Raw genomic sequence first — 57,671 nt, forward strand, 5'->3', positions numbered from 1 at the left:
ACCGCTGGCGGTGCTGAAGCTGCGCGGTTTTACGTTGCTGGCGAAGATTTTCAAGGCAGGCGCGGGGCAGGGCGAACCCGTTGCTCTGGGAGGTGCATGATGACGATTTCAAAGCCTTATCCACCGACGATCCAGAGACTATTGGAGCGATTGCACTTCACCGCTTTGGATGAGTGGGGCAGCACCACGCGTTACCGTTTTCGCTGTCCAGAAGGGCATGAACTCTGCTTTACGAAAGAGACCCTGTACGAAGTCAAAGGTTGTCGTCTTTGCCGCAAGAACGAGCAAATGCTTCGGCTTCAGCGGAAGGCCAAACAGAATGGCAGCGAGTTACTGGATACGCAGTGGGTCGAACCGCGGCGCCAGTATCGTTTTCGCTGCCTGCGCAACCCCAATCATGAATGGCAACGCTCCTACAGTTACGCCGTAGCCAATAGCCGTTGCCCGCATTGCTCCCCCAAGGGGCCCAAGCTATTGCGCGATGGATTGGAACGCATGCAAGAGTATGCCCGTGGGCACGGCGGAGAGTGCCTGTCGCCAGAGTATCTGGGAGTGACTAGAAAGCATCGCTTTCGTTGCGCCAAGGGGCATATCTGGGAGGTGGTTGCCGGCGATGCCATGCGTAAAGACAGCTGGTGCTATCAGTGCAAAGCCGATGGTATCCGACACGGCATCGAGGAAGTTCACCGCATCGTGGGTGAGCGTGGCGGCCAGTTTCTTTCGGATGAATATCAAAACAGTAAAACGCCCTACACCTAGGCCTGCGCCAAAGGCCATACCTGGCAAGCCATTTTTAGACGTATTCGTAACGGCGCTTGGTGTCCTCGCTGTGCCAACGACAAGAAAAGGCACGATAGTCAGGTGTTGCAGCGCGAGGCTGAGCGGCGTGGCGGAAAGTGTTTGTCGACGACGTACCATGAAGTGGGAGCAAAGTATGTCTGGCAATGCGCCAAGGGGCATCGCTGGGAAGCGACTCTGGGCTCCGTTCGGCGAGGAAGTTGGTGCGGCCAGTGTGCCAAGGATGCTCGATGGCTAACCCTGGAGGACATGCAAAAGGCTGCCGCCATCCACGGCGGTCAATGCCTGGCCGAGGCGTACCGAGGTGTAGGCCAGAAATATCAATGGCTGTGCGCGAAGGGGCATAGCTGGAGCACTACATTCACGATTGTTCGTGCGGGTCACTGGTGCCCCGCCTGCTTCCACCTGTCGCACACCAAACCTGGCTCTGCCGCTTGGAAACGCTACCAGGCACACCGTCCCAAGGAGTGAAGTATTGCAGTCCGGACTTTTCGCAATGTGCGAGTTCAACAGCGAATGAGGTGGGTAAAAGGAAGTCCTTTGTAGAACTCATCCGCGTATGGTGAGGGAAAGTTCCTGGCCATTTTGGAGGCATTGCTTCTACCCCAGCTTGTCCGCGAGAGTGTCGCGATGGAGTTGTTTTCTATCGATGCGTTACAAGGACGCTTTCGCATAATTCTGTGTTGTGGTCAGCTGCCACCTCCTTGCGACAGTCTTCTTGCACAACGTTTTGTCGTTGACTGTTGGGAGGACTAAAAATGCTGCCTGAAGCTCACCTTTTCTTCGATCATTCCCGTCACGCCCTCACGGTGGATGGCCAGGGTGCCGTGCTGGACGTCCTGGCATTTTCCGGCACCGAGGCACTCAGCGAGACCTTCTATTTTGCCATCGAAGTAACCAGCCCCAACCTCGACATCGCTGCCGATACGATGCTTGGCAAGGACGCCACCTTCAGCCTGCGCGCCGCGCCGCCCTCGGTGACCATTCGCGGCTATACGCCGCCGCCGGTGGCGCCGCTGCGCACACTTCATGGCGTGGTAACCCGCTTTAAAAGACTCTCGGCATCCCGTGATGAGGCGCGCTATGAGCTGACGCTGGAACCGCGCCTGGCCCTGCTCGACAAGGGCTGTCAGTACCGCATCTACCAAAATCAGAGCGTGCCCGAGGTGGTGGAAATTATCTTGAGGCGGCATGGATGGCGGGGGCAGGATTTTCTGATCGACCTCGGTCGAACGTATAAGCAGCATGATCAGCTGCTTCAGTATGGCGAATCAGACCTTGCCTACATCAAACGGCTCTGTGCCGAGCGCGGAATCTGGTTTTCCTTCAGCATGGACGCGCGATTGAAAATCGATGTGGTCGAGTTCAAGGACTCGCCCATGCACTATGAACACGACATCACCCTGCCGCTGCGCCCCCTGAGCGGGCTGGAAACCACCGGCTTGGATGCCGTGTGGGGCCTGCAGGCCGACCACCAGATCATCCAGCAACGGGTCAGCACCCGCGCCTACTACTCGCGCGACGCCGGCGCCAACCTCGACGCCCAGGCTGACCTTACCCGTGGCGCCAGCACCACTTACGGCGAGGCCTACCACTACGCCGACGAGCCTTACCAGACACTCGGCGATCCCTATGCCCATGGTCATGAAGAAGGCCACGCCGAAAGCGGCGTCTTCTTCGCCCGGCTCGCCCACGAGCGTTACCTGAACGACCAGCTCCGCCTCGAAGGTGTTAGCAGCAGCGCCGCCCTGGCCCCAGGCCACGTGCTCAAGGTGGAAGGTGGCGCATCCGCCGCGTTCAGGGAAGGCGCGCTGATCGTCCGCACCCATTGCACGGCTGCCCGTGATCGCAGCTTCGAAGTCCACTTCGAAGCCATCCCCGACGGCAACATCGCCTTCCGCCCACCGGTACCGCCCAAGCCGCGTATCGCCGGCACCGTCCCCGCGCGGATCACTAACCCACAGCAGAACGACCCCTACAGCGACATCGATGGAGAAGGGAGGTACCGGGTTGCGTTCTTGTTTGACAGGGATACTTGGCCGACGGGCCGCTCCAGTATGTGGCTGCGCCTGGCCAGGCCATACGCCGGGGACACTTTCGGCCTGCACCTGCCTTTACTGGCCGGCACCGAAGTGGCCGTGGCCTTCGAGCAGGGCGACCCGGACAGGCCATTTATCGCGCATGCCCTTCATACAAATCTGCAGCCGGACCACGTAACAATCCGCAACTATAAGAGAAACGTCCTGCGCACTCCGGCGAACAACAAGCTGCGTATGGATGACTCGCGCGGGCAGGAACACATCAAGGTCAGCACCGAGTATTCCGGCAAGAGCCAGCTTAACCTAGGCCACTTGGTGGATGCGCAGCGCAAGAAGCGCGGCGAAGGCTTTGAGCTGCGCAGTGACGGTTGGGGAGCCTTGCGTGCTGGTAACGGGCTCTTCATCTCTGCCGACGTGCAACCGCGAGCCAGCGGTGACGTCTTGGACATGGATGCCGCCATCATTCAGTTAGAAACCGCTTTGTCATTGGCGCGCTCAATGGCCAATGCGGCCCGCAGCGGGCAAGCCAAACCTAACGATAGCGACAGCCAGGACCGACTCAGCAAAGCGCTGACGGGGCTCAAGGAGCCCGGCATGTTGCTGCATGCCCCAGCGGGTATTGGCGTAGTTACACCGCAAGCGCTGCAATTGGCGTCCGGTGCCGAAAGTGTCGGCATCATGGCCGGCCACAATCTGGATATCAGTACCGGCCGCGATATCACGGGTAGTGCCGAAGAAAGCATCAGCCTTTTTGCCCAGAACGCAGGCATGCAACTCAAAGCGGCCGCCGGCAAGGTGGAGCTACACGCGCTGGGCGATGCCCTGCATGCCATGGCCAAGGGCGACCTCAAAGTTGAAAGCGTGGCTGGCCGGGTTGAAATCACCGCGCCGCAGGAGTTGGTGCTGCATTGTGGCGGTGCCTACATCCGCCTCAAGGGCGGCGAGATAGAGCTGGGTGCCCCTGGGAATATCTATCTTAAAACTCCAAACTTTGTGAAGCAGGACGGCGCCACGCTGGATATTCCGCCAACTCGGCTGCCAGCTGGCTACAGTGCCCACTACACCTACGCCAATGAGAACCAAGCGCCAATGGCGTTTGCTCACTACCGCGTGGTAGCCCCTAAAGGGGAGGTGTTTGAAGGGGTAACGGATGGCGCAGGTCGCACCATGGCAATTCATACGTTGATGCCGGGGGACCTGAAAATTGACCTCCCCAGCAGTGAAGGCCCCTTCGATGAGCAGCTTTGCCTGACATGCTCCAACGGCCAAATCCCCGCGGGTCTGATGTATGTGGCACATCTCGCTGATGGAACCACTCAACAGGGTGTGACCGACAAGAAGGGCCGCACGGCGCGAATTGTTACCCAGAAGTCAGTACAAATTACTCGCCTGGAGTTAACTCCTCCGGATGAAGTGGCTGATAGCTGTTGTTCCGCAAAAGCTTCTGGTGAACTTCTGACGGTTGATTTGCAACCTATAAAAGTATTCACCAATGCCACAAATCTGGGCACATCCACTCAGACCGTACTCTTGCCAGAAGGTGATGAGCGTGAGCTAACGGCAGGCGAGATTGCCATGGCACGAACTGTCTTCAAGGACGCCATAGATTACAGCAAGGTTAAAGTTCACCACGGTGGCTGGTGGCTATTTATGGGATTCCAGAATACAGCGGTAACACCTAATGGTGAGATGTATTTCCCCAAAAGCACCGGATATTATAGGGATGATTTTTCATCGACAGGGCGCGGGCGAGATAAAGCACTTTTTATCCATGAAATGACGCATGTCTGGCAGTATCAGCTAGGTTATTGGGTGAAATGGCACGCATTGTGGGTTACTAGCCGAGGATCAGCTGCATATCAGTATGAGTTAAAAAGAGATGGGTTGCTCTCGAATTATAATATGGAGCAGCAGGGGGAGATTGTGTCTGATTACTATATGATATGTATTGAAAAAACTCCTGGATCAGTCTGGAACTTTAGTAATCGGAACAAGGATCCAGCCTTGCTGGCTTCTACATTGCGCAACTTCCTTGTCGCACCGTCAAGCGATGATAATCTTCCGGAATAAGATGATATGAGAATATTAGCTGGGCTGCTAACCATTGGATCGTATTGCTTGGTAAGTAATGCCAGTGCCACCCCTTGGGGGATGGCAAAAAATGCAGATATTGGCATGGCTGACGGGGAGGTCTCCATCTGCATCCCATCTGCGGAAAAGGATGAAGTTGCCATTGAGTCTATATGGGTTGCTGAGAACGAGCCCCTTGATGGAAAGAGTCACACTATGTGGGACGTGGAATTAAAACGGGGAAGCAATCCAGAAATTTTGAAGCCTGGAGAATGCGCGAAATATGGGTCAGACCTAGCTGCGTATCAAGTTAATGTATCAGGGCAGAGTCTTAAGGTTGGTGTAACTTATTATTTTCGTTTGAATAGATTCATGAGAAATCCTTCCCGAACAGATGTTTCATTCTATGATGCCGTGTTTTGTTCTGTTGAGCGAGATGGTAAGGTTTTTTATCTTCAGTATAAGTATGAGGATGATGGGAGAGTTCTGAAGCCACAATGCGGGAGTAAGTGAGTTGGTGGCAGAGTTTTGTTGAGGGGGTAAGATGAATTTTTATTTTGCAAGATCGAGCTCTGGCAATTTAGCTGGTCTTCTGAGGTCGATTGATTGGAGTTTTTCGACCTCTTAAGATGATAAGGAATACCTCTGGATTAGGCGGTCTCTATGTGGCGAAATTTATTGATATTATTTCCCTTGCTTGCCTACTCTTGGGTTCACGCTACTTCTTTTGGACGACAGGAAACAGCTGCAATTCGCTCAGTCAAAGGAAGTCCTGGAATTTGTTTGTCTGAGGAAACTAAAGATAGATTTCCAGTCGGTTGGGTTGCGCTTTCGGAAAGCTATATTAAAAATCCTGGTGGCTGGTCCTTGGTGTTGAAAGAGGGGGTTAGCCCTCTGATCCTGAATGCAGGAGAGTGTCTTGTGTATGGAGAGATTCCTGATGGATATAAATTGGCTAGATATAAGGTTGTAGTTCCAGGGTTAAAATTACAGAAAGATAGGACTTATGTTTTTTCTATAAATAGCTCTGATTATCCCAGAGATAGTTATAGAGTGGTTTTTTGTGTGAGTGAGAATTCTGATGGCTCACGAGACTATCTACCGTATCGCCGGCTCTCTGATGGTAGTGAGCTTGTTCCATCTTGTGATTCTCGATTGAATAGAAGTTATTGAAGTTATGGTTGATTTCACTGGGTTCGAACTGCTTCTTGCTGAGTGACTGAGGCGAATCGTTTTGCAAGGATGGCATAGCGTCCTTTAGTTGTTTGTTGTCGCCAGTTGCCGAATTTAAAGGATTGATATGAACGACAAATTGCACCGCACGGATACGCTGAATCCCAACAAGTACATGCAGGGTGGGAAGCAGAAGAAATTCTGGGTCGAATTCCAACTGGTAGACGAAAACAACGAGCCGCTTCCGCACCTGCCCTTTCGCGCGGTGAACCAGGCCACACGCGAAGGGCATGCGCCCGAGTATCGCGGCCAGGCCGATGCTCAGGGAGTCATTCGTATCGAAGGATTGAACCCTATTCCCTTGACCCTGCTGGTTGACGCTGACCAACTCGCGGAGGTGTTACAGACTCGCCGCCTTCGCGCTCTGCGTCCCGAGCCTTTGCGGCCTGGGGTAGGGGATAGAACGCCTTTGTACTGCCCTCCGTGTACCGGTCATTCCCCTGTCGAGGCCAAAGCCTTCGAAGCTGGCCATGGCTACCGCTATTTGCGAATTGGTGAGCTCTGCGACAAGCAGCCCCAATTTGACCCGCCTCTGGCGGAGAGCGAGCCACTCTCGGCCTATCACTTTCCGGACCCAGCGTTCCGCGGTTTCACCTTGGGCGCCGATGTTCCGCGCGGAGGGGCTTTCACCGATCTGGATTGCCGCTATGTGCTGGAGGTCTGCCCCTTCCGTGCCTGGTCGCTGGTGCTCAACCACCAGCCGGATTACTGCCTGGTGACCGCCTACAACCTGGGGCTGATGAGCATACTGTCCTACAGCAAGTTCACTGATCTGGAGTCGGGCTCCGTCAAAGAGTTCTTCCAGCGACAGTGCCAGGACCTCTCTCGTACACCCCGCGTGTTGGATGGGAAAACCAACCCGCCCTGTGTCGTTATCGATGTGCCGTTCAATGAGCGCTATACCCTCGCCGAACCCCTAGATACCACTAAGTCGGAACCACCCGAAGGCGACACCCAACTGTTCTACGCCATCAGTCAGACCCAGGTGCTGGTGGGGTGGCGCGGCACCGAGATGGGGCGAGCGGACCTAGTGACCGATGTGACTTTCCGCCCGGTAAAACCGGAGGTTGCCGCCAACTGCCAGCCCAAGGTGCCTTGTGGCGACCTGACGGCCAAAGGCAGTGTGCATTTGGGGTTCCGGGATGGCTACGAGATTGCTAGGAGGAAGTTCACCGAACAATTAGGGACGAGGGTCTCCGATGCTGCTCGAACCAGAAAGTTGTTCATCTGCGGCCATAGCCTTGGTGGTGCCTTGGGCTTGATCCACGCGGCGGCGATGAAGGTTCAGAACCCCTTGCTCTACACCTACGGCATGCCTCGTACCTTCACTCTCCAGGCGGTGGGCTGCCTGGCGGGCGTGAAACACTTCCGCCATGTCAACGACACCGACCTGATTCCCGATGTGCCGCCCGAGGCCGATCTGGATAACTGGCTCTATAAGCTCTACGGCCCGGTTGGGACCACCCTGGGCACTGTGTGGTCGGTGGCGCAACTGCTGGCTGATCCGGTGATCAGGGGGAAAGACCCGTTCTTCCACCATGGCGAGATCGTCGCCTTCTTCCGTCTTGAACAGCACATCCAGATGCGCGCTTCGGACAACCCATTCCACAAGATGCGCGACGGCCTGGGTGCGCCCTATCACACCACATTGACCCGGCTGCTGCCGGTCAAGACCAAGCTCTTCCTCGTGCCCAGCCTGAACCGGGCGGACAGCGAACAGGCTTGCAAGGCACAACAGGACTTCAAGGCCTGCCTGACAGCCGAAAGCCTCCAGCGTTATTTCCCCGAAGGCCGCAACGCCAAGCCGGGCCGGGTGGTCGGGCTGGTCAACCATTTCATGGGGGAGTACCAGCCCTTCCTCTACAACCAGTTGGTCGAGTGCATCAACCCCGCGCGCATGCAGGCACGCCAGGACAACCGGCAGCAATTCGAGGAACAGATGACGGCCAATGCCCACCTGATCCCCGAAGAGGAACTTCTGCGTAACCGCACCTTCTTCGATCTGCAGAACCAGGTAAGCCGCAGCCTCGCCACCGCGCAGCAGTGCCCAGGCGGAATGGACGGCCTACAGCGCTTCGACGGCATCGTCGAGGAAAAAGCCTATGTGGAGAAAATCTATGGCTAAGCCCCTGAATGCCCGCCTGCCTGGGCAACTCGCTCTAGCGCTGCTGTGCCTGCTCACCAGCCTTGGCGGCTGCGCCCAGGACTACAGCCTGGCGCCGTCGGCCAATGGTGAACAGGTTACGGTACGTGTGAAAGTTCCTAATGATTTGAAAGCGAGAACCATGCAGGTGATGTACCGCTCGTCTAGCTGCCAACGCACGCGCTATGACGCCTATGGCAAGCCTTACAAAGTGGATGGCTTTCATGGGGTCGACGTGCAGCCGCAGCGTGAGGGGCAAAGCGACATTTATGAGGCCAAGCTGGCGAAGGATGGCGGCGGCGCCTGTCGATGGCATTTGGCTAACGTGATCTTTGGAGTTGAGTATCGAAATCCAGAGCAGTTTGGTGCTGGGGTGACTTTTGCTGCTGGGGGAGGGGTTGTAGTTATTTTTGATAATAATGACTCTCCCATGGGCGGCGCGGATAAAAAAGTTGATGGCGATCTTATAATTAGTCAGGGTTACTATCCGTGGATTGATGAGGAATTTCTGGGGGGGTATAGGAAGACGGTGCGCTTGGCGGGGCGCGGAATTGGTTTTATTAAATATAAAGCGCCGAATGCTCGTGAGGTGTTTTTTAAGCCGACTCTATTCCCGAAATATCTAGTGGCCTCTGCGGGTCCCAGGGTGAAGTTGGATAATAGCTATACTAGGTTTGAGTACCCTGATGGCAGTATCTTGGAGAATAGAGATATTGAACCTCGCTTCGATAAGTTAGAGTCTATTCGCTTAGCAGCAGAAAATAAGAAATGAATAGCATCTTCGGGGGTGTATTGGGTCTTTTGTTGTATTGCTTTGGCGGCTGCACCCAGGACTACAGCCTGGCGCCGCCGGCCAGCAGTGGACAGGTGACGGTACGGGGAAAATTCAAAGTGACCTAAACGAAAGTCCCATGCAGGAAGCTTGTGATGTGTTTTCGAATTGGCTGACTTCCTCGTTGCGTAGTTGGTTTTGTTGAAATAAAAAACTTCCAGACTCGATTTTTCAAATGAGGGATGTTTTCGATAGTAGAGATGTTTATTCAGGGTTTCAGAGGTTGGAGTCTATTCGAAAATGGAAATTATGCGCGTTTTTGTTGTTTTGTTTTTGCTGGCCAGCCAGGGCGGTTGCACAAATTACAACTTGGATCCGCCAAGGGATGGTGAGAAATTTCTTGTGCGGGTCAAGGCGCCCTCGGATATCAAGGCTGATAGGCTTGCAGTTATTTATATCTCTACGCAATGTCAAGAGAAGTATTACAATTTTGCGAGCCCAGGGGCCAAATACAGTAATCGATTTAAAGTCTTAGGAGTTGATCTTAAATCTGTAGGTAACGAACTTTATGAGGTTAGTTTGGAGCAGGATGGCGGTGGTGCTTGCCAATGGAGTCTTTATAAGGCAACTTTAAAGGTTGTCTATCGTCATCCAGAAAGATTCTCGGCGGATATTGCTTCTAGCTATGGGGATGAGGTGTCTCTCGAATTTTATCGCGACGCTGTATCAAATGGCTCCACTTATTCAGCAGATAAAAATGTGTTGGTTGTTCCTAAGTCTTATTATCCTTGGATTAGTGAGGGCTTTATCGGAGGGTATAGTAAGTCATTTATCTTGTTTGGAAGGAAGTCGTCGTATGGTTTAAGGGATAAGCGTCAGGTATATTTTGACATGGTTATGCATTCAGAATTTGCTGTCTATTCTGTAGGTCCAAAATATAAGGATAAAGGGAGTTATGAAGTGTTCACCTATCCTAGCGGGCGGGTGGAAAATAGTACACGTTCTGAGCCTGATTTCGATAAATTAGAAGCTGATCGATTAGATGCAGAGCGCAAGAAGGGGCTTTCTAATTACTGATGGCGATGCCCTCTATATTAGATTTTTGATGAGCTTTATTCTGATGCGGACTAGATCTGGCGATTTAAGGCTTATGTGGCTCATAAGGGATGACTGCGTTAGCTTTTTACGCCTGCCGGTAGGGCGTTATTTTTCTTCATTAGATAAAGGCATTTTTTATTTTCTCAATGTCTGTGTGAAATTTCTGACTATCGGGAGGGGTTATATGCCTAAAGGACTCGTTTTGTTGGGTGACAAAACCACCCATGGTGGCGAGGTCATTTCTGCGGCCTCCACCCATGAAGTACATGGAAAGCTGGTGGCACTTGTTGGCGATCTGGTTAGTTGCCCTGCCCATGGTGTCAACGCCATTGTCGAAGGCTGCACAGGCTGGTCCGAGGACGGTCGGGCCCTGGTAGTGGATGGTTGCCGAAGCGCTTGCGGTAGCCAAGTGATTTCCAGTGCCCCCAATTGTGCGGTGGATTGATCCATGGCATGGAATCGCCAACCTCCTGAAGTGGTAGCGGAACCCGCGCCCTTGTCGATGCCACGCTGGCTGGGCGCCGCTCTGCTGGCGGCAGTAGTTGGGATGGGCCTGTTCGTGTTGGTGGCTTCAGGGCGTATACCAGAACTGGCCGGCTTCAATATCTGGATGCTGGCTGGTACGCCTTTGTTGATTTGGCTATTGGCCTTCGCGGTGCGCAGTTACACCTACGGTGGCGCACTGAGCCATTTCCAGTTTTTGGAGGATCAAGCCGGTGAAGCGCGGTCAGCTTGGAACCAATGGGCGCAACGTCACTTTGCCGTACAGAGTGCATGTGTGTTGATGCCGAACCAGGTTTCCGCCGCGGTGATCGCCCAGGGAAACTCAGGTATTTCGCCCTGCTTTGACGTTGCTCTCCGGATCACCGCGCTGCCCCTGCGTGCCAATGAGCGAGCGCTGGCGGGGCTGGAGATGCTGATGGAGGGCTTGGCACCTGGGGTGGCGTCGCTGCCTGTTGATCGAGCATTGCAGGTGACGGTGCTGAGTGACCTTGATGCAGATGGCCTGGAGGCGTTCCGCGTCGCGTGGGGAAAAGCTTGGCTCAAGGCCGTGCCTGGGCGTTCGCAGGTAAAGCCGACCTTTGTCAGTGAACTCTCCCTGCAATGGCTGGAAGACAACCTGAAGGCCCCTGGCTCGGCGATTGAGCTGATCCTGGTGCTGCAGGTCAACGGTGCCAAGGCCTACTCCGATGGATTGGCGGCCTTGTTGCTGTGCCCGGATGCTCTGGCACAGGAATGGGACCTGCCGGTGCAAGGCCGTCTGCTGCGGCCAATGCCACTGGATGTTGAGCAGTTGGACACTGAAATTCCGCTCTTCCTGGAAACCCAACTCGCCGCACGCAACGCCATCGGCATTCTCGCCGACAGTGCGCAGTGGCGACCAAGCCTGGGGAGCCTTCTTTCAATGGGGTCGGCCCAGCAGGTGAAGTTCCAGGTAGGGCAGCAGTGGATTCAGGAGTCGCTGTGCGGCGTGCCGGGGCCGTTCAGTGCCTGGTTGCTGGCGGCGTTGGGCCTTGAGATGAGTCGGCACTTCCAGCAACCGCTGGTGTTGCTCAGTCAGGAGCCTGCGCAGCGTTGGATCAGTACGGTCGCCACGGGAGAGTTGGCATGAAGGTCTATAGCAACTCGTGGCGCTGGGCTGGCGGAGGGATGTTGATCGCGGTGGCGCTGGCGGCGATGGGCTGGCTGATCTGGCGCTATGGCGAGCGGATAGGGCTGGTCGCGGATCGCGACAAGGTGCTGGCCTTCCTGCTGCTGTCGGTCATTGTGCTGATCCTGCGTTTCGCTCCCAAGCTGTTGGCTCATCTCAAACGGGAGCAGCATCGGCAGCAGGGTGTGGCGACGGGGGTTCGCCCAGTATCGGATGGCACGCTACCGCCTTCGAGCAAGCGTGCTTCACCGAAGGACGAGATTCCCGGACAGTTGCGGGCTCAGTACGGCTTCTTCTGGAAGCGCAAGGTCCGTCTGCTGTTGGTGGTCGGTGAGCAGGAGCAGGTCGACGCGGTTGCACCGGGGCTGTCCAAGCAGAACTGGCTGGAGGGGCAGGACACCGTGCTGCTGCATGGCGGTTCGCTCAACGGCCAGTGGCAAACCGATGTAGCCGCACTGTTGAAGTCACTGCGCCGCTCGCGCCCGGTGGATGGCATTGTCTGGGCGCTGAGCGAGGCGCAGGGCAATGACGTGGCCACTGTCAGCACGGGTGTGCGTCAGTTGCGCGACCTAAGCCAGACGGTGCGCTGGCAGGCACCGTTGTACCTTTGGCAGGTCTGTTCCAGCCCTTGGAATCAGGATAGCCGTGAGGGGCAAGCGGTGGGTTGCCTGCTGCCGGCGAAGGTCACGGCAGAGCAGATCGAAGCATCGCTGCGCAAGCTGGTGGTGCCGTTGCGTGAGCGAGGGATGGACCAACTCACGGAGCATTCCAGCCATGACTTCCTGTTGCGCCTGTCCCGCGATCTGGAGCGCTCCGGCATCAGCCAGTGGCGCCAGGCGCTGGGTCCTTTCCTGGCTCAGCTCAATCGCTCGGTGCCATTGCGTGGCTTGTTGTTCAGCCCGAAGCTCGCCGGCATCGCGACCGGCACGCCGAATACGTGGTGGCCGGAAGCAAGCTGGAGCGCGGTGCTGGGGGACAAGCAGACGCGCGGCCGTCGCTTAGCCTGGTCCTGGGCGCGTGGAGCTTATATCGCGGGATTGACGCTCGCCGGCCTCTGCGCCCTGGCCGTGCTGCTGTCGTTCACCAGCAACCGCGCGCAGATCGCCACGGTGGAAGGCGCCTTGGCCACTATCGGCCAGCCGGGAGACCCGGATGCGCAACTGAGCGCGCTCAGCGAGCTGACCCGCGAAATCGCGCGACTGGATTACCGGCGCGAGCACGGCGTGCCCTGGTACCAGCGGTTCGGCCTGAGCCAGAACGATGCGCTGCTGGCGTCGCTGTGGCCGCGTTATGCGCAGGCGAATGATCGGCTGATGCGCGATGTGGCGGCGCAGCTGTTGGAGCAACGGCTGACCGAGCTGGCCGCGTTGCCGGCGGACAGCCCTGAGCGCGCGTCGCGGGCAAAAGAGGCCCATGGGCAGCTCAAGGCCTACCTGATGATGGCGCAACCGGAGAAGGTCGATGCGGCTTTCCTCGCCAAGGTGCTGAGCGCGGAGATGGCCGAGCGCGCCGATGTGGCGCCGGGCCTCTGGCAGGGTGTTGCCCCTGGTCTGTGGACGTTCTACGCGCAGCACCTGAAGACGCATCCGGACTGGCGTATCGAGGCGAAGCCCGCCCTGGTGTCCCAGGCTCGGCAAGTGCTGCTCGGGCAACTGGGCCAGCGCAATGGCATGGCCAACCTGTACCAGCAGGTGATCGAGCGTGCGGGCAACAACTACGCCACGATGACGTTGCGGGACATGCTCGGCGAAACCGATGCGGCCAGCCTGTTCGACACGCCCAACAGTGTACCGGGGGTGTTCACCCGGCAGGCCTGGGAAGGACAGGTCAGCAAGGCCATCGACGAGGTGGCCGAGACGCGTCGCGAAGAAATCGACTGGGTGCTGAGCGATCAGCAGGGCACCCTCGACAGTGATCTGCAGCCCGAGGTGCTCAAGGAGCAGTTAACCGAGCGTTACTTCCAGGACTTCAGCAACGCCTGGCTCGCCTTCCTCAACAGCATCCGCTGGCGCAAGGCGGACAGCCTGTCGGACTCCATCAGCCAGTTGACCCTGCTCAGCGACGTGCGCCAGTCGCCGCTGATCGCGCTGATGAACACCCTGGCCTACCAGGGCAAGACCGAGGTCAAGGGCGAGGCGCTGGCCGACTCGCTGATGCGCTCGGCGCAGCAACTGCTGGAGAAAGACAAGGGGCCGCTGATCGATCAGAAAAGCGACGCCCCCCACGGCCCGCTGGCGAGTACCTTCGGCCCGTTGCTCGCGCTACTCGGCAAGGAGAAGGGGGGGGCGGCTTATGCGGACGACGGCCTGAGCCTGCAGGCATTCCTGACTCGGGTCACCCGTGTGCGCCTGAAGCTGCAGCAGGTGACCAACGCCAGCGATCCCCAGGCGATGACCCAGGCCCTGGCGCAGACGGTGTTCCAGGGCACCAGCGTGGACCTCACCGATACCCTCGACTACGGCGGCCTGATTGCCGCCAGCCTGGGCGGGGAATGGAGCGGCTTTGGCCAGAACCTCTTCGTGCAGCCGCTCAACCAGGCCTGGGAAGGGGTATTGCAGCCGTCCGCGGCGGGGTTGAATCGCCAGTGGCAACGCGCCGTGGTGGCGAACTGGGACAGGGCGTTCACCGGACGCTATCCCTTCGAGGTCAGCGACAGCGAGGCATCGCTGCCGATGCTGGGCCAGATGATCCGCTCCGGCAGCGGGCGTATCGATCAGTTCCTCAAGACGCAACTGGGTGGCGTGCTGCGCAAGGAAGGCAACCGCTGGGTGCCGGACAGCGCGCACAGCCAGGGGCTGCACTTCAATCCGCAGTTCCTCAAGGCCGTCAATCAGCTCAGCGACCTGGCGGACATGCTCTACACCGATGGTGGGCTGGGCATGACTTTCCAGATGCAGGCCAAGCCGGTGCGCAATCTGGTGGAGACCACATTCATCCTCGACGGTGTGACGCTGGAGTACTTCAACCAGATGGAGAGCTGGCAGCAGTTCACCTGGCCGGGCGGCACTGACCACCCTGGCGCCTCGCTGAGCTGGACCAGCCTCAAGGGCGGGGCGCGGCTGTTCGGCGACTATTCGGGCGTCTGGGGGCTGATCCGTCTGCTGGAGCAGGCGCAGGTGACTCCGCTGGACAACAGCAATACCCGCTTCGAGCTGGTGCTCAAGGCGCCGGATGGCTTGCCGCTGACCTGGTACCTGCAGACCGAGCTGGGCCGTGGACCGCTGGCGGTGCTGAAGCTGCGCGGATTCAAGTTGCCGGACAACATCTTCGAAGTGGCTGCGGGACAGGTTGCACCCCTCGCCACAATCGACCCGTTCGAATACGACGAATGATGGACGCACGAAAATTCAGGACGCATCGATGAGTTTGCAGGGATTGATATCGACCTGCCTGGAAGGGCAGGACGCGGTGGCGCTGGTGAAGGCTCAGGCGGCGAAATGGGAGGCGTGGCTCAAGCCCATCGAGGGCGCCGCGCCGGTGGGCGAAGACCCGGGCTATGACGATGACTTCCAGCGTATGCGCGAGGAGGTCAACAAGCTCTCCGCCGCTGACGTGGAACTGGTAGCCCGGCTGGCGGAGCAGTTGCTGAAACAGCGTTGCAAGGACGTGCGAATCGTCAGTTACTACCTCTGGGCGCGTACCCAGGGAGACGGTGAAGCCGGTTTCGCTGATGGTCTGGAACTGCTGGCGGCGCTGCTCGATCGCTTCGGTGGGCTGGTGTTGCCGGCGCGTCCCAACAGCCGGCGCATGGCGCTGGAATGGCTGGCCAGCGCCAAGGTGCTGGATAGCCTGTCGCTGTTCCCGGAGGTGGTGAAGGCGGAGACGCAGCGCACGGTCGCGGCGTTGGCCTGGCTGGAAGCAACTTTCGCGTCCTGGCCGGAAGCCGAGCGCCCGGGGCTGGGTGGGCTGTATGCCGCGCTGGGTAGTCGTCTGGCGCAGTCCGGCGGCGTGAATGCCCTGGTGCCGCAGAACAGTGCGGCGCACAGCGAGCCAGCGCTGACTTCCGCTGCGCCGATACCGGGAAAGGTCCAGTCCGGTCGCGATCTGCTCGACAGCGGCAAGGTGCTGGCGAGCTATCTGCGCGATCAACCCCTGGGCTGGCTGGCGGCGCATCGCCTGCTCACCAGCCTGCGTTGGGACACCGTGCACCAGCTGCCGCCCCAGGATGCCAGCGGCAACACCCGGCTGGCGCCGCCGCGCACGGAGTATCGGGCGCAGCTCAAGCGGCTCAACCTGCAGCAGGGCTGGGCCGAATTGCTCGACCAGGCCGAGCGCATGTTCGCCGAAGGCGTGAATCACTTCTGGCTGGACCTGCAGTGGCACCTTTGCCAGGCGCTGGGCCGGCTCGGCACGCCATATGACGGCTGGGCCGAGCTGGTAAAGGGCGACCTGCGCCTGTTGCTGGAGCGCCTGCCGGGGCTGGAGCTGCTGCATTGGAGCGACGGCACGCCATTCGCCGATGAAACCACGCGCAACTGGATCGCCCAACATGTCAGCACCGGGCAGGCCGCGCAATGGATGAGCAGCACCATGTTTGCCGACACGGCCAGTGACGACGTGCTCGCGCTGGAAAGCGAAGCCCTGGCCCAGGCCGACAGCGATGGCGTGGAGGCGGCGCTGGCCTGGCTGGCATCCCGCCCGGACCTGCGCAGCGGACGCCAGCGCTGGCTGGTGCGCCTGCTGATGGCGCGCGTGGCCGAGCAGCATGGCAAGGCTGAGCTGGCGGCGCACCTGCTGGCCGAGTTGGACGCGCAGGCGCAAAGCCTGAGCGACTGGGAGCCCGAGCTGTGCTTCGAGGTCAAGGCGCGTCTGCTCAAGCTGCTGCGGCAGAAAGCGCAGCGCAGCGATGCCGACAAACCTGCCCTGGCGCGCCGCATGGAAGGCCTGCTGGCCGCCCTGGTCGCCATCGACCCTGTTCGCGCCGCCGTGCTCTGCGGCTGAACCTAATTCCCGGGACTGGACCATGGACAATCTGACACTGCGCTATTTCGACGCCGAAATGCGCTACTTGCGCGAGGCGGGCAAGGAGTTCGCCGAGGCTTTCCCCGACCGCGCCGCCCAGCTCAACCTGGACAAGGCCGGGGCTCGCGACCCCTATGTGGAGCGCCTGTTCGAGGGCTTTGCATTCCTGATGGGGCGCCTGCGCGAGAAACTCGACGACGACCTGCCGGAGCTGACGGAAGGGCTGGTGAGCCTGCTCTGGCCCCACTACCTGCGCACCATCCCGTCGCTGTCGGTGGTTGAACTGGCGCCGGACCCGCTGCAAATGAAGCGAGACGAGCTGATCGAGGCCGGTTTCGAGATACTCTCGCGTCCCATCGGGCCGCAGCGCACCCGTTGTCGCTACACCACCACCGAGGCCGTGAACCTGCATCCGCTGGCCCTGGACTCGCTGCTGGTCGCCAACGAGCCCGACGGTCGTTCGGTACTTCGCCTGCGCTTCAGCTGCGGCTCCCTGGCGGACTGGAAGCAGATCGACCTGAGCCGCCTGCCGCTCTACCTCAACGCCGATGCGCCGCTGGCCAGTGCCCTGCATCATGCGCTGACCCTGCAGACCCAGGCGCTGTACCTGCGTCTGCCCGGCGAGGCGGAGCGCCGGCCGTTGCAGGGCTATTTCTCGCCCAAGGGCTTCGCCGCCGGGGATCGCCTCTGGCCCAAGGCCGACAGTGCCTTCAGCGGCTATCAACTGCTGCTGGAGTATTTCACCTTCCGCGAGAAATTCATGTTCGTCACCCTGCATGGGTTGGAGCAATTGCGGGCAACGGAGGGGCTCTCCGGATTTGAACTGGACGTAGTGCTGGGCGAGCAGTGGCCCCATGAGTTCCTGCTCAGCGCCGAGAATGTGCGCCTGCACGCGGTGCCCGTGATCAATCTGTTTCCATTGGAAGCCGACCCCATGCGGCTGGCGCCATTGCAGACCGATTACCTGCTGCGACCGATGCGCCTGCAGGACGGGCACACGGAAATCTATTCGGTGGACGGCGTCACTTCGTCCAAGAGCACCGAACGCCAGGATTACGTTCCCTTCACCAGCTTCCGCCACAAGGGCGGAATGCTGCGCGATGAGGCGCCCGAGCGCTACTTTCACACGCGGCTGAAACGGGGTGTCAACGGCATGCACGACACCTGGCTTATCCTCGGCGGCGAGGGTTTCGACCGAGATCGCCTGCGCGAGGGTGAAAGCCTGTCGCTGCGCCTTACCGGCACCAACGGATTGCTGCCGCGCAAGGCACTGCAGAGCACGCTGCTGGATACCGTGGTGAAGGCCGCGCAGGTCGATCTGCGCGTACGCAACCTGTGCGCGCCGACCTTGCCCTGCTACCCGCCGAACCGCGACCGCTTCCATTGGCGCGTGCTCAGCCACCTGGGTTCGAACTTCCTGCCGATGCTGGACAACGCCGAAGTACTGCGCGGCACCCTGGCGCTGTACGACTGGACCCACAGCGAGCTCAACCGCCGACGCCTGGAAGCCATTGCCGAGGTCCGTCATCACCTGGTCCAGCACTTCGAAAAGGGTTTCCTGCTGCGCGGCGTGGACATCGAGGTGACGCTCGATGCCAACGGCTTCTCGGGTGAGGGCGACATCCACTTGTTCGGCGAAATGCTCAACCGCTTCTTCGCGCTCTACGCCGATATTCACCTGTTCAACCAGCTCACGCTGATCCTGCAACCCACTGGAAAGTGCCTGCGATGGAACGAGAACCACAGTCAGCGTATTCCCGGCTGAAGGCCAGCGGGCTGCTGGCGGCGCTCGGCGAGCGCCTGCCCCAGGCCAGCCTGTATCGCTTCTGCCAATTGCTGGAGGCGGCGCTTCCAGGCAATCCACCCCTGGGCAGCACGGCGAACCCGGCGGACGACGCTGTGCGCTTCCGCCCGCACCCGGGCATGGGCTTCCCGGCCAGTGAGCTGAAGGCCTTCGAGGTGGACGAAGAGCATCCTTTGCGCCCGGTGACGGTGCGTACGCGCCTGCTCGGGCTCTATGGCGTCGATTCGCCGATGCCCAGCGCCTACCTGGATGACATCGCCCAGCGCCGTGAAGGATACGAGGCGCTGGAGGCCTTCCTCGACATCTTCAACCACCGGGTATTCACCCAGTTCTACCGGATCTGGCGCAAATACTCCTATCCCGCGTCCTTCGAGGCGGGCGGGGCGGACGCCACCTCGCAGTGCCTGCTGGGCCTGATCGGCCTGGGGATTCCCGGCACCGCCGAGCACATCGCCACGCCGGTGTCGCGCTTCCTTGCGTTGCTGGGCGTGATGCGCCTGCCGACGCGCAATGCCGAGGGGATCGTGGCGCTGGTGAAGTTGCTGGCGCCCGCGACCCAGGCGCAGGTAACGCCGCACTGGCCGCGCAAGGTGCCGCTGGCCCGGCCGGCGAGCCTGTCGCGTGACCAACCGGTGCGCTTGGGCCAGGGTACGCCGCTGGGGGCCAGCGGGGCGGATGCCAATAGCCAACTGTTGCTCGTGCTGACCACCGAAAACCTCGATGAGGCTCGCGGCTGGCTACCAGGCGGGCAGCTGCACAGCGACCTGCTGGTGCTGCTGCGGGTCTACCTGGGCTGGCGCTGCACGGCCCGATTGCAGCTGTCGCTGCCGCTTGGCTGCCTGCCGGCGCCCAGCCTGGGCAATCCCGCGGTGCTGCTGGGCATGACCGCCGTGCCGGGCCTGGACGAGCGCATGCGGCAAAGGGCGGGGCATACCTGCGTCACGGTCAATCTGGGGCGCTATCAGGGACTGAGCGAAAATTCGATGAGCAGGGAGATACAAGATGTCGCTTACCGTTTCTAGATCGCTGCTGGTGGTGTCGTTGCTGGCGGGTTTGCTGGGCGGCTGCGGCTTGACGCAGCGAACCATGGATGCGGGCAAGTCGGTCGGCCACGCGATCTTCTACAAGCAGGTCAAGGTGCTGCGCCTGGACTTCACCGGACGTCCGGCGCTGAATACGGACAGGCGGGACATGAACGGGCTGTCGGTGTCGACCCTGGTGCGGGTCTATCAGCTGCGTGACCGCAAGGCGCTGGACAAGGCCAGCTACCAGCAACTGCTGGGAGAGGGTGACCAGACGCTGGCGGCCGATCTGCTGGACGAGCGGCGGCTGGTGGTAAAGCCGGAGGAGGGGGCGCAGCTGAACGTGCCGATGTTGGAGGACGCGCAGTACGTTGCCGTGGTGGCGCTGTTCCGTTCACCCGACCTGCAGGACGGCAGCTGGCGCCTGGTACTGGCCCGCGACGAACTGGACCCCGACAAGGCGCGCGTCATCGAATTGGGCGACAACGTCCTGCACCTGGCGCCGCTGCCGAAGAAGGATTCCTGGTGGTGAGCGAGCAGAATCCGTCACTTTATGAACTGCTGTTGCAGAACTTCAGCGGTGAACTCGACCTGCACCAGGTGCACGAGGAGGACCAGCCGATGCTGTCGGTGCTGGACAACCTGCAGCGTATCCTCAACTGCCGGGCCGGCACCCTCAGCCACTTGCCCGACTACGGCCTGCCGGACATGAGCCAGATCCTGCATGGCATGCCGGGCAGCGCCCATGGGCTAATGGCGACCATGAGCACCATGCTGCTCAAGTACGAGCCGCGTCTGGCCTCGGTGCAGATCGTGCTCCTGCCGCAGGTCCTGCCGGGGCACCTGGAGTACAGCCTCGAGGTGGAGTTGCTCGATGGGGCCCGCGCCACCTTCGGTACCACGCTCGAGCCGCAAGGCAAGGTGCTGGTGCGCCATCTGAAACAGCGCGACATTCTGGCGCGCTGATGGCAGGGGAGCGTGACGAAGGGATGAGTGTGATCGAGGAAAAGCTGCGCCTGGGCGGCGATCCGCAAGGGAGCGAGCCGTCTGCGGCGCTGGGAAGGGAACTGGCGAAACTCAGCCACCCGGCGCGACCGGATATGGACTGGGCGCGTGTGGAGCGGCTGTGTCTGGCGCAGTTCCGCGAGCACGGAATGGAGCTGCAAGCGGTCGCGGCCTTTGTCCTGGCGCGAGCGCAGTTGCGTGGCCCGGCAGGGCTGGACGACGGACTGGAGTTGCTCGAACGCCTGCTCCAGCGTGACTGGGAGCGTCTCTGGCCGCCGGCCTATTCGGTTCGCCTGGAGATTCTTGGCTGGTTGTTGGCCGAGTTGCGGCCCTGGTTGCGTGGCTTGCAGTTCTCGGCGGAGGACCTGCCCGAGCTATTGCGGCTGGACGATCAGCTCAAGCGGCTGGAGCAATTGCTGGGACGCCACGAAGCTGAGCCCTTGCCTCCATTGCCGGCGTTGCGCGGTCAGCTGCTGGGCCTGCTCCGACGCCTGGCCCCGGATGCTGCAACTGCCGAAGCCGTGGTTGCGCCGAGAGCTGCGGCAGACGAGGTAACCACAGCGGTTGCGCCGAACCCTGTTGCCGTCTCGCCGACCCGCCGCCGAACCCCGCGCAAGCCACGCAGCGAGGCGCCTGCCGTGGTTGTGCTGAATCTGGACAGCGCACAGCCGTCGGTCGAGCCACCGCCAGCCCGCAAGCGTCGGCCATTCTGGACCTGGCTGCTTCTGCTGGGCGCGTTGGTTGCCTTGACCGGCCTGTTCATTGGGGTCCACAGCCATTGGCAAGGGGTGAAAGGACTGGGCGATCCATCTCAGCTGGCGGCATCGAGTCCGATGGCCGGGCCCTCCTCGGAAGAACGCGTGCGTTCTGCTGCCGTCGCGCCGATCCGCCTGGACGGCCAGTTGCTGTTCGCGCCCGGCAAGGCTGAACTCAAGCCGGACTCGACCAAGGTGCTGGTGAACAGCCTGATCAACATCAAGGCGCAACCCGGCTGGTTGATCGTCATCACCGGTCACAGCGATTCCACCGGCGATCCCCAGCGCAACCTGGAGCTGTCGCGCAATCGCGCGGCGGCCGTGCGCGACTGGATGCAGCGCATGGGCGATATTCCCGATGATTGCTTCGTCGTTCGGGGCGCAGGGGCCAGCGAGCCGGTTGCTGCCGAGGATAGCGAGGAGGGCCGCAATGCCAATCGACGCGTGGAGATCACCCTGACGCCGGAAGGCGGTGCTTGCGAGAAGCGCTAGAGGCGGGGCGGTGCGGTGCCATCTTCTCCTCGCCAGCGGCCGCCGGCGAGGAGAAGCAAGGCGTCAGCACACTGCGATATGCGAATCCGCGCGCGGCTCGGTGCCACCGCAGAGCACGCCGGTCTGCGGGTCGCGGACGATGATCTGGCCGCGCCCGTAGTCGGTCAGGTCGCAGGCGATCTCGACCTCGTGGCCGCGTCGCGCCAGGCCGAAGGCGAGATCGCGGTTGGCGTGCTGCTCGATGCCGACCTTCATGCCGCCCAGCCACTGCCAGCGCGGGGCGTCCAGCGCGGCCTGCGGGTTGAGGCCGAAGTCGACCAGGTTCATCACCATCTGCACGTGGCCCTGGGGCTGCATGTAGCCGCCCATCACGCCGAACGGGCCGACGGCCACGCCATCCTTGCTGAGGAAGCCGGGGATGATGGTGTGGAAGGTTTTCTTGCCCGGCGCCAGGGCGTTGGAATGCGCCGGATCGAGGCTGAATTCCGAGCCACGGTTCTGCAGGCCGATGCCGCTGTCGGGCAGCACCACGCCAGAGCCGAAGCCGTGGTAGGCGCTCTGGATGAACGAGACCATGTTGCCTTCGCCATCAGCGGTGGCGATGTACACGGTGCCGCTGGAGTGCGGGTCGCCGTGTTTCGGCTCGGCGGCCCGTTCGCCAATCTCGGCGCGGCGGCGCGCGGCGTAGTCGTCGGACAGCAGCGCTGCGGTGCTGACGCGCATGTGTTCGGCGTCGGTGATGTAGTGCAGGCCGTCCGCATAGGCCTTCTTCATCGCTTCGAGCTGGCGGTGCCAGGTGAGCTGGCTGTCGCGCTGGTCGAAGTCGTAGCCCTGGAGGATGTTCAGGGTCATCAGGGCGATCAGGCCCTGGCCGGCCGGCGGGATTTCCCAGACGTCATAGCCACGGTAGTGGGTCTTGATCGGCTCGACCCATTTGGGCTTGTAGCCGGCCAGGTCCGCGGCGCTCAGCTCGCCACCGGTGCTGGCGGAGTGGGCGGCCAGGCGCTGGGCGAGGGCGCCACGGTAGAAGCTTTCGCACTTCGTCTCGGCCAGCTCGGCGAGGGTTTTCGCCTGCGCCGGGTTGCGGAACAGCTGGCCGGCGCAGGGGGCTTGGCCGTCGACGGTGAAGGTATCGAACCAGGCTTCCAGGGCCGGCACGGCGGCGCGGCTTTGCTGGTATTCCTGGCGGGCGATTTCCCACTGGTGGGCAACTACCGGGGAGACCGGGAAACCGTCGCGGGCCAGGGCGATGGCCGGTTGCAGCAGGTCGGCGAAGGGCAGTTTGCCGAAGCGCGCGGACAACTCGGCCCAGGCCGAGGGAATGCCCGGCACGGTGACCGGCAGCCAGCCGTGCACGGGCATCTTGTCGTGCCCGGCGTCTTTCACCTTGTCGATGGAGATGGAGGCGGGTGCGTGGCCGCTGGCGTCCAGGCCGTGCAACTGGTCCTTGACCCAGACCAGGGCGAAGGCGTCGCCGCCGATGGCGCAGCCGGTGGGTTCGACCACCGTCAGCGCGGCGGCGGTGGCGATGGCGGCGTCGATGGCGTTGCCGCCGGCCCGCAGCATGGCGATGCCGGCCTCGGCAGCCAGGGGCTGCGAGGCGGCGACCATGCCGTTGCGGGCGAACACGCTCTGGCGCTGGGAGGCGTAGGGGTACTCGTGGGCAGAGAAGCTCAGCATGGAAAACTCTCTTCGGTTCAGCGGTCAGTCTTGATACGGGTCCACTCGCGGGTGATCACGCGCTGGATTTTCGGCGGCAGGTCGGCGGAGACGTAGAGCTTCTCGATCACCGCGTCGCTGGGGTAGATGCCGGGGTTGTCGCGCACTTTTGCATCGAGCAGCGGAGTGGCGTCGGGGTTGGGGTTGGCGTAGCCGACGTAGTCGCTGACCGGGGCGATCACTTCCGGGCGCAGCAGGTAGTTCACCAGCGCGTGGGCGCCCCTGGGGTTCTTCGCGTCGCGCGGGATGGCGAGCATGTCGAACCAGAGGTTGGCGCCTTCCTTGGGGATCACGTAGCGCACGTCGATCTTCTTGCCCGCTTCCTGCGCGCGGGTCTGTGCCTGCATCACGTCGCCCGAGTAGCCGACCGCCACGCAGATGTCGCCGTTGGCAAGGTCGGTGGTGTACTTGGAGGAGTTGAAGTAGGTGATCGACGGGCGCAGCTTCTGCAGCAGTGCGGAGGCCTTGGTGTAGTCCTCGGGGTTGTTGCTGTTCGGGTCCAGGCCCAGGTAGTGCAGCGCCTGCGGGATGATCTTCACTGGTGCGTCGAGGAAGGCCACGCCGCAGCCATGCAGCTTGGCAAGGTTTTCCGGCTTGAAGATCAGGTCCCAGGAGTCCAGCGGGGCGCTGTCGCCGAGGGCGGCCCTGACCTTGTCGTAGTTGTAGCCGATGCCCACAGTGCCCCACATGTAGGGCACGGCGTACTGGTTGCCCGGATCGGCGGCTTCCAGGCGTTTCATCAGGCGCGGGTCGAGGTGTTTCCAGTTGCTCAGCTGGGCGCGGTCGAGCTTCTGGTAGACGCCGGCGTTGATCTGCTTGGTGAGGAACTGGCTGGACGGCACCACCAGGTCGTAGCCCGAGTGTCCGGAGAGCAGCTTGGCCTCGAGCATCTCGTTGGTGTCGAAGACGTCGTACTGGACCTTGATGCCGCTGTCCTTCTCGAAGTTCTTCAGGGTGTCCGGACCCATGTAGTCGGACCAGTTGTAGAAGCGCACCAGCTTGTCGTCGGCCTGGGCCGCAGTGGCGCAGGCGAGGAGGGTGAGAGTGCTGGCGAGCAGAACGCGTTTACGCATGACTTGTCCTTATCTTCAGAGAACGCGGCTGAGGAATTCCCGCGTGCGCGGGTGGTGCGGATTGCCGAAGACCTGCGCGGGCGGGCCTTCCTCGATGAGTTCGCCCTGATGCAGCACCACCACGCGGTCGGCCACTTCGCGGGCGAAGCCCATCTCGTGGGTGACCACCACCATGGTCATGCCTTCGTCGGCCAGCTCCTTCATCACCTGCAGCACTTCGCCCACGGTTTCCGGGTCCAGCGCGCTGGTGGGTTCGTCGAAGAGCATGGCCTGGGGCTTCATCGCCAGGGCGCGGGCAATGGCCACGCGCTGCTGCTGGCCGCCGGAGAGCTGGCCGGGGTAGTGCTCGGCCTTGTCCGACAGGCGAACGCGGGCGAGCAGGCGACGAGCCTGGTCCAGGGCTTCGCCCTTGGGCACACCGAGCACCTGTGTGGGCGCTTCGATGATGTTCTCCAGTACGGTCATGTGCGGGAACAGGTTGAAGCGCTGGAACACCATGCCGATGTCGCGGCGGCGACGGGCGATGTTGCTTTCCGAATCGCGCACCAGCTTGCCGTCCGGGCGTTCGCGGTAGCCCATCAGCTCGCCGTTGACGCGGATGCTGCCGCCCTGGATGTCTTCCAGGTGGTTCATGCAGCGGATGAAGGTGGTCTTGCCCGAGCCGGAGGAGCCGATCAGCACCACCACTTCGCCACGACGTACTTCCAGGGAAACGCCCTTGAGGATTTCCAGCTCGCCGAAGGCCTTGTGAACGTCGCGGGCCTGGATCACCACGTCTTTCATGTCCGGGATCATCTCAACGCCCCCTCAGCAGTTTCATGGCCTGCCGGCCGAACATCCGGTTCGGTGCCGCGGCCTGGCCGTCGGATTTGCCGAAGCGCGCTTCCAGCCAGCGCTGGAAGAAGCCCCACAGGGTGGTCAGGGCGAGGAAGTAGATCGCCACGACCAGGTACAGCTCGAACACGCGGAAGGTCGCCGAGGTGACCATCTGGGTGCTCAGCAGCAGTTCCTGCACGCCGATCACGCTGACCAGGGTGGTGTTCTTGAGCATCACGTTGAACTCGTTGCCCAGCGGCGGAACGATCACCCGGAAGGCCTGGGGCAGCACGATGCGGCGCATCAGCCTGGGGAAGGTCATGCCGAGGGATTTGCCGGCCTCGTACTGGCCCTTGTCCACCGCGCCGATGCCGGCGCGGATGATCTCGGCCATGTACGCGCCTTCGTTGAGCCCCAGGGCGATGATCGCCGCCTGGATATTGCCGGGCAGGATGAACAGCCCGAGGTCCAGGTCCTCGAAGCGGAAGATGCCGCCGGCGGCCAGGGCGGTGTAGAGGAAGACGATCTGCACCAGCAACGGTGTGCCGCGCATCAGCCACACGTAGAAGCGCACCGGGTATTGCAACAGCGGATTGCTCGACAGGCGCATCAGCGCCGCCAGCAGCCCGAGCACGCAACCCAGGAGCATGGCGCTGACGGCGATCACGCAGGTCAGCCACAGGCCGTAGAGGTAGATGTCGCTCGGCCGCAGCAGGTACTGCCAGAACACGTCCCAACTGAAGTTCATGGCTCGTTACCTCAGTCCAGTTTGTCGCCTTCGATATGCCACTTGGCCAGGAGGGCGGCGTAGCTGCCGTCGGCCTGCATGTCCTTGATGATCTGGGTGACGGCTTCGCTCAGCTGCTTGTCTTCCTTGCGGATGCCCAGGCCGGTGAGAATGCGCGCGAAGGCCGGCACGCCGATCTCGAACAGGTCCGGCGCCATGCTCTGGTAGTAACCGGCGGTTTCCACGGTGGTGCCGTAGGCGTCGGTCTGGCGGATGCGCAGGGACTGGAAGGCGTCGGTGTCGGTGTTGTAGACCACCACCTTCATCGGTGGCTTGCCGGCCTTGGCCAGCTTTTCGTTGTGGGCGTCGAGCAGAGTGCGAATGGTGGAGCCGTTGAGCACCGCGACTTTCTTGCCGGAGAGGTCGTCCAGGCTGCGGATACCCTCGGGGTTACCCTTGGCGACCACCACGGCCTGGCTGGAATACATGTAGTTGACCATGTCGATCACTTCGCGCCGTTCGGGCTTGTCGAACAACTGGTCCACCAGCATGTCGCATTGGCCGGCGAGCAGCGCCGGGATCAGTCCGGAGAAGGGCGTGATGCGCCAGTCGATCTTCTTGTCGCCCAGGCGCTTGGCGATGGCTTCGCCCAGGTCGATGGTGACCCCGGTGAGCTTCTGGTTGGCGTCATAGAAGCCCATGGGCGGGGAGTCCATGCCGCCGCAGAAGGTCACTTTCTGGACGCTCTGCAAGCGGTCGGGAATCTTCACTTCGGCGTGCGCCAGCGGGGCGGCCAGGCAAAGGGCGAGAAGGCACTGCGGGATCCTGCGTTCGAACATGTTGCTCTCCGGGGTGGGTTGCCAGGGGCAGTTCAGGGACACAGAAGTACGGGTCTAGGCGCCCGTTGCTTCGATTCTTTCTCTCAGGAGGACTGCGCCTCGAGGAATTTCGCAAGGGACGGGATAGTCCCCTCGATGTGGTCGCAGATCACCCGCTCGGCTTCGCGGGCATCACCCGAGCGCAGGGCGTCGAGGATCACCGCGTGTTCCTCGCGGGCGCTCATGGGCTTGTCGACGTGCTGCAGCCACAGGCGCATGTGCGGCTCGATCACGGAATAGAGTGCGGTGATCTGCCGTTGCAGGCGCGGACGACCGGAAAGGCTGCAGAGGTATTCGTGGAAGGCGCGGTGGCGGCTGACCCACCCGGCGCTGTCGTCGCGGTAGTCGTCCATTTCGTCGAGCATGCGTTCGAGGCGGGACAGGTCGCGGTCGGTGAGTTGTGGCACGGCGAGGCGGATGGCGAGGCCTTCGAGGGCGCTGCGCATCTCGAAGACTTCGCGCATTTCCTCGATGTTCAGGCCGCTGACGATGGCACCGCGGTTGGGGCGCAGGGTCACCAGGCCCTCGGCGTCCAGGCGCTTGAAGGCACCACGCACGGGCATGCGGCTCATGCCGATGTCGCTGGCGATGTCTTCGGCCACCAGCCGGTCGCCGGTCTTGTAGCGGCCGGTGCAGATGGCTTGGAGGAGATAGTCGTAGGCCTCGTCTTCAGCGCTCATCGGCGAGCGGGCAGCGGGTACCAGGCGCATGGGGGTTCCTCGTGGATTTTTGGATCCAAGTATCCATGCATGCAACTAAGCAGATGCCGTGCCAAGCCTGACGAACTGGTGGCGATTGGCCGAAGTAGAGCGGTGAGTATGGGAAAACGGCGTAGGACTGAGCGTGCGGGAACGGGGCGGAACGGTAACACACGGGGCGATTCGTGCGCGTTGGCGGTGCGCTTCGGTAACGTTCTGGTGCGTAGGGCGTTGGCTCGCTCCTATATGAAATCCTGCACGGGGGTTTGCCCTCTCCCTGAAGGGAGAGGGGACCGTTCGGTGCAGGACGAAACCATGGCTTCAGCGGGCAGGATCGGCTCCCTCTCCCTTCAGGGAGAGGGCGGGGGAGAGGGAAAGCTCAGGCACGGATTTTCAGAAGAAGACAGTTACTCCATCAATGGCTTGTAACAATACGAAGAGGCTTACAGCTCAGTCGGACAGCCGATAGTTGACTGCAAAGGTTGGTGATGCGCGGCGCTTTCGATAGAATGCGCAAACGTTTCAGCAGACCATGCATCCCTCCCACAACAAAAGCCAAAGCCGAAGGCTTTGCGTGTCTCTCTGCGCAGGACGTCCCTCATTCCATCAAGCAGGCCTCAGAGTCGGCGGAGGAGGGAACTGAGTCCCGACTCATCCTCGTCATCTGTCGCCTTGCCCATCGTTCGCGCTCTGTGCGCGGGGCCGGCCTTCACGCTGAATGACGCTGGTGAGGAAGGCCAAGCCCTAACGACGAGAAACCTTTCGATGATCAAGAAAGTTAGCGGGGCGCTGCTGGGCCTCGCTCTGGCAGTGAATTGCGCGCCCGCGTTCGCGGACACAAAAAAAGTCGACGTGCTGCTTATCGGTGGCGGCATCATGAGCACCACCCTGGGCGTCTGGCTCAACGAGCTGGAGCCGGGCTGGAGCATGGAGATGGTCGAGCGCCTGGACGGCGTCGCCCAGGAAAGCTCCAACGGCTGGAACAACGCCGGCACAGGCCATTCCGCCCTGGCCGAGCTGAACTACACCCCCGAAGATAAAGACGGTAACGTCACTATCGCCAAGGCGGTGGAGATCAACGAATCCTTCCAGATCTCCCGTCAGTTCTGGGCCTGGCAGGTGCAGAACGGCGTGCTGAAGAACCCGCGCTCGTTCATCAACTCCACTCCGCACATGAGCTTCGTCTGGGGCGACGACAACATCGCCTTCCTCAGGAAGCGCTACGAGGCGCTGCAGGCCAGCCCGCTGTTCCGCGGCATGCAGTATTCCGAAGACCCGGCGCAGATCGCCAAATGGGTGCCGCTGATGATGCAGGGCCGCGACCCCTCGCAGAAGATCGCTGCCACCTGGACGCCGATCGGCACCGACGTGAACTTCGGCGAGATCACCCGCCAGTTCGCCGGCTACCTGCAGACCAAACCGAACTTCAGCCTGAAGCTCTCCAGCGAAGTCGAGGACATCACCCGCAACGACGACGGCACCTGGCGCGTCGAGTACAAGAACCTCAAGGACGGCAGTGTTACCGAAACCGACGCCAAATTCGTCTTCATCGGCGCTGGCGGCGGTGCACTGCGCCTGCTGCAGAAATCCGGTATCGAAGAAGCCAGGGACTACGCCGGTTTCCCGGTGGGCGGTTCGTTCCTGGTCACCGAGAACCCGACTCTCGCCCAGCAGCATCTGGCCAAGGCCTACGGCAAAGCATCGGTCGGCGCGCCGCCGATGTCCGTGCCGCACCTGGATACCCGCGTGCTGGACGGCAAGCGCGTGATCCTCTTCGGGCCGTTCGCCACCTTCTCCACCAAGTTCCTCAAGGAAGGCTCGTACCTCGATCTGCTGGGCAGCACCAACGTCCACAACGTCTGGCCGATGACCCGCGTGGGCATCGATGAGTATCCGCTGGTGGAGTACCTCGCCGGCCAGCTGATGCTCTCCGACGACGACCGCCTCGCGGCGCTGCGCGAATACTTCCCGGAAGCCAAGGCCGAGGACTGGCGCCTGTGGCAAGCCGGTCAGCGCGTGCAGATCATCAAGCGTGACGCGGACAAGGGTGGCGTGCTGAAGCTCGGCACCGAGATCGTCGCCTCCGCCGACGGCAGCATCGCCGGCCTGCTGGGCGCATCGCCGGGCGCTTCCACCGCCGCGCCGATCATGCTCAGCGTGCTGGAGAAGGTGTTCAAGGACAAACTCGCCACCCCCGAATGGCAGGCCAAGGTCCACCAGATCGTCCCCAGCTACGGCACCAAGCTCAACGACAGCCCGCAGAAGACCTTCGCGGAGTGGAGCTACACCGCCAAGGTCCTGCAACTGGACCCGCCGCCGGCCATCGACCAGGCTCCTGCCGCCCAGCCGACCGACACTGCCCCAGCGCTGGAAAAGGCCGCTAGTGACATGGCGCTCTGACCGATCCAAGGTTCCACGGGCCCGCCGATTGGCGGGCCTTTTACTTTGAATTCACACGAATCTTGGCGCTGTTCGGAACACAAATGTACCGGCGCGATCCAAGAGAAACGAAACGCCGTTACGTGTGGCCGGTGCGGACATGGATTGCTCGCGCAGGAACGGATTCATCATTGATGATTTCGCTCGGCTCCCGGCTGGATCTGAGTAGTGGTGGATTGATCGCGGACACAGTCCGCTCCTACGCGAGGCTTGCTATTCGCGGTAACGGGAACACCCGGCATGCGCCTCCTTTCCCCTACAGGGAAGGGCCGGGGACCTGGGGAGGGAAGGGCGTGGCACTGTAGGGGCGAGCCCGCCGGTCGTGAGTATCCGGGCGGGGCTTGCCAGCGGGCTCGCTCCTACGGCGGCCAATGAGGTCGCTATCAGATGCGTCCTCAAAACCTCGTGGCAGAGTGGCATGGGCTGTTCGCGAGCAAGCTCACTCCTGCAACGGTATGGTTCCGCGTAGGAGCGGACGCCGTCCGCGATCGAATCTCCGCCACTCCAATTGATCAAGGCGCTGCGCCCGATCATTTTTAACCCCACGACACCCTGCACTCACACTCCTACGAAAAGCGCATCAGCTGCGCGACGCTTTCCAGCGACGGATCACCAGCTTCTCCAGCTCTACCGCGAAGAACACCACGACGCCGATGCCCAGCGAGATCAGCCAGCCGCTGAAGGGCAGGGCAACGGTATGGAAGGCGGTCTGCATGAAGGGCACGTAGATCACGAAGCACTGCAGCAGGATCAGCGCCAGGGTCACGGTGAGCAGCGCGCCGTTACGCAGCAGCGCGGTGTTCAGCGAGAACTCCTCCTGCAGGCGGCAATTGAACAGGTAGGCCCACTGCGCGGTGACCAGGGTGTGCAGGATCATGGTGCGGATGTGGTCGGTGTCCTGGCCGTTGCTGACCATCCAGGCTTCCAGCAGGAAGGCCGCGGCGGTGAGTAGGCCGCCGACGTAGAGCACCCGCCAGACCGCGAAGCCATTGAGGATCGACTCCTTCGCGTTGCGCGGCGGCCGGCGCATCATCCCCGGCTCGCCAGGCTCGAAGGCCAGGGCGAAGGACAGGGTGGTGGAGGTCGCCATGTTCATCCAGAGGATCTGCAGCGGCGCCAGGGGAATCACCGCGCCGGCGAGGATCGCCATGACGATCAGCAGGCCCTGGGCCATGTTGGTCGGCAGGATGAACAGCACGGTCTTCTTCAGGTTGTCATAGACCCGGCGGCCTTCGCGCACGGCGCCGGCGATGGTGGAGAAGTTGTCGTCGGTGAGCACCATGTCGGCGGCTTCCTTGGTCACCTCGGTGCCCTTGATGCCCATGGCGATACCGACGTCGGCCTGTTTCAGCGCCGGAGCGTCGTTGACGCCGTCGCCGGTCATGCCGACCACTTCCTCGTTGGCCTGCAGCGCGCGCACCAGGCGCAGCTTGTGCTCGGGGCTGGTACGGGCGAATACCGAGTACTGCATGGCGAGGGATTTCAGCCGGGTGTCATCGGCCTGCTCCAGCTCCTGGCCGGTCATGGCGCGCAGGTCGTTGCCCATGCCGAGCATGCCGGCGATGGCCACGGCGGTGTCCGGGTGGTCGCCGGTGATCATCTTCACCTGGATGCCGGCGCGCTTGCACAGCGCAATGGCCTCGATGGCCTCGGGGCGCGGCGGGTCGAGCAGGCCGGCGACGCCGAGGAAGATCATGCCGTCCTGCACGTCCTCGTGGTCGATCACGCCGTCATCGGGCTGCACCGGCTTGTAGGCGGCGGCGAGCATGCGCAGGCCCTGCCCGGCGATGAAACTCATCTCGCGCTCCCAGTACTCGCGGTCCAGCGGCTCCACACCGCCCGCGCCGAGCTGCTGTTGGCACATGCGCAGCAGCACGTCGGGCGCGCCCTTGAGGTAGACCAGGCTCCGCCCGGCAACGTCGCAGCGTCGCGCCATGTACTTGTAGGCGGAGTCGAAGGGAATCTTGCCGAACTTCTGGAACTCGATCTCCGGCAGGTTGGCTTTGCGCGCCAGGACTTTCAGCGCGCCCTCGGTGGGGCCGCCGACCACGCCCCAGCGACCTTCGTCGCCCAGTTGCAGGCTGCTGTCGTTGCAGATGTCTACTGCGCGGATGAAGGACTCCAGCGCGGTGTGTTGCGACCAGTCGAGCTCCTCGCTGGTGCTGCCGAAGGTGATGCGACCCCTGGGCTCGTAGCTCTGGCCCTCAACCGCATAAATGCCGTTGGCGAGCAGCACGCTCTTCACGGTCATCTCGTTCATGGTCAGGGTGCCGGTCTTGTCCGAGCAGATCACGCTCATGGCGCCGAGGGTTTCCACGGTCGGCAGCTTGCGGATGATCGCCTTGTTCTGTGCCATGCGTTGCACGCCCAGCGACAGGATGATCGAGACGATGGCCGGCAGGCCCTCCGGTACCGAGGCCACCGCCAGGCTGATCAGCGACAGCAGCAGTTCGCCGAAGGGGTAGTCGTGCCAGAAGAAGCCGATGATGAAGAGCGCCACCATCATGCCGATGATCAGTTGGAAGATGCGCTTGCCCAGCTCGGCGATCTGCCGCAGCAGCGGCGTCTCGCCCTCGTCGACGTTGGCGATCAGCTTGTTGATGCGCCCGAGTTCGGTGGTCGGGCCGGTGGCGATCACCACGCCGCGCGCATTTCCGGCGCTGACGTTGGTGCCGGAGAAGCCGAGGTTGGTGCGGTCGGCCAGCAGCGCTTCCTTGTCCAGTGCGTCGGCGTGCTTGCCCACGGTGAGGGATTCCCCGGTGAGCATGGATTCCTCGACCTGCAGGTGGTGCACGTCAAACAGGCGTACATCGGCGGGAATCTTGTCGCCGGGACGCAGGATGACGATGTCGCCCGGCACCAGCCGGGCGGCGTCCATCTCGACCTTCTTGCCGTTGCGCACCACGTGGGCGGTACTGCTGAGCATGCCGCGCAGGGCAGCGAGTGACTTCTCCGCCTTGTTCTCCTGGAAGAAGCCGATGCCTGCGTTGATCACCGCCACCAGCAGGATGACGACGGTGTCGGTCCAGTGGCCCATCAGCGCGGTGGCCACGGCGGCGGCCAGGAGGATGTAGATCAGCACATCGTTGAAGTGCCGGGCGAAGCGCAGCCAGAGCGGATCGACCGCCTTGGCCGGCAAGGCGTTGGGGCCGACGCGCAGCAACCGCGCCTCGGCTTCGTCAGGGGAGAGGCCCTGCGCGCAGGTCTGCAGATCGGCCAGGGTCTGGTCGACGCTCTTGCGGTACCAGTCGGTGCTTTTGGGGTCGGTGCTGTGCCGATTGCCGTCGGTGGTTTGCTGTGCAGTCATGCTTTGACTCCCGGCTCCTGCCAAGTGGGAAAGGTGAATAACTGCAGGGAAGCGTAGCTGTAGGAAATTGCTGTAGGGCTGTCATATCTCAAGGTTCGGCCGATCCTGGCTGAACCTTTCCTGAACGAAGCTGAGTCGAGGGTTCGCTGCGGCGGGGCGCGCGTCTCCGCAGGCGGGATGGGTGTAGGAGCAACTGTCTTTCTCTGAAAGTCAGTGCCCTGGACTCCCTCTCCCTAACCCTCTCCCTGAAGGGAGAGGGGACTGGGTTGGTGCAGGTTGAAACCAAAGCGTCAGCCGGCACGGACGGCTCCCTCTCCCTGAAGGGAGAGGGGACTGGGTTGGTGCAGGTTGAAACCAAAGCGTCAGCCGGCACGGACGGCTCCCTCTCCCTGAAGGGAGAGGGGACTGGGTTGGTGCAGGTTGAAACCAAAGCGTCAGCCGGCACGGACGGCTCCCTCTCCCTGAAGGGAGAGGGGACTGGGTTGGTGCAGGTTGAAACCAAAGCGTCAGCCGGCACGGACGGCTCCCTCTCCCTGAAGGGAGAGGGGACTGGGTTGGTGCAGGTTGAAACCAAAGCGTCAGCCGGCACGGACGGCTCCCTCTCCCTGAAGGGGGAGGGGACTCGGTTGGTGCAGGTTGAAACCAAAGCGTCAGCCGGCACGGACGGCTCCTTCTCCCTGAAGGGAGAGGGGACTGGGTCGGTGCAGGTTGAAACCAAAGCGTCAGCCGGCACGGACGGCTCCCTCTCCCTTCAGGGAGAGGGCGGGGGAGAGGGGCGAGGCTGGCACAGGATTATCCAGGTAGAAGCGGGCTCTGTCCGCGATCGCTTTTCCGCCGCTCAGGGGCATCCGGGACTTGGGCAAAATCAGTCGCGGACGGAGTCCGCTCCTACGAAGAAGTCAGCTCCTCCGCGCCGCCCACCCGGCTGGCCTGTCGCCAGCGGTTCGGCGTGCAGCCCACCAGCTTGCGGAAGCTGCGGCAGAAGTGCGACTGGTCGGCGAAGCCACATTCCTGGCTGACCTGGGAGATCGGGGCTTCGCCGCTGGCCAGCAGTTCGCGGGCGCGGTCGATGCGCAGGCGCAGCGCCCACTCCCGTGGCGCAAGCCCGGTGGCCTGCTTGAAGGCGCGGGAAAAATGGCTGCGCGACATACCGCATTGCTCGGCGACATCGGCGATATACAAACGGCTGAGCAGGCTGCCGGCGAGGATGTCCTTGGCCTTGCGTTCCTGCCAGGGGGCGAGGGCGAGGCGCTCGCAAGCATCCGGTCCGTCATCGCAGGGCGCGGGCATCCGGTAGTGTTCCAGCAGGTGCTGGCAAAGGCGCTGGCTGGCCTGGTGGAGGCCGTCGCCCTGGCTTTCCAGCGCCTCCATGAGTTGCTGGACCAGGCGGTGGGTCTGGGGGGCGAGCATGGTCGCTACCTGGTGGGCAGGTGCGGGCATGGCGTCTCTCTTCTCGTTTCATCGGCGGCTGAAATGCCGCTCCGGAATGTAAAAAAATCAAGGTAAATCAAGGTGATCCGATGCTCAATCGGATTAAGCCAAACGGTGCGCGAATGAGCACACGCGTCCAAGAAAAATACCCTGTTTCATGATCGACTGGCGCGGCCCTCGTCTTGTGCAAAGATGCCCACTCCACAGCCCCGAGCGACCAGCCATGAACCGAAACGATCTGCGCCGCCTGGACATGAACCTGCTGGTGATCTTCGAATCCCTGATGCTGGAGCGGAACCTCACCCGCGTCGGCGAGAAGCTGTTCATCACCCAGTCCACCGTCAGCGCCGCCCTGGCCCGCCTGCGGGACCTGTTCGACGACCCGCTGCTGGTGCGTGCCGGCCGCGCCATGGAACCCACCAGCCGGGCGCTGCATATCTTCGAGGAGCTGCGCCCGGCGATGGACGTGATCTCCGCAGCCGTCAGCCGGGCCAAGACCTTCGAGCCCGAGAGCAGCTGCAACATCTTCCGCCTGGGCCTTTCCGACGACGCCGAGTTCGGCCTGTTCCCGGCGCTGCTGGCGCGCCTGCAGCAGGAAGCGCCGAATATCACTGTGGTGGTGCGGCGCGCCAACTTCCTGCTGATGCCGGCGCTGCTGTCCTCCGGTGAGATCACTGTCGGCGTCAGCTACACCACCGACCTGCCGGCCAACGCCAAGCGCCGAAAGCTGCGCGATATCGGCGTGAAGGTGCTGCGCGGTGACGATCGCCCCGGCCCGCTGACCCTGGACGACTACTGTTCGCGACCACATGTGATGGTGTCCTTCTCTGGCGACCTGAACGGCGCCATCGACCTGGACCTTGAGCGTATCGAACGCCGCCGTCGCGTGGTGCTGGCCGTGCCGCAGTTCGGCAGCCTGCGCGCGCTGCTGCGCAACACCGAGATGATCGCCACCGTTCCCGACTACGCGGCCTGCGCGCTGGTGGAGGACAGCTGCCTGCGCGCCGAATCCCCCCCGTTGGAGATCAGGCCGGCCGAGCTGTCCCTGGTCTGGAACGCCGCCCACGACAATGACCCAGCAGAACGCTGGCTGCGCGAGCGGATGGTCGAGTACATGAGTGCGCCGGTGCCCTGAGACCCGGGCTCCGGCCTTTGTGGGAGGGGGCGCGCCTGAGTGTTCTGCCCAAAGACATGGTTAACAGGTGTTGGGAGACATGGGTAACGCATTCAGGATCACGGGATTGCTGAGTCGGGAGATCCAGCGATGCGGTGGAAGGAGTGCACACCTGTGCCCAGTCGCTATGAATTCGTTGTTTGGGCTGAGCAGCCTCAGGCCACTGTTCGCGCGCATAAAAAAGCCCGCTGGAGCGGCGGGCTGAGTGCGGAGGCAAATCTTCAATAGGAATCGCTCATCCCATCGGTGATGGCGATGCCCTGCTTGCGCATTTCCTGGATCAACCCGGCGCGGGTGCCCGGCAGGTTGAGCAGGGCCTGGTAGCGCGTGGCTTTGACTTCCTCGGCAGTGTAGGGCTTGAACTCGGCGGGCATGCTGTCGCCGGCCATGCCTTCCTTGCGCAGCAGCCAGTTGAGCAGGTCGGCGAGCTGCGCGTCGTTCAGCGCGGACTGGGACATGCCCGGTACACGCACGAGGAATTGCCGGCCACCGTCCACCTTCAGGAAGTTGCCGACGAAGCCGTGCAGGCGCGGCGTGTCGTTGGCCTTGCTGCCGCTGCCTTCGGTGAGGTGGCAGCCGGCGCATTGCAGCTGGTAGTTGGTGGCTGGGGTGTAGCTTTGCTGGGAGATCGGCCTTTGCACCTCCTCGTTGCCGGGCGCCGGCCGTTGGTGCGGATCGGGGATCGCACGGGCCTGGGCAAGGGGGGCGACCAGGCTGCAGAGCAGGGCGCCGACAACGAGACTGCGCATGTGACTTCTCCCGACCTAGACCGCGACGCCGCGGATGATGGTGACGGTGCAGTTGTAGATGCGCGACTCCGCGCCCAGGCACCAGTTGACGTCGTTGTTGTTGAACGGACGGTACAGCGGTTCCTCGCTCTCGTTGCGGGTACAGGCGCACTGGGAGCAGCTGTGCTTACCGCAGCAGTCGTTGTAGGAAATGATGTAGTCCTTGCCGTCTGCCGGATTACGGCAGGTACCGATCCAGGTCACCTGGGATGCATCAGTGCCGGGCGGGCAGGACGTGGTGGTGCCGCCGCAGCAGGAGCAGAGGAAGCCGTCGATGGAGCAGTAGCGCCAGTAGTCGCAGCTGTTCGGGTCACCTGGGTCACCGGCCTTGGGCGCCTCGGCGGCCAGCGCCTTGGAGGTGCGGTCGATCGGCAGGATGATCGGCAGGGCTGCGCCGGCCACCAGCAGCGAGCCGAAGCGGCCCAGCAGCTTGCGCCGCGAAGTGACGTTGGCCACCTGGCGGGAGGAGCGCTCGAACAGGTTGTCGAGGAATTTCATTCTTGTTCTCTCCGTGATCAGTGGCTGTGGCCGTGGCTGGCGTCGTGGGCGTGCACGCCGTTGTGGCTGTGGCCATTCATGTACTGCTGCAGGGTGGCGCTGCCCAGGTGCTCGACCTCGAACAGGCTGTCCAGGTGCTCGCGGGAGTTCACCAGGCCCTTGGCGCGCAGGATGCCCTTGCTGTCGATCAGCGCGGCGTAGGGCAGCTTGCCGATCTGGTAGGTCATGCCGACTTCCGGGCCGACCACGTAGGCAGCTTTCTCCAGACCATGCTCGGCGATCAGCGCCTGCTGGGCGGCCATGTCACCGTCGCTGACGTAGACCACGTCCAACTCGCCGGCCTTGTCCTTGGCGATGGACTTGATCGCCGGCAGCAGCGATTTGCAGATCGGGCAGGTCGGCGAGAGGAAGAACAGCAGTTGTCCGCGCTCACCTTCATAGCCGAAGTTGACCGGACGACCGTGACGGTCGGCGGCGGTGACTTTCGGCGCGGGCTCGTTGACGGCCACGCCCTTGTCGACCATCAGCGCGCCGGCCGGAGCGATGCGGCCGTGCAGGACGCCGATCTGGCGCACCAGCGCCATCACGGTGAAGGCGAGGGCGATGAGCAGCACCCAGAGAAGAATGTTGGAAACGATCAGGCCTTCCATTTGTTCACCTTCCGATGAGTTTGAGCAGACGGGGATGGTTCGCCAGCAGGCTGTCGGCCGCGGCGTACAGGAGCAGGGTGACGGCGCTGGCCGCAAGGATCACGAAGGCGTCGAACACGCCCAGCTCGCGAGCCTGCGGGCTGCCGGCGGCGAGCAGGCCGAGACCGGCGATGATCGCGTTGCGCAGCAGCAGCACCGGGCGCAGCGGTTGCATCTGGCCGGGGCCGGAGCAGCCGCAGTCGATGTCGCGACGACCGCGCCAGAGGTTGATGCCGATGGCGCCGGCATAGAACAGGATCAGCGCCGCGGCGGCCAGGGCTGCGACGTGGCGGCTCGCCGGCACCAGCAGGGCGAAGGCGATAACGCCCTCGACCACTGGCAGCACGCGGGCCACCGGGCCGACGAGCGAGGCTGGCAGCAGGCCGTAGTCTTCGACCTGGCGGGCGAAGCGCATCGGCGCGCGCAGCTTATGGCTGGCGGCGCTGGAGAGCAGCACCGCGACGGCCACCGCACTGGCGATGATCAGGATCGGATCGGAAAACATTTCCGTACCTCTCGGTTGGCTTTCTTGAAAGGCTTAGTGGCTCAGGACCAGGATCGGCGTCTTGGCGATCTTGTCCATGGCGCCGTTGTACTTGCCGGTCTTCAGGTCGAAGATCTGCAGGCCGCCTTCGATGTCGGTGCCCAGCAGCAGCGGCTTGTCGTCGGTGGTGGCGTGCAGGCTCCACACCGGCTTGGGCGCTTCCAGGGTGCCGATCTTCTTCTGCGTCTTCAGGTCGTAGACCCAGATGAACGGGCTCGGGTCTTCCCATTTGCCGGCGCTGTGCTCTTCATGCATCAGCACGTACATGCGGTTCAGCTTGGGCGCTACCGCCATCAACTGCCAGCCGCCAGTGCCCCAGCCTTTCTTGCGCTCTTCGTCGGTGGTCAGCGACCAGCTCGGCAGCATCTTCGGCTTGTCGCCGGAAACGTCCACCGGCTTGACCATGCCGTCGGTGGTGACGAAGAAGTAGGTCTCGCCCACGGCCAGGCCGCGTTCGTTAAGCTTCTCCTTGTTCGGGTCGAAGAACGGCGTCTGGCTGCGGCCGGTTTCCTTGCCGTCGTCGCCGATCCTGGTGATCTGCAGTTGGCCGTCACCGCACAGCGAGGCGAAGGCGCGCTTGCCCACCGGGTAGTTGAGCACGCAGCCGCTGATGGCGATCTCGCTGGCGACCTTTTTCTCTTGCGTGTCGACCACGGTGACCGAGGTGGACGGGGTGAAGTTGTAGATGTAGACGAAGCGATCGTCCGAGCTGGTGCCCAGGGCGTACTTCTGGGTCAGGATCGAGGCGCGCTTGGCCGGGATTTCCACTTCCCACTTCGGACGCAGGTTCGAGGTGTCCCAGGCGGTCAGCACGTCGGTGCGCACGCCGCGGGTGCCGCGGGAGTAGAAGGTGTCGGCGGAATACAGGGTCTTGGCGTCGTGGCTCAGGGTGGACGGCGCGACGAAACCGGTGCTGACCATGCCCAGCATCTTCTTCTGCTCGGGGTCGACGACGGTGACGCGGCCGGCGATGAAGTTCTCGAACTCCACGTCGACGATGTAGGCGCGGTGCGGCGAGGGCGGGAATGGCAAGACGGTCTCACCGATGCTCTCGGTCGGCAGCTCGGCCTGGGCTGCGCCCATCGCGATGCATGTGGCCAGCGCGAGGACCGATGGAGCGAGGAACCTGGCGACGCTCATTGGCGGGTACTCCCTTTTTCTTGTTGGCGGGCTTTCGGTTGTTTTCAGGCCGCCTGCCCAGCGCAGGCAGCGGACGGAACAGTGAGCAGAGTCTGCCTGCGTCGGGGCAGGGCGGACTTGTTGTCCGTGCCATTTCCTTGTCTGGGGGTGACAGCGTGTCGTAGGCAGAAAGTGCAGATCGCCGCTGCGCTTCGCGGCAGGAATTCCGCCGAACGGCAGTGATCAATGTCAGGGGATTCGTCTGTTTTGGTGCGAAAAGGCTGCAGAGTGCCCCGAAAATCCGCACAATGCACATTTGAGCTATCTTGAAACGCCGTTACACCCACCGGAAGTGTGCATTGTGAACAGTTCACAATGTTCGACATGCTCAAAATTTCCGCGTCGTTCCTGATTGGCTTTTCCGGCCCGCTATTTGCGTTGGGCCGGGAGTCCTCAACCAATCCTCGCGGATGCTCCCCCGATGAAAAAAACCTCGATGAGTTCCCCCAGTGAGTTCCCCCTGAGCGCGACGCCCAGGGAAGGGCGCAAGGGCCTGCTGCCCATCGCCATGGTCCTGTTCAGCTTCACCTTCTTCACCGGCACCATGTTCGCCGGCGGCAAGATCGGCATGGCCTTCGATTTCGTCGACATGCTCTGGGTCGCCTTCATCGGCAACGTGCTGCTCGCCATCTACGCCGCCGCCCTGGGCCTGATCGCCTCGCGCAGCGGCCTGAACACCGTGCTGATGGGCCGCTTCTGCTTCGGCGAGCGCGGCAGCAAGCTGTCCGACTTCCTCCTCGGTTTCGCGGAACTGGGCTGGTACGCCTGGGGCACCGCCACCGTCGCCATCGTGCTGGTGAAGATGCTGAGCCTGCCCGAGTGGCTGAACATTCCGCTGATGGTGGTGTTCGGCCTGCTGTTCTCGATCACCGCGATCATCGGCTTCAAGGGCCTGGACATCATGTCCCGCGTGTCGGTGCCGCTGATGTTCATCCTGTTGGTGGCGTCGATGGTCATCGCCACCAACCATGCTGGCGGCTGGAGCGGCCTGCTGGCGAAGGAGCCGAGCCAGACCCTGACCTTCTCCGCCGCCGTGACCATGGTCTTCGGCACCTTCGCCAGCGGCGCGACCCAGGCCACCAACTGGACGCGCATGGCCCGCAGCGGGCGCATCGCGGTGATCGCCAGCGTGGTCGCCTTCCTCATCGGCAACGGTTTGATGATCGTCGCCGGCGCCTGGTGCGCCATCGTCTACCAGAACGCCGACATCGTCGAAGTGATGGTGCTGCAGGGCCTGTCCTTCGCCGCGGTGATCATGCTCTGCCTGAACCTGTGGACCATCCAGGGCCCGACCATCTACAACGTTTCCGCCGCCGCCTGCCACCTGGTGCGCAGCGAGCGCCGCCGCAGCATGACCCTGCTGGCCGCCGGTATCGGCATCATCCTCGCCATCGGCGGCATGTACGAATGGCTGATCCCGTTCCTGGTGCTGCTGGGCTCGATCATCCCGCCGCTGGGCGGCGTGATCATGGCCGACTTCTGGTACCGCAACCGCGGCGAGTACCCGGCGCTGGTAGGCACGCACATCCCGGCCTTCAACGTCTCGGGCCTCGCGTCCTACGCGGTCGGCGCCGGCCTGGCCTACGCCTCGCCATGGATCGCGCCGCTGGTGGGCATCGCCGCCTCGGCCCTCTGCTACATCGCCCTCACCGAAGTCACCCGCGCCCGTGCGCCGGTGGCCGAGCCGCGCGCTTGAGCCTGAGCGTCGAGGAAATCCTCCGCCTGCCGGGGCTGGAAAGCCTCGCGCTGCGAGCCGGCGCGCGCAACCTGCATCGCAGCGTGCGCTGGTCCTACGTGGCGGAGAACGTCGGCATTGCCGACTGGGTGATGGGCGGCGAGCTGGTGTTCGTCACCGGCATCAACCACAGCCGCGACGAAGCCAACCTGCTGGAGCTGGTGCGCGAAGGCGTCGCCAGCGGCATCGCCGGCATCGTCATCCTCACCGGCGACGAGTTCATCCAGCGCATTCCCCAGTCCGTGATTCATTTGGCCGAATCCGAGGGCCTGCCGCTGATCGAGCAGCCCTACGCGCTGAAGATGGTCATCGTCACCCACCTGATCGGCACGGCGCTGGTGCAGATGACCCAGGTGAAGACTTCGCGCCGCGACATCCTCGGCCAATTGCTCAGCGGCGACTTCCCCAGCCTGGAAATCGTCCGGCGCCGTGCGCAACACCTGCAGTTGCCGCTGGAGGTCCCGCGTCGCCTGGTGGCGTTGCGGCTGTCGGGCGTCGACACACTGTTCCAGCAGCACGATCCCGAAGAGGCCGAACGCGCGCTGCAGCTGACGCGTCAACGCCTGCTCGATCACCTGGAAAACTGGCAGCAGGAACGCCCGGAGCGCCTGCCGGTGGTGATTCAGGGCGATCTTTTCGTCCTGTTGCTAGCCCACGCCGAGCGCGCCGAATTGCACGCCCTGGCTGCCGAACTGCAGCAGCAACTGGCACCGCTGCGTGTTTACCTCGGTCTTTCCGCCTGCGCCGATAGCTGCGCGGAATATCCCCGTGCGCTGCTCGAAGCGCGCCAGGCCCTGGACGTTGCCGAAGGCATGCAGGCGCCCGGTGGCTTCTGCGACTACCGTGAGCTGGGCGTGCTGCGCCTGCTGCGGGCGATCCCCGATCGCGCGGTGGTCGAGCAGTTCATGAAAGACACCCTCGGCCCGCTCTCGGAGCCGGGGCGCAAACAGCCGCACCTGCTGATCGAGACGCTCGACGCGCTCGTCCAGGAGAACGGCAACGCGCTCAGGGCGGCACAGCGCCTGGGCATTCACCGTAACACCCTGAACCAGCGGATCGCGCGCATCGAGGCCCTGAGCGGCCAGTCCCTGGACGACGCGCAGTTCCGCCTGAATACCTCCGTGGCGCTGCTCATCTGGCGTATGTCCACTGCGCCGCGCCACGAATAGCCTGAAGAGGAACAAGCGCCCATGAAGATCATCAACGCCTCGCTGCGCAAGCAGACCGGCCTGTTCACCATCCGCTGCGACGGCGACGTCATTGCCGACGTCGTCCAGCAAGCCGGCACCGTCACCGCCAGCGGCGACGACATCGACGCCTGTGGCAACCTGGCCATCGCTCCGCTGGTGGAGCCGCACATCCATCTGGACGCCACCCTGACCGCCGGCGAGCCGGAGTGGAACATGAGCGGCACGCTCTTCGAGGGCATCGAGCGCTGGGCCCAGCGCAAGGAAACCATCACCCACGAGGACACCAAGTCCCGCGCCCACACCACCATCCGCATGCTGGCAGCCCACGGCATCCAGCACGTGCGCACCCACGTCGACGTGACCGATCCGACCCTGGCCGCGCTCAAGGCCATGGTGGAAGTCCGTGAAGAGGCGCGCCACCTGGTGGACCTGCAGATCGTCGCCTTCCCACAGGAAGGCATCGAGTCCTACGAGGGCGGCCGCGAGCTGATGGAGGAGGCGATCCGCCTGGGCGCGGACGTGGTCGGCGGTATCCCGCACTTCGAGAACACCCGCGAGCAGGGCGTCAGCTCGATCAAGTTCCTCATGGACCTGGCCGAGCGCACCGGCTGCCTGGTGGACGTGCACTGCGACGAGACCGATGACCCGAACTCGCGCTTCCTCGAAGTGCTTGCCGAAGAAGCCCGCGTGCGCGGTATGGGCGGTCGCGTCACCGCCAGTCACACCACGGCCATGGGTTCCTATGACAACGCCTACTGCTCCAAGCTGTTCCGCCTGCTCAAGCGCTCGGGCATCAACTTCGTCTCCTGCCCGACCGAGAGCATCCACCTGCAGGGCCGCTTCGACACCTTCCCGAAACGCCGTGGCGTGACCCGCGTGGCCGAGCTGGACCGCGCCGGCATGAACGTCTGCTTCGGCCAGGATTCGATCAAGGACCCGTGGTACCCGCTGGGCAACGGTAACATCCTGCGCGTGCTGGATGCCGGCCTGCACATCTGCCACATGATGGGCTTCGACGACCTGCAGCGCGCCCTGGACCTGGTCACCGACAACAGCGCCCGCGCGCTGAACCTCGGCGCGCGCTACGGCATTGCCGCCGGCCGTCCGGCCAACCTGCTGGTGCTGGGTGTGGACAGCGACTACGAAGCGGTGCGCCAGCAGAGCAAGGCGCTGTATTCGATCCGCCATGGCCGCGTGCTGATGAAGCGCGAGCCGGAACGGGTGGAGCTGATCGAGGGCTGATGGGCTTTTCGCAGGAGCGAGCTTGCTCGCGAACCCAGGCCTCGCAGCGGGGCGGTTCGCGAGCAAGCTCGCTGCTACAACAGCCCTCGCTCAGTCATCTGGTGGAAGGCACCTGGATGCAGGGCAGGGCGCCGGTCGTGTCGGCATGCGTAGGAGAGGATTCTGTCCGCGATGAGTTCAAAGCGCGCCGGAGCACATCGCGGACGGAGTCCGCTCCTACAGGATCAAGAGCCCTCGCCCTGAAAGGAGAGGGCTGGGGTGAGGACTGCACCGGCACGTGCTGGCCCAGCCTTTGGGCGGATAACCCGTTCCGGGTTATCCGCCCAAAGGCAGCGGTCGGTCAGCGCCGTAGGGCGAATAACGCCGAAGGCATTATCCGCCGCAGGCACGGATGCCCGCTCAGGGCTCCATCGCCATCCCCACCCCGAAGCGGTTCCAGGCATTGATGGTGGCGATCGCCAGTGTCAGGTTGACGATCTCCGCCTCGCTGAACTGCTCGCGCAGAGCGTCGAACTGATCCTGCGGGGCATGTTTTTCCGGCAGGCGGGTGAGGCTTTCCACCCAGGCCAGCGCCGCGCGCTCACGTTCAGTGAAGAAACGGGTTTCCTCCCAGACGCTCAGGGTCTGCAGCCGTGCCTCGGTCTCGCCGGCCTTGCGGGCGTCATTGGCGTGCATGTTCACGCAGTACGCGCAGCCATTGATCTGCGAGGCGCGCAGACGCACCAGTTCCAGCAGCGAGGTTTCCAGGCCTGACTTGGCCAGGGCCTGCTCCAGGCCGAGCATGGCCTTGTAGGCGTCGGGGGCGGCCTTGGGCCATTCGATTCGTGCGCTCATGGCGATCTCCAGTGAGGCCCGCGGGCGTGCGGGAATGGAGCCAAGTTACCGTCTGTAGCCTGGTCTTCGAATAGCCAATTCCCGGCAATACCGGCAGACCAATGAAGGCCATTCAACGGACATGGTCGACCGCCGTTCTAGTACCAAGGGAGTAGACGGGAGCATCCAAAGCAGGATTCGACCGCCGGCCGCGCGTTCTTAACATCCTCATCACTGGCGTCGTTCCATGCGCCAAGCCTTGCCAAGCATCTCGATGAGAGGATGAAGTGATGAACAACAAGAACGTGCTGTGTGGCCTGCTGTTAGTGGCCGGCCTGGGTGTCTCGGGTCTGGCCCTGTCCCACGGCAATGTGACCCCCCAGGCAGTGGATACCTCGGGGCTGGAACCGCTGGGCAAGGAATGGCGCGACACCAACCCCTACCGTGAGCCCTATGCCAACCACGCCAAGGCGGTGGAAATCGGCGCATCGGCCTACAACCAGAACTGTGCGCGCTGCCATGGACTGGAAGCCAAGTCCGGCGGCATCGCCCCCGACCTGCGTATGCTCGATCCCGGCGCCGAGGGTGACGAGTGGTTCAAGGAGCGGGTGATCAACGGCGCCGTGCGTGACGGTGCGGTGTACATGCCGAAGATGGCCGACTACATCAGCCAGGAAGGGCTCTGGGCGATCCGCACCTACCTGGACAGCGTGCACGTGGAAGAGTGACCGCCATGCGCCTGCCCAATCGGCTGATCGGCGTGCTCCTGTGCTTGCTGCTGGGGCAGGCGCAGGCCGGGGTCCGCCCCTACGAGGACATGGTCGCCAGCGGCGTGCTGCGAGTGGCCGTGTACGAGAACTTCCCGCCCTACAGCTTCATGCAGGGCGGGCAGCCGCGCGGCATCGACATCGACCTGGCGACGCGTTTGGCCAGCGGGCTGGGCCTGCGCGCGGAATTCCTCTGGGTCACGCCGGGCGAGCGCCTCGACGACGACCTGCGCAACTTCATCTGGAAAGGCCATTACCTGCGCCCCGGCGTGGTCGCCGATGTGATGCTGCGCGTGCCCTACGACCGCCAGTATGCCAACCGGCGCAACGATGTCGGCGAGTTCGCCAACGAGCAGGTGGTGATGTTCGGCCCCTACCAGCGCGAGCGGTGGCAGGTCGTCAATGACGACCGCCGGCTGCCGAAGGTCGACACCATTGCCGCCTTCCGCGAACACCCCATCGGCGTCGAACTGGACAGCGTGCCGTCCTTCTACCTGACCTCGGTGCTCGGCGGCCAGCTCAGCCGCATGACCGTGCATTTCCCCAGCACCCAGGCGGCCTTCGACGGCATGCGTGCGGGCAAGGTGGATGCGGTGATGGCCTTGCGTGGCGAGCTGGACTGGATGCGCGCCCAGGCCGCCGATGAACACCTGAAGAACGCCGAGAACACCTATCCCAACCTTGGTCAGCCCGAGTGGGACATCGGCATGGCGGTACACGAAAGCAACCGCCAGCTCTCCAACGCCCTGGACGGCGAGATGGAAGAACTGGTGCGCAGCGGCGAGATGGAAAAGCTCTATGCGGCCTACGGCGTGCGCTACGAACTGCCGGGGCTCTATCAGGACGTGCAGTGAGGGAAACAGGATGCACCGGCGCCACGTATTGCTCGGGATGTGCGCGTTGCCGCTTCTGGCAGCGGCGGTGGAGGGCGACCCGATGCCCTCGGTGATGTGGGAGTACCACCACAAGCGCCTGCTGAATGGCGAGCCCTACGTCTTCGATGAGCGGGTGAAGCTGGGCGTACCGCCGTTCGCCGAGGACTCCCGCCAGGTTCCGGTGGAAGTGGACGCCCGCGCCTTGCCGGGGCGCTTCGACCGCCTGCTGCTGTGGGCCGAGCTGAACCCGATTCCCCACGTGCTGACGCTCTATCCCGGCGAGCACCTGGAGCCTTTGCTGGCCGTGCGCATCCGCATCGAACAGGCCACGCCGATCCGCGCCGCGCTGCGGGACGAGAAGGGCGTCTGGCACGTCGGCTCGGCCTGGATCGACGCCGCCGGTGGCGGCTGCACCGCGCCCAGCGTGGTGCGCGCGCAGCCGGGCTGGGAGGATCGGCTTGGCCAGGTTCACGGCGAGTCCTATCCCAGGGGCGAGTACAGCCGCGTGCGCCTGTCGGTGTCGCACCCGATGGACAACGGCCTGGTCGGCGGCATCCCCGAATTCTACCTGGACCACGCCGAGCTGCGCGGGCCGGGCGGGGAAGTCTTCGCTCGGCTGGACCTGTTCCCGGCGGTGAGCGAGAACCCGACGTTCACCTTCGAGGTGCGCGGCCACCCACACACCGAACTCTGGTTGCACGACAACAACGGCAACGAATTCCAGGCCGCTCTGCCTTGACGAGGTGTCCATGCGTTTCCTGCTGATCGCCCTCGCGTGCCTGTGCCTGCCGGCACTGGCCGACCTGCAGTACCACCTTCAACCCCGGCAGATCGCCGACGGCACCTGGCTGGTGGAAGGCAGCACCGACAACTTCGGCAAGGACAATGGCGGCGCCATCGTCAACGTCGCCTTCGTGGACACCGGCGACGGTGTGCTGGTGATCGATACCGGCCCGTCGAAACGCTATGGCGAAGCCCTGCGCGAGCTGATCCAGCAGACCACCGGCAAGCCGGTGAAGCGCGTGCTGCTGACCCATCATCACCCCGATCACGTGCTGGGCAACCAGGCCTTCACCGACGTGCCCATCGGCGCACTGGCAGGCACCGGCAGACTGCTGAAGGAGCAGGGCAACGCCATGGCGGAGAACATGTACCGCCTGGTGGGCGACTGGATGCGCGGCACGGAAGTGGTGTTGCCTACCGAGACAGTGGAGCCGGGCAGCCTGCAGATGGGCGATCACCGGTTCCGGCTGGTGGGGCTGCGCGGGCATACCGGTGCGGACCTGGCGATCCTCGACGAAGCCACTGGCGTGCTGTTCGCCGGGGACATCGTGTTTTACCAGCGTGCGCTGACCACGCCGAACAGTCCGGGGCTGGACGTGTGGCTGGGGGATCTGGGTACGCTGGAGAAACTGCCGTGGAAGCTGATCGTCCCTGGCCATGGGCCCATCGCCACGGATACTGCGCCGTTCGCCCAGATGCGCGACTACCTCGGCTGGCTCGACAGCGTCATGCGCGATGGCATCGCCCAGGGCGCGGACATGAACGACCTGTTGCGTACGCCGATTCCCGAGCGTTTTGCCGGGGTCAGCCTGACGCGCTATGAGCTGATCCGCAGCGTCAGCCATCTGTATCCGCGGTATGAGCAGAAGGCGCTGCCGCGCGTCGACGAGCAGTGACTGCACTTTCGCATGACCAACTGTCTTCCTCTGAAGGTCTGTACCTGGGATTTCCCTCTCCCTAACCCTGGCTACGCGCCCCGCTCCGAAGGGCGAGGGCGAGAGAGAGGGCATGCCCCGGCGCGATACTCCGGTAGGAGCGGATTCTGTCCGCGATAGGTTCGCATCGCGCCGGATGCCATCGCGGACGGAGTCCGCTCCTACGCGCGCCCCTATTTTCGCGCCTCTGCAGCCCGGTATTGCTACCAAGGAACTAGGAAATTCGGCACTGCGTTCAATTGTTGGCCCACCGTAGCAAACCAAGAATCTGCGACAGACCGGGACATTTTCCCGGGTACAACAACAATCGCAGAGGCGCACCGCCATGAGACAGCTTCAACCTTTCGCCCGCACCGTGCTGTTCACCGCCATCAGCCTGGCCTGCCTGGGCGCCCACGCCGGGGTGACCGACCAGGACATCAGTGACGCCGCCAAGCGCACCGACCAGATCGTGGTCAACGGGATCAACCAGCAGGGCCAGCGCTTCAGCCCGCTGAATACCCTGAACAGCGACAACGTGAAGGAGCTGCGGCCGGTCTGGGCGCTGTCCTTCGGCGGCGAGAAGCAGCGCGGCCAGCAGGCGCAACCGCTGATCAAGGACGGCGTGATGTACGTCACCGCCTCCTATTCGCGGGTGTTCGCCGCTGATGCGCGCACCGGTCGCAAGCTCTGGCAATACGACGCGCGCCTGCCCGACGGCATCATGCCCTGCTGCGATGTGATCAACCGTGGCGTGGCGCTGTACGGTGACCTGGTGATCTTCGGCACTCTCGATGCCAAGCTGGTCGCCCTGAACAAGGACACCGGCAAGGTGGTGTGGAAGAAGACCGTGGCCGACTACAAGGCCGGCTACTCGATCTCCGCCGCGCCGCTGATCGCCAAGGGCAAGCTGATCACTGGCGTGGCCGGTGGCGAGTTCGGCGTGGTCGGCAAGATCGAGGCCTACAACCCCACCAACGGCGAGCTGCTGTGGAGCCGCCCGACCGTGGAAGGCCACATGGGCTACGTCTACAAGGACGGCAAGGCCATCGAGAACGGCATCTCCGGCGGCGAGGCGGGCAAGACCTGGCCGGGCGACCTGTGGAAGACCGGCGGCGCTGCACCCTGGCTGGGCGGCTACTACGACCCGAGCACCGATTCGCTGTTCATCGGCACCGGCAACCCGTCGCCGTGGAACTCCCACCTGCGGCCGGGCGACAACCTGTACTCCTCCTCGCGCCTGGCACTGAACCCGGAAGACGGCTCGATCAAGTGGCACTTCCAGACCACCCCGCACGACGGCTGGGACTTCGACGGCGTGAACGAGCTGGTGTCCTTCGACTACAAGGACGGCGGCAAGACCGTGCAGGCCGCGGCCACCGCCGACCGCAACGGCTTCTTCTACGTGCTCGACCGCACCAACGGCAAGTTCATCCGCGGCTTCCCCTTCGTCGACAAGGTGACCTGGGCCAAGGGCCTGGACAAGGACGGCCGGCCGATCTACGACGACGCCCACCGTCCGGGCGCGCCGGGCGAGGGCACCGAGAAGGGCTCATCGGTATTCGTTGCGCCGTCCTTCCTCGGCGGCAAGAACTGGATGCCCATGGCCTACAGCCAGGATACCGGCCTGTTCTATGTTCCCTCCAACGAGTGGGGCATGGACATGTGGAACGAGAACATCGCCTACAAGAAGGGCGCGGCCTACCTCGGCGCGGGCTTCACCATCAAGCCGCTGAACGACAAGTACATCGGCGTGCTGCGCGCCATCGATCCGAAGACCGGCAAGCAGGTCTGGCGCTACGAGAACTACGCGCCGCTGTGGGGCGGCGTGCTGGCGACCCACGGCAACTTGGTGTTCACCGGCAACCCCGAGGGCTACCTGATGGCCTTCGACGCCAAGACCGGCAAGAAGCTCTACGAGTTCAACACCGGCTCGGGCGTGATCGCATCGCCGATCACCTGGGAGATGGATGGCGAGCAGTACGTCACCGTGCTGTCCGGCTGGGGCGGCGCGGTGCCGCTGTGGGGTGGCGAGGTAGCGAAGCGGATCAAGGACCTGGACCAGGGCGGGATGATCTGGACCTTCAAGCTGCCGAAGGATCTCGTCGCCAAGAAGTGATGATTCTGTGAGGTGAGCAGAGGGCTGGCCATTGAGCCGGCCCTTTGTTTTTTAGTGGATTTGGCTCGCTTTTGTAGGAGCGGACTCTGCCCGCGAAGTTTTTCGTAGGGTGAATAACGTCTTTAGCGTCATCCGCCGTCTTTTTCGGTGTTTTTGCGCCGCCTCGGCGCGCTGGGATGTTTTCTTGTTTCTCCCCCTCGGGCGACCGACTTTGGCAAACGCCTCCAGCGTAGGCAAAGGTCTCGTCCCGACATCAGGGTCCGGTATCGCTCCGAGGGCGCGTACGAGGGCCATCCCTGCTCCTCTAAGTCCCTCGCGGCATCGATGGCCCCGCTGCTCGGCATCCTGACGGGACTCTGCGCGTGCCTGCGACTCTGGTGCGTGAGCGCAGGGCTGCTTTTTGTAGGAGCGAGCTTGCTCGCGAACCGCTTAACGCCGATGCGGCCGGGTAATTCTGTTCGCGAGCAAGCTCGCTCCTACAAAGGCGGATAGCGTTTCGCGTTATCCGCCCTGCGGGTGTTCATCCTGCAACGTGGGTGCAGTGGTGAGCTTTCGCGGACAAGGTCCGCTCCTACGAAAAGCCATTCGCGGCATTTACTACCAAATGAGTAACCCACCGCTCCCATGGGTGCATTCCGGGGCGGGAAGGGCGCTGCCTAAGATCGCTCCATGACCTGGCCGATTCAGGCCGGGAACCGACAGGAGAGCACCTCATGATCTACGCCGCACCCGGAACCCCAGGCGCCGTCGTCACCCTCAAGCCGCGCTACGGCAACTACATCGGCGGCGAGTTCGTCGCGCCGGTGATGGGCCAGTACTTCAGCAACACCTCGCCGGTGAACGGCGAAGTCATCGCCGAGTTCCCGCGCTCCACTGCCGAGGATATCGAACGGGCACTCGACGCCGCACACGCCGTCGCCGACAGTTGGGGCCGCACCTCGGTGCAGGACCGCGCGCTGATCCTGCTGAAGATCGCCGACCGCATCGAGCAGAACCTGGAGCAGCTCGCCGTCGCCGAAACCTGGGACAACGGCAAGGCCGTGCGCGAAACCCTGAACGCCGACGTGCCGCTGGCCGCCGACCACTTCCGCTACTACGCCGGCTGCATCCGCGCCCAGGAAGGTGGCGCCGCCGAGATCAACGAGAACACCGTCGCGTACCACATCCACGAGCCGCTGGGCGTGGTCGGGCAGATCATCCCGTGGAACTTCCCGCTGCTGATGGCCGCCTGGAAACTCGCTCCGGCCCTGGCTGCCGGCAATTGCGTGGTGATCAAGCCGGCCGAGCAGACGCCGCTGTCGATCATGCTGCTGGCCGAGATCATCGGCGACCTGCTGCCGCCGGGCGTGCTGAACATCGTCCAGGGCTTCGGCAAGGAAGCGGGCCAGGCACTGGCCACCAGCAAGCGCATCGCCAAGATCGCCTTCACCGGCTCCACCCCGGTCGGCTCGCACATCCTCCACTGCGCGGCGGAGAACATCATCCCGTCCACCGTGGAACTGGGTGGCAAGAGCCCGAACATCTTCTTCGAGGACATCATGCAGGCCGAGCCGGCCTTCATCGAGAAGGCCGCCGAGGGCCTGGTGCTGGCCTTCTTCAACCAGGGCGAAGTGTGCACCTGCCCGTCGCGGGCGTTGGTGCAGGAGTCGATCTTCGAGCCGTTCATGGCCGAGGTGATGAAGAAGATCAAGGCGATCAAGCGCGGCAATCCGCTGGACACCGAGACCATGGTCGGCGCCCAGGCTTCGCAGCAGCAGTACGAGAAGATCCTGTCCTACCTCGATATCGCCCAGGGTGAAGGCGCCGAGCTGCTCACCGGCGGCTCCAGCGAGCGCCTGGAGGGCGATTTGGCCAGTGGCTACTACATCCAGCCGACCCTGCTCAAGGGGCACAACGGCATGCGCGTCTTCCAGGAGGAAATCTTCGGGCCGGTGGTGGGCGTCACCACCTTCAAGGACGAAGCCGAAGCCCTGGCGATTGCCAACGACACCGAGTTCGGCCTGGGCGCCGGCGTCTGGACCCGCGACATCAACCGTGCCTGGCGCATGGGCCGTGGCATCCAGTCCGGCCGCGTGTGGACCAACTGCTACCACCTGTACCCGGCCCACGCCGCCTTCGGTGGCTACAAGAAGTCCGGCGTCGGCCGCGAAACCCACAAGATGATGCTCGACCACTACCAGCAGACCAAGAACCTGCTGGTGAGCTACGACATCAACCCGCTGGGCTTCTTCTGACCCTCAGCAGCAAACCGGCGAGCCTTCCCCCATCAGGTTCGCCGGCCCTTTCCGGTGTACCCCGCCTGGCACTCCACCAGGTATCCCTTGTGTCGACGCGCCCGGTTCGGGCGGCCGTCCGCTTCCGTACCCATTCCACGGGTGACGGCCTTCGTCGAACGCGGCTCCGGCCGCGTTTTCTTTTTTCCGGATGGGGCGTTGTTCGCGAGCAAGCCCATCCTGCAAAGCATCCGCAGCGTCCCGTCCTCGCGACACCTGGCACTGTCCCGCGCAACACCTGTAGCGCCCGCACCACCCGCATCGCGTCCGGAAGGAAGCGCCAGAAGCCCCGAACGGCGGGCTCTTCAGCCTGATTCGAACAGCCTGGCACAGCGGTTGCTCTGAGCCTTTCAAGCCGCGGCGAACGACCTGCGGCACCAACAAGAATCGGAGAACCTCCATGAGATCGATTGGCCTGCACGTGCCTTCCGTTCGCCTGCAACCCGCCCTGCGTCATTCCCTGCTGACCGTCTCACTGCTGATGGCCGGTCTGTCCGCCGACCTCCAGGCTGCTGAAACCCCCGCCAATGTCGACGGCAAACGCATCGCCGCCGCCGACAGTGAGCCGGGCAACTGGATGTCCACCGGCCGCACCTACGACGAGCAGCGCTTCAGCCCGCTCAAGCAGATCGACCAGAGCAACGTCGGCAGCCTCGGCCTGGCCTGGAGCCACAAGCTGGACATCGACCGAGGCGTGGAAGCCACACCCATCGTGGTCGATGGCGTGATGTACACCACCGGGCCGTTCTCCATCGTCTACGCGCTGGACGCCCGCACCGGCGAGCAACTGTGGAAGTACGACCCGCAGTCCGACCGCAGCCGCGCCGGCGAGGCGTGCTGCGACGCGGTGAACCGCGGCGTGGCGGTGTGGAAGGGCAAGGTCTACGTCGGCGTGCTCGACGGTCGCCTGGAGGCCATCGACGCCAGGACCGGCAAGCGCGTGTGGAGCGTCGATACCCGCACCGACCCGTCGCGCAGCATCACCATCACCGGCGCGCCGCGCATCGTGAAGGGCAAGGTGATCATCGGCAACGGCGGCGCAGAGTTCGGCGTGCGCGGCTACATCACCGCCTACGACGCCGAGACCGGCAAGCAGGACTGGCGCTTCTTCACCGTCCCCGGCGACCCCAAGGAAATGCCCAAGGGCAAGGGCATGGAAATCGCCGCCAAGACCTGGTTCGGCGACAACTACGCCAAGCAGGGCGGTGGCGGCACCGTGTGGGACTCGATGTCCTACGACCCGGAGCTGAACCTGCTGTACATCGGCGTCGGCAACGGCTCCTCATGGAACCCGCGCATCCGCAGCGAAGGCAAGGGCGACAACCTGTTCCTCTCGTCCATCGTGGCGATCAACCCGGACAACGGCGAGTACGTCTGGCACTACCAGACCACGCCGGGCGACGCCTGGGACTACACCGCCACCCAGCACATCATGCTGGTGGACCTGGAGATCGACGGCAAGCCGCGCAAGGTGCTGATGCAGGCGCCGAAGAACGGCTTCTTCTACGTCATCGACCGCGCCACCGGCGAGCTGCTCTCGGCGAAGAACTTCATCCCGATCAACTGGGCCAACGGCATCGACATGAAGACCGGCCGGCCGATCCGCAACGAAAAGGTTGCCGAATACTGGAAGGACCCGCAGAAGAAGGCGCGCCTGATCCAGCCGGCCTTCTGGGGCGCCCACGACTGGCAGCCCATGTCGTACAACCCCAACACCGGCCTGGTGTACATCCCGGCGCACATCATGTCGGCGATGTACCAGGACGTCGACGGCGCGCCGCCGCGTTCCAGGTTCAAGAGCATCTACCAGCTCGACGTCAACACCGGGATGATGCCCGAGGACCCGGAGGGCCTGCGCAAGATCGCCGACACCTGGACCGGCAAGCTGATCGCCTGGGACCCGGTGAAGCAGGAAAAGCGCTGGGAAGTGCCCTACAGCACTATCTTCAACGGCGGCACCCTGAGCACCGCCGGCAACCTGGTATTCGAAGGCACCGCCGACGGCCGCGTGGTGGCCTACGCCGCCGAGTCCGGCAAGAAGCTCTGGGAGTCCCCGGCCAATACCGGCGTAATGGCCGCGCCCATCACCTATGAGGTGGACGGCGAGCAGTACGTGACCTTCATGGCCGGCTGGGGCGGCGCCTTCTCCACCTTCGCCGGCGCCCTGTCGTTGCGCGCCGGGGTGAAGCCCAACGCCCAGGTGCTGACCTACAAGCTTGGCGGCACCGCCAAGCTGCCGGACATCAACTACAAGTGGGCCGACCGCAAGCCCGAGCCGCCGGCGCTGACCGGCACCTCCGCGCAGATCGACCAGGGTCGCGAGCTGTTCAACTCCAGTTGCTCGCAGTGCCACGGCATCAACGCCATCAGCGGCGGCGTGGTGCCCGACCTGCGCACACTCAGCGCGGAAAACCACCAGCGCTTCCTCGGCATCGTCTATGGCGGCCGCATCCCCGACGGCATGCCCTCGTTCCAGGGCCATCTCGACCTGCAGCAGGCCGAGGCGGTGCACCAGTACCTGATCAAGCGCGCCTACGACCTCAAGGAACAACTGGCCGGCGCACAGAAGACCGCCGCCAAGTGACCGCTCTACAAGAAGCATTCCCGCAGGAGACCGACTCATGACTGACGTAACGACCTACCAGCACTACATCGACAACCGCTTCGTCGCCGGCGAGCCGTTGATCGAAGTGCACAACCCGGCCAACGGCGAGCTGCTGGCGCGCATCCCCGAGGCCAGCGTCGCCCAGGTGGACAGCGCCATCGGCGCTGCCCGCGCGGCGCAGAAAGCCTGGGCGGCCAAGCCTGCCATCGAGCGTGCCGGTTACCTGCGCAGGATCGCCGAGAAGGTCCGCGCCAACGCGCCACGCCTGGCGAAGATCATCACCGCCGAGCAGGGCAAGGTGCCGGCGCTGGCGGAAGTGGAAGTGAACTTCACCGCCGACTACTTCGACTACATGGCCGAATGGGCGCGCCGCCTGGAGGGCGAGGTGCTGACCAGCGACCGCGTCGGCGAGCACGTTTTCCTGCTGCGCAAGCCGCTGGGCGTGGTGGCCGGCATCCTGCCGTGGAACTTCCCGTTCTTCCTCATCGCGCGGAAGATGGCGCCGGCCCTGCTGACCGGCAACACCATCGTCATCAAGCCCAGCGAAGAAACTCCGATCAACTGCTTCGAGTTCGCTCGCCTGGTGGCGGAGACCGACCTGCCCAGCGGCGTGTTCAACGTCGTCGGCGGCACCGGGGCCAGCGCCGGCAGCGCGTTGACCAGCCACGCCGGCGTCGACCTGATCAGCTTCACCGGCAGCGTCGCCACCGGCTCGCGGATCATGGCCGCGGCCGCGCCGAACATCACCAAGCTGAACCTGGAACTGGGCGGCAAGGCGCCGGCCATCGTCCTCGCCGACGCCGACCTGGAACTGGCGGTGAATGCCATCAAGGCCTCGCGGGTGATCAACACCGGGCAGGTGTGCAATTGCGCCGAGCGCGTCTACGTGCAGCGCCAGGTGGCCGACCAGTTCATCGAGAAGATCGCCGCCGCCATGGCCGCCACCCGCTTCGGCGACCCGAACGTGCAGGCCGACCTCGACATGGGCCCGCTGGTCAACCGCATCGGTCTGGACAAGGTTGCGCAGATGGTCCGCACGGCGACGGGACAGGGCGCCCAGGTCATCACCGGCGGCGCCGTGGCCGACCTCGGCAAGGGCTTCCACTACCAGCCCACCGTGCTCGCCGGCTGCAGGGGCGACATGGAGATCATGCGCAAGGAGATCTTCGGCCCGGTGCTGCCGATCCAGGTGGTGGACGACCTCGACGAAGCCATCGCCCTGGCCAATGACAGCGACTACGGCCTGACCTCATCGATCTACACCCGCAACCTCAGCGCTGCGCTCAAGGCCAGCCGCGAGCTGGACTTCGGCGAGACCTACATCAACCGCGAGAACTTCGAGGCGATGCAGGGCTTCCACGCGGGCACGCGCAAGTCCGGCATCGGCGGCGCGGATGGCAAGCATGGCTTATACGAGTACACCCATACCCATGTGGTGTACGCGCAGGAGTGAGCTGCCGGTTAGCCCGTGACTGGGCTTAGGCCCTCTCCCTAACCCTCTCCCTGAAGGGAGAGGGGACCGTACGGCGCAGGATGAAACCATGCGATCAGCTGGCACGAGCTGCTCCCTCTCCCTTCAGGGAGAGGGCTGGGGAGAGGGGATCGAGGCACGCACGGAATGTTCAGGCTTAACGAATATCCTTGCTCGAAACACAACACCGTTTTGCTTGAGCGGGCCGTCCTTGCCAGGTGCGGCTCGCTCCTTTTTCCCTGCGCCCGGAGGTGGGCATTGCGTAGGAGCGGGTTAGCCACCTGATCAGCGGACGCAGGGAAAAGGGAAGCGATCAATACACCGCGTTGGGCTGCACGATGCCGTGCTTCTTCATCTTCCGATACAGGGTCGACCGGGCAATGCCGAACTGCTGCGCCACCGCACTGATGTTCCACTGCCGCTCGCGCAGAACCGCCAGCAGGTGGCGCGCCTCGTCGTCGTCCAGGCGAGCGGCGAGGGCGGGCGTGCGGGCAGTCGGCGGTGCTTCGGCAACCGCCATGGGAGCCATCTGATGCAGCTCCATCGGCAAACAATCCAGATCGATGCGACCGTCTTCGGCCAGCGCGGCGGCGTAGCGCAGACAGTTCAGCAATTGGCGGATGTTGCCCGGCCAGGGATGGCCGCGCAGCCGCTCACGCACTGCGCTGTCGAGCTGCAGGTCGCCGCCCAGGCCCGCCAGCAGGTTGTCGATCAGCGCCTCTCGGTCGGTGCGCTCGCGCAGCGCCGGCAGTTGCAGGGTCATGCCGGCGAGGCGGTAGAACAGGTCCTCGCGGAAGCCCCTGGTGCGGATCATTTCCGCCAGGTTCTGGTGGGTTGCCGAGACCACCTGCACGTCCAGCGCCACCGGCGCTTCGGCGCCGAGCGGGAGGATTTCGCGCTCGGCCAGCACGCGCAGCAGGCGCGTCTGCAGGTGCGCCGGCATGTCGCCGATCTCGTCGAGGAACAGGGTGCCGCCGTTGGCCAGTTCCAGCTTGCCCTTCATGCCCTTCTTGCTGGCGCCGGTGAAACTGCCGCCGCGGTAGCCGAAGAGTTCGCTCTCGATCAGGCTCTCCGGAATCG

Annotated in this window: 44 protein-coding genes (1 of these 44 running past the window's edge); 29 read left to right on the forward strand and 15 right to left on the reverse strand. The window is 63.3% G+C overall.

The genetic code is table 11. The annotated features are described in order from the left end of the window. Positions 1–96: 96 nt before the first annotated feature. From C167_RS34440 to C167_RS0111095, 16 genes are all read left to right on the forward strand, one after another. Positions 97–759, forward strand: a complete 663-nt coding sequence (locus C167_RS34440; protein ID WP_157791827.1) for a hypothetical protein — start codon at positions 97–99, stop codon at positions 757–759. Between the two features lie 797 nt (positions 760–1,556). Beyond that, positions 1,557–4,907 carry a type VI secretion system Vgr family protein gene (locus C167_RS0111035; RefSeq protein WP_017518336.1) on the forward strand — a complete coding sequence of 1,117 codons (3,351 nt, stop codon included), beginning with the start codon at positions 1,557–1,559 and terminating at the stop codon, positions 4,905–4,907. 6 nt (positions 4,908–4,913) lie between these two features. Continuing rightward, a complete protein-coding gene (locus tag C167_RS34445; protein ID WP_157791828.1) occupies positions 4,914–5,420 on the forward strand; it encodes a hypothetical protein in 507 nt (168 codons plus the stop codon). Between the two features lie 150 nt (positions 5,421–5,570). Beyond that, entirely contained in the window at positions 5,571–6,080 is a 510-nt protein-coding gene (locus C167_RS34450; protein WP_157791829.1) for a hypothetical protein, read from the forward strand. A 127-nt stretch (positions 6,081–6,207) separates the two neighbouring features. Further along, on the forward strand, positions 6,208–8,265 hold the full coding sequence (locus tag C167_RS0111045; protein ID WP_017518338.1) for a lipase family protein: 2,058 nt from the start codon (positions 6,208–6,210) through the stop codon (positions 8,263–8,265). Further along, positions 8,258–9,055: a hypothetical protein gene (locus C167_RS0111050; RefSeq protein ID WP_017518339.1), complete on the forward strand. Its 798-nt coding sequence runs from the start codon at positions 8,258–8,260 to the stop codon at positions 9,053–9,055. The genes C167_RS0111045 and C167_RS0111050 overlap by 8 nt, the downstream gene beginning before the upstream one ends. Before the next feature lie 300 nt (positions 9,056–9,355). Next, positions 9,356–10,132 (forward strand): hypothetical protein, encoded by a 777-nt coding sequence (locus tag C167_RS34455; protein ID WP_157791830.1) that lies wholly within the window; start codon positions 9,356–9,358, stop codon positions 10,130–10,132. A gap of 28 nt (positions 10,133–10,160) precedes the next feature. Next, positions 10,161–10,598 carry a PAAR domain-containing protein gene (locus C167_RS35075; RefSeq protein WP_235154312.1) on the forward strand — a complete coding sequence of 146 codons (438 nt, stop codon included), beginning with the start codon at positions 10,161–10,163 and terminating at the stop codon, positions 10,596–10,598. Positions 10,599–10,601: 3 nt separating this feature from the next. Beyond that, positions 10,602–11,765: a hypothetical protein gene (locus C167_RS0111060; protein ID WP_235154313.1), complete on the forward strand. Its 1,164-nt coding sequence runs from the start codon at positions 10,602–10,604 to the stop codon at positions 11,763–11,765. After that, positions 11,762–15,136: an ImcF-related family protein gene (locus tag C167_RS0111065; RefSeq protein WP_017518342.1), complete on the forward strand. Its 3,375-nt coding sequence runs from the start codon at positions 11,762–11,764 to the stop codon at positions 15,134–15,136. The genes C167_RS0111060 and C167_RS0111065 overlap by 4 nt, the downstream gene beginning before the upstream one ends. 28 nt (positions 15,137–15,164) lie before the next feature. Beyond that, a complete protein-coding gene (tssA, locus tag C167_RS0111070) occupies positions 15,165–16,745 on the forward strand; it encodes a type VI secretion system protein TssA (protein WP_017518343.1) in 1,581 nt (526 codons plus the stop codon). Positions 16,746–16,767: 22 nt separating this feature from the next. Next, a complete protein-coding gene (gene tssF, locus C167_RS0111075) occupies positions 16,768–18,531 on the forward strand; it encodes a type VI secretion system baseplate subunit TssF (protein ID WP_017518344.1) in 1,764 nt (587 codons plus the stop codon). Next, the gene (gene tssG / locus C167_RS0111080) at positions 18,495–19,592 is read left to right on the forward strand and encodes a type VI secretion system baseplate subunit TssG (RefSeq protein WP_017518345.1); all 1,098 of its coding nucleotides are present in this window, start codon (positions 18,495–18,497) and stop codon (positions 19,590–19,592) included. The genes tssF and tssG overlap by 37 nt, the downstream gene beginning before the upstream one ends. Further along, complete coding sequence (tssJ, locus tag C167_RS0111085; protein WP_026078956.1) at positions 19,573–20,124, forward strand: type VI secretion system lipoprotein TssJ; 552 nt, start codon at positions 19,573–19,575, stop codon at positions 20,122–20,124. Before tssG ends, tssJ begins: the two co-directional genes overlap by 20 nt. Further along, entirely contained in the window at positions 20,121–20,558 is a 438-nt protein-coding gene (gene tssE / locus C167_RS0111090; protein WP_026078957.1) for a type VI secretion system baseplate subunit TssE, read from the forward strand. The genes tssJ and tssE overlap by 4 nt, the downstream gene beginning before the upstream one ends. A 23-nt stretch (positions 20,559–20,581) precedes the next feature. Further along, a complete protein-coding gene (locus tag C167_RS0111095) occupies positions 20,582–21,844 on the forward strand; it encodes an OmpA family protein (RefSeq protein ID WP_017518348.1) in 1,263 nt (420 codons plus the stop codon). Positions 21,845–21,907: 63 nt separating this feature from the next. Here C167_RS0111095 and C167_RS0111100 read toward each other — a convergent pair whose 3' ends face one another. The 6 genes from C167_RS0111100 to C167_RS0111125 form a co-directional block, all read right to left on the reverse strand. Next, positions 21,908–23,524: a gamma-glutamyltransferase family protein gene (locus tag C167_RS0111100; protein WP_017518349.1), complete on the reverse strand. Its 1,617-nt coding sequence runs from the start codon at positions 23,522–23,524 to the stop codon at positions 21,908–21,910. Positions 23,525–23,541: 17 nt separating this feature from the next. After that, positions 23,542–24,636 (reverse strand): polyamine ABC transporter substrate-binding protein, encoded by a 1,095-nt coding sequence (locus C167_RS0111105; protein WP_017518350.1) that lies wholly within the window; start codon positions 24,634–24,636, stop codon positions 23,542–23,544. A 15-nt stretch (positions 24,637–24,651) separates the two neighbouring features. Further along, complete coding sequence (locus C167_RS0111110) at positions 24,652–25,431, reverse strand: amino acid ABC transporter ATP-binding protein (protein WP_017518351.1); 780 nt, start codon at positions 25,429–25,431, stop codon at positions 24,652–24,654. Position 25,432: 1 nt separating this feature from the next. Next, on the reverse strand, positions 25,433–26,200 hold the full coding sequence (locus C167_RS0111115) for an amino acid ABC transporter permease (protein ID WP_017518352.1): 768 nt from the start codon (positions 26,198–26,200) through the stop codon (positions 25,433–25,435). Between the two features lie 11 nt (positions 26,201–26,211). Further along, a complete protein-coding gene (locus C167_RS0111120) occupies positions 26,212–27,018 on the reverse strand; it encodes an ABC transporter substrate-binding protein (RefSeq protein WP_017518353.1) in 807 nt (268 codons plus the stop codon). 83 nt (positions 27,019–27,101) lie between these two features. After that, complete coding sequence (locus C167_RS0111125) at positions 27,102–27,767, reverse strand: GntR family transcriptional regulator (RefSeq protein ID WP_017518354.1); 666 nt, start codon at positions 27,765–27,767, stop codon at positions 27,102–27,104. Positions 27,768–28,520: 753 nt separating this feature from the next. Between C167_RS0111125 and mqo the strand changes: the two genes are divergently transcribed. Further along, positions 28,521–30,155: a malate dehydrogenase (quinone) gene (gene mqo, locus C167_RS0111130; RefSeq protein WP_017518355.1), complete on the forward strand. Its 1,635-nt coding sequence runs from the start codon at positions 28,521–28,523 to the stop codon at positions 30,153–30,155. Positions 30,156–30,774: 619 nt separating this feature from the next. Here mqo and C167_RS0111135 read toward each other — a convergent pair. Next, positions 30,775–33,501, reverse strand: coding sequence for a cation-transporting P-type ATPase (locus C167_RS0111135; RefSeq protein ID WP_017518356.1), 2,727 nt, complete (start codon positions 33,499–33,501; stop codon positions 30,775–30,777). A gap of 888 nt (positions 33,502–34,389) precedes the next feature. Beyond that, positions 34,390–34,941: an AraC family transcriptional regulator gene (locus C167_RS33270; protein ID WP_017518357.1), complete on the reverse strand. Its 552-nt coding sequence runs from the start codon at positions 34,939–34,941 to the stop codon at positions 34,390–34,392. A 214-nt stretch (positions 34,942–35,155) separates the two neighbouring features. On the opposite strand from C167_RS33270, the gene C167_RS0111145 reads away from it, so the two are divergent. Further along, positions 35,156–36,067, forward strand: a complete 912-nt coding sequence (locus tag C167_RS0111145) for a LysR substrate-binding domain-containing protein (protein ID WP_017518358.1) — start codon at positions 35,156–35,158, stop codon at positions 36,065–36,067. 260 nt (positions 36,068–36,327) lie between these two features. Here C167_RS0111145 and C167_RS0111150 read toward each other — a convergent pair whose 3' ends face one another. The 5 genes from C167_RS0111150 to C167_RS0111170 are packed head-to-tail and all read right to left on the reverse strand — an operon-like array spanning position 36,328 to position 39,708. Further along, positions 36,328–36,855: a c-type cytochrome gene (locus C167_RS0111150; RefSeq protein ID WP_017518359.1), complete on the reverse strand. Its 528-nt coding sequence runs from the start codon at positions 36,853–36,855 to the stop codon at positions 36,328–36,330. Between the two features lie 15 nt (positions 36,856–36,870). Further along, complete coding sequence (locus tag C167_RS0111155) at positions 36,871–37,392, reverse strand: methylamine dehydrogenase light chain (protein ID WP_017518360.1); 522 nt, start codon at positions 37,390–37,392, stop codon at positions 36,871–36,873. A 17-nt stretch (positions 37,393–37,409) separates the two neighbouring features. After that, a complete protein-coding gene (mauD, locus tag C167_RS0111160) occupies positions 37,410–38,042 on the reverse strand; it encodes a methylamine dehydrogenase accessory protein MauD (protein WP_017518361.1) in 633 nt (210 codons plus the stop codon). A gap of 4 nt (positions 38,043–38,046) precedes the next feature. Beyond that, the gene (locus C167_RS0111165) at positions 38,047–38,586 is read right to left on the reverse strand and encodes a MauE/DoxX family redox-associated membrane protein (RefSeq protein WP_017518362.1); all 540 of its coding nucleotides are present in this window, start codon (positions 38,584–38,586) and stop codon (positions 38,047–38,049) included. 33 nt (positions 38,587–38,619) lie between these two features. Further along, entirely contained in the window at positions 38,620–39,708 is a 1,089-nt protein-coding gene (locus C167_RS0111170) for an amine dehydrogenase large subunit (RefSeq protein ID WP_235154314.1), read from the reverse strand. 532 nt (positions 39,709–40,240) lie between these two features. On the opposite strand from C167_RS0111170, the gene codB reads away from it, so the two are divergent. Genes codB through codA form a run of 3 tightly spaced genes read left to right on the forward strand, consistent with a single transcriptional unit; the run spans position 40,241 to position 43,971 of the window. Further along, positions 40,241–41,500, forward strand: coding sequence for a cytosine permease (gene codB, locus C167_RS0111175; RefSeq protein WP_017518364.1), 1,260 nt, complete (start codon positions 40,241–40,243; stop codon positions 41,498–41,500). Further along, the gene (locus tag C167_RS0111180; protein ID WP_017518365.1) at positions 41,497–42,708 is read left to right on the forward strand and encodes a PucR family transcriptional regulator; all 1,212 of its coding nucleotides are present in this window, start codon (positions 41,497–41,499) and stop codon (positions 42,706–42,708) included. The genes codB and C167_RS0111180 overlap by 4 nt, the downstream gene beginning before the upstream one ends. Positions 42,709–42,729: 21 nt before the next feature. Then, a complete protein-coding gene (gene codA / locus C167_RS0111185) occupies positions 42,730–43,971 on the forward strand; it encodes a cytosine deaminase (protein WP_017518366.1) in 1,242 nt (413 codons plus the stop codon). Positions 43,972–44,370: 399 nt separating this feature from the next. On the opposite strand, the gene C167_RS0111190 is transcribed toward codA, so the two are convergent. After that, positions 44,371–44,805, reverse strand: a complete 435-nt coding sequence (locus tag C167_RS0111190; protein ID WP_017518367.1) for a carboxymuconolactone decarboxylase family protein — start codon at positions 44,803–44,805, stop codon at positions 44,371–44,373. Positions 44,806–45,074: 269 nt separating this feature from the next. Here C167_RS0111190 and pedF point away from each other — a divergent pair, with 269 nt between their 5' ends. The 8 genes from pedF to aldA all read left to right on the forward strand — a co-directional run bounded on the left by pedF (position 45,075) and on the right by aldA (position 56,573). Continuing rightward, the gene (gene pedF / locus C167_RS0111195; protein ID WP_017518368.1) at positions 45,075–45,512 is read left to right on the forward strand and encodes a cytochrome c-550 PedF; all 438 of its coding nucleotides are present in this window, start codon (positions 45,075–45,077) and stop codon (positions 45,510–45,512) included. Between the two features lie 5 nt (positions 45,513–45,517). Further along, a complete protein-coding gene (locus C167_RS0111200) occupies positions 45,518–46,405 on the forward strand; it encodes a substrate-binding periplasmic protein (RefSeq protein WP_017518369.1) in 888 nt (295 codons plus the stop codon). Between the two features lie 10 nt (positions 46,406–46,415). After that, positions 46,416–47,165, forward strand: a complete 750-nt coding sequence (locus C167_RS0111205) for a quinoprotein dehydrogenase-associated SoxYZ-like carrier (protein WP_026078959.1) — start codon at positions 46,416–46,418, stop codon at positions 47,163–47,165. 10 nt (positions 47,166–47,175) lie between these two features. Then, positions 47,176–48,105, forward strand: a complete 930-nt coding sequence (locus tag C167_RS0111210) for a quinoprotein relay system zinc metallohydrolase 1 (protein ID WP_017518371.1) — start codon at positions 47,176–47,178, stop codon at positions 48,103–48,105. 364 nt (positions 48,106–48,469) lie between these two features. After that, complete coding sequence (locus tag C167_RS0111215; protein WP_017518372.1) at positions 48,470–50,242, forward strand: methanol/ethanol family PQQ-dependent dehydrogenase; 1,773 nt, start codon at positions 48,470–48,472, stop codon at positions 50,240–50,242. A 713-nt stretch (positions 50,243–50,955) separates the two neighbouring features. Then, entirely contained in the window at positions 50,956–52,476 is a 1,521-nt protein-coding gene (locus C167_RS0111220) for an aldehyde dehydrogenase family protein (RefSeq protein WP_017518373.1), read from the forward strand. Between the two features lie 439 nt (positions 52,477–52,915). Next, complete coding sequence (locus C167_RS0111225) at positions 52,916–55,099, forward strand: PQQ-dependent dehydrogenase, methanol/ethanol family (protein ID WP_017518374.1); 2,184 nt, start codon at positions 52,916–52,918, stop codon at positions 55,097–55,099. 37 nt (positions 55,100–55,136) lie between these two features. Continuing rightward, positions 55,137–56,573: an aldehyde dehydrogenase gene (aldA, locus tag C167_RS0111230; protein WP_017518375.1), complete on the forward strand. Its 1,437-nt coding sequence runs from the start codon at positions 55,137–55,139 to the stop codon at positions 56,571–56,573. A 331-nt stretch (positions 56,574–56,904) separates the two neighbouring features. On the opposite strand, the gene C167_RS0111235 is transcribed toward aldA, so the two are convergent. After that, positions 56,905–57,671 carry the 3' portion of a sigma-54-dependent Fis family transcriptional regulator gene (locus tag C167_RS0111235; RefSeq protein ID WP_017518376.1) on the reverse strand. It continues 1,168 nt past the right edge of the window, so only the last 767 of its 1,935 coding nucleotides appear in the window; its start codon lies beyond the right edge, outside the window; it ends in the stop codon at positions 56,905–56,907.

The organism is Pseudomonas nitroreducens TX1, from assembly GCF_000313755.1.
GTDB lineage: Bacteria > Pseudomonadota > Gammaproteobacteria > Pseudomonadales > Pseudomonadaceae > Pseudomonas > Pseudomonas nitroreducens_A.

Bases quoted from the DNA above. Each gene is read 5' to 3' on its own strand.
- C167_RS34440 (WP_157791827.1), top strand. From the start codon at position 97: ATGATGACGATTTCAAAGCCTTATCCACCGACGATCCAGAGACTATTG.
- C167_RS0111035 (WP_017518336.1), top strand. From the start codon at position 1,557: ATGCTGCCTGAAGCTCACCTTTTCTTCGATCATTCCCGTCACGCCCTC.
- C167_RS34445 (WP_157791828.1), top strand. From the start codon at position 4,914: ATGAGAATATTAGCTGGGCTGCTAACCATTGGATCGTATTGCTTGGTA.
- C167_RS34450 (WP_157791829.1), top strand. From the start codon at position 5,571: ATGTGGCGAAATTTATTGATATTATTTCCCTTGCTTGCCTACTCTTGG.
- C167_RS0111045 (WP_017518338.1), top strand. From the start codon at position 6,208: ATGAACGACAAATTGCACCGCACGGATACGCTGAATCCCAACAAGTAC.
- C167_RS0111050 (WP_017518339.1), top strand. From the start codon at position 8,258: ATGGCTAAGCCCCTGAATGCCCGCCTGCCTGGGCAACTCGCTCTAGCG.
- C167_RS34455 (WP_157791830.1), top strand. From the start codon at position 9,356: ATGGAAATTATGCGCGTTTTTGTTGTTTTGTTTTTGCTGGCCAGCCAG.
- C167_RS35075 (WP_235154312.1), top strand. From the start codon at position 10,161: ATGAGCTTTATTCTGATGCGGACTAGATCTGGCGATTTAAGGCTTATG.
- C167_RS0111060 (WP_235154313.1), top strand. From the start codon at position 10,602: ATGGCATGGAATCGCCAACCTCCTGAAGTGGTAGCGGAACCCGCGCCC.
- C167_RS0111065 (WP_017518342.1), top strand. From the start codon at position 11,762: ATGAAGGTCTATAGCAACTCGTGGCGCTGGGCTGGCGGAGGGATGTTG.
- tssA (WP_017518343.1), top strand. From the start codon at position 15,165: ATGAGTTTGCAGGGATTGATATCGACCTGCCTGGAAGGGCAGGACGCG.
- tssF (WP_017518344.1), top strand. From the start codon at position 16,768: ATGGACAATCTGACACTGCGCTATTTCGACGCCGAAATGCGCTACTTG.
- tssG (WP_017518345.1), top strand. From the start codon at position 18,495: ATGGAACGAGAACCACAGTCAGCGTATTCCCGGCTGAAGGCCAGCGGG.
- tssJ (WP_026078956.1), top strand. From the start codon at position 19,573: ATGTCGCTTACCGTTTCTAGATCGCTGCTGGTGGTGTCGTTGCTGGCG.
- C167_RS0111095 (WP_017518348.1), top strand. From the start codon at position 20,582: ATGAGTGTGATCGAGGAAAAGCTGCGCCTGGGCGGCGATCCGCAAGGG.
- C167_RS0111100 (WP_017518349.1), bottom strand. From the start codon at position 23,524: ATGCTGAGCTTCTCTGCCCACGAGTACCCCTACGCCTCCCAGCGCCAG.
- C167_RS0111105 (WP_017518350.1), bottom strand. From the start codon at position 24,636: ATGCGTAAACGCGTTCTGCTCGCCAGCACTCTCACCCTCCTCGCCTGC.
- C167_RS0111110 (WP_017518351.1), bottom strand. From the start codon at position 25,431: ATGATCCCGGACATGAAAGACGTGGTGATCCAGGCCCGCGACGTTCAC.
- C167_RS0111115 (WP_017518352.1), bottom strand. From the start codon at position 26,200: ATGAACTTCAGTTGGGACGTGTTCTGGCAGTACCTGCTGCGGCCGAGC.
- C167_RS0111120 (WP_017518353.1), bottom strand. From the start codon at position 27,018: ATGTTCGAACGCAGGATCCCGCAGTGCCTTCTCGCCCTTTGCCTGGCC.
- C167_RS0111125 (WP_017518354.1), bottom strand. From the start codon at position 27,767: ATGCGCCTGGTACCCGCTGCCCGCTCGCCGATGAGCGCTGAAGACGAG.
- mqo (WP_017518355.1), top strand. From the start codon at position 28,521: ATGATCAAGAAAGTTAGCGGGGCGCTGCTGGGCCTCGCTCTGGCAGTG.
- C167_RS0111135 (WP_017518356.1), bottom strand. From the start codon at position 33,501: ATGACTGCACAGCAAACCACCGACGGCAATCGGCACAGCACCGACCCC.
- C167_RS33270 (WP_017518357.1), bottom strand. From the start codon at position 34,941: ATGCCCGCACCTGCCCACCAGGTAGCGACCATGCTCGCCCCCCAGACC.
- C167_RS0111145 (WP_017518358.1), top strand. From the start codon at position 35,156: ATGAACCGAAACGATCTGCGCCGCCTGGACATGAACCTGCTGGTGATC.
- C167_RS0111150 (WP_017518359.1), bottom strand. From the start codon at position 36,855: ATGCGCAGTCTCGTTGTCGGCGCCCTGCTCTGCAGCCTGGTCGCCCCC.
- C167_RS0111155 (WP_017518360.1), bottom strand. From the start codon at position 37,392: ATGAAATTCCTCGACAACCTGTTCGAGCGCTCCTCCCGCCAGGTGGCC.
- mauD (WP_017518361.1), bottom strand. From the start codon at position 38,042: ATGGAAGGCCTGATCGTTTCCAACATTCTTCTCTGGGTGCTGCTCATC.
- C167_RS0111165 (WP_017518362.1), bottom strand. From the start codon at position 38,586: ATGTTTTCCGATCCGATCCTGATCATCGCCAGTGCGGTGGCCGTCGCG.
- C167_RS0111170 (WP_235154314.1), bottom strand. From the start codon at position 39,708: ATGGGCGCAGCCCAGGCCGAGCTGCCGACCGAGAGCATCGGTGAGACC.
- codB (WP_017518364.1), top strand. From the start codon at position 40,241: ATGAGTTCCCCCAGTGAGTTCCCCCTGAGCGCGACGCCCAGGGAAGGG.
- codA (WP_017518366.1), top strand. From the start codon at position 42,730: ATGAAGATCATCAACGCCTCGCTGCGCAAGCAGACCGGCCTGTTCACC.
- C167_RS0111190 (WP_017518367.1), bottom strand. From the start codon at position 44,805: ATGAGCGCACGAATCGAATGGCCCAAGGCCGCCCCCGACGCCTACAAG.
- pedF (WP_017518368.1), top strand. From the start codon at position 45,075: ATGAACAACAAGAACGTGCTGTGTGGCCTGCTGTTAGTGGCCGGCCTG.
- C167_RS0111200 (WP_017518369.1), top strand. From the start codon at position 45,518: ATGCGCCTGCCCAATCGGCTGATCGGCGTGCTCCTGTGCTTGCTGCTG.
- C167_RS0111205 (WP_026078959.1), top strand. From the start codon at position 46,416: ATGCACCGGCGCCACGTATTGCTCGGGATGTGCGCGTTGCCGCTTCTG.
- C167_RS0111210 (WP_017518371.1), top strand. From the start codon at position 47,176: ATGCGTTTCCTGCTGATCGCCCTCGCGTGCCTGTGCCTGCCGGCACTG.
- C167_RS0111215 (WP_017518372.1), top strand. From the start codon at position 48,470: ATGAGACAGCTTCAACCTTTCGCCCGCACCGTGCTGTTCACCGCCATC.
- C167_RS0111220 (WP_017518373.1), top strand. From the start codon at position 50,956: ATGATCTACGCCGCACCCGGAACCCCAGGCGCCGTCGTCACCCTCAAG.
- C167_RS0111225 (WP_017518374.1), top strand. From the start codon at position 52,916: ATGAGATCGATTGGCCTGCACGTGCCTTCCGTTCGCCTGCAACCCGCC.
- aldA (WP_017518375.1), top strand. From the start codon at position 55,137: ATGACTGACGTAACGACCTACCAGCACTACATCGACAACCGCTTCGTC.